The sequence below is a fragment of the Micromonospora sp. NPDC051006 genome (assembly GCF_044456245.1).
Lineage (GTDB): Bacteria > Actinomycetota > Actinomycetes > Mycobacteriales > Micromonosporaceae > Micromonospora.
Map to the genome: position 1 here is coordinate 9,829 of NZ_JBITFP010000001.1, position 56,634 is coordinate 66,462.

50 protein-coding genes and 2 pseudogenes (1 of these 52 only partly in view) are annotated in these 56,634 nt (G+C 72.8%); 26 read left to right on the top strand and 26 right to left on the bottom strand.

The features are described from left to right. Positions 1 to 93 precede the first annotated feature (93 nt). On the bottom strand, positions 94 to 1,167 hold the full coding sequence (gene dapE, locus ACIBBA_RS00035; protein ID WP_396692307.1) for a succinyl-diaminopimelate desuccinylase: 1,074 nt from the start codon (positions 1,165 to 1,167) through the stop codon (positions 94 to 96). Positions 1,168 to 1,246: 79 nt separating this feature from the next. On the opposite strand from dapE, the gene dapD reads away from it, so the two are divergent. Continuing rightward, entirely contained in the window at positions 1,247 to 2,206 is a 960-nt protein-coding gene (dapD, locus tag ACIBBA_RS00040) for a 2,3,4,5-tetrahydropyridine-2,6-dicarboxylate N-succinyltransferase (RefSeq protein WP_396692309.1), read from the top strand. 54 nt (positions 2,207 to 2,260) lie between these two features. On the opposite strand, the gene ACIBBA_RS00045 is transcribed toward dapD, so the two are convergent. After that, entirely contained in the window at positions 2,261 to 5,596 is a 3,336-nt protein-coding gene (locus ACIBBA_RS00045) for a S8 family serine peptidase (RefSeq protein ID WP_396692311.1), read from the bottom strand. A 140-nt stretch (positions 5,597 to 5,736) separates the two neighbouring features. On the opposite strand from ACIBBA_RS00045, the gene ACIBBA_RS00050 reads away from it, so the two are divergent. Both ACIBBA_RS00050 and ACIBBA_RS00055 read left to right on the top strand, forming a co-directional pair. Beyond that, on the top strand, positions 5,737 to 6,294 hold the full coding sequence (locus tag ACIBBA_RS00050) for a sugar O-acetyltransferase (RefSeq protein ID WP_350871554.1): 558 nt from the start codon (positions 5,737 to 5,739) through the stop codon (positions 6,292 to 6,294). A 261-nt stretch (positions 6,295 to 6,555) separates the two neighbouring features. After that, the gene (locus ACIBBA_RS00055; protein WP_396692314.1) at positions 6,556 to 9,195 is read left to right on the top strand and encodes a hypothetical protein; all 2,640 of its coding nucleotides are present in this window, start codon (positions 6,556 to 6,558) and stop codon (positions 9,193 to 9,195) included. Here ACIBBA_RS00055 and ACIBBA_RS00060 read toward each other — a convergent pair. The 5 genes from ACIBBA_RS00060 to fdxA are packed head-to-tail and all read right to left on the bottom strand — an operon-like array spanning position 9,172 to position 12,983. Continuing rightward, the gene (locus ACIBBA_RS00060; protein ID WP_357051292.1) at positions 9,172 to 9,819 is read right to left on the bottom strand and encodes a nucleoside/nucleotide kinase family protein; all 648 of its coding nucleotides are present in this window, start codon (positions 9,817 to 9,819) and stop codon (positions 9,172 to 9,174) included. The two genes, ACIBBA_RS00055 and ACIBBA_RS00060, sit on opposite strands and share 24 nt — an antisense overlap. Then, positions 9,819 to 10,463: an SIMPL domain-containing protein gene (locus tag ACIBBA_RS00065; protein WP_396692316.1), complete on the bottom strand. Its 645-nt coding sequence runs from the start codon at positions 10,461 to 10,463 to the stop codon at positions 9,819 to 9,821. The genes ACIBBA_RS00060 and ACIBBA_RS00065 overlap by 1 nt, the downstream gene beginning before the upstream one ends. Positions 10,464 to 10,518: 55 nt before the next feature. Beyond that, on the bottom strand, positions 10,519 to 11,544 hold the full coding sequence (locus tag ACIBBA_RS00070; protein WP_396692318.1) for a prephenate dehydrogenase: 1,026 nt from the start codon (positions 11,542 to 11,544) through the stop codon (positions 10,519 to 10,521). Between the two features lie 9 nt (positions 11,545 to 11,553). Continuing rightward, the gene (dapC, locus tag ACIBBA_RS00075; RefSeq protein WP_396693372.1) at positions 11,554 to 12,660 is read right to left on the bottom strand and encodes a succinyldiaminopimelate transaminase; all 1,107 of its coding nucleotides are present in this window, start codon (positions 12,658 to 12,660) and stop codon (positions 11,554 to 11,556) included. Next, entirely contained in the window at positions 12,657 to 12,983 is a 327-nt protein-coding gene (gene fdxA / locus ACIBBA_RS00080; RefSeq protein WP_204941938.1) for a ferredoxin, read from the bottom strand. Before fdxA ends, dapC begins: the two co-directional genes overlap by 4 nt. 80 nt (positions 12,984 to 13,063) lie before the next feature. On the opposite strand from fdxA, the gene ACIBBA_RS00085 reads away from it, so the two are divergent. Then, positions 13,064 to 14,068, top strand: a complete 1,005-nt coding sequence (locus ACIBBA_RS00085) for a GNAT family N-acetyltransferase (protein WP_396692321.1) — start codon at positions 13,064 to 13,066, stop codon at positions 14,066 to 14,068. A 690-nt stretch (positions 14,069 to 14,758) separates the two neighbouring features. On the opposite strand, the gene ACIBBA_RS00090 is transcribed toward ACIBBA_RS00085, so the two are convergent. The 3 genes from ACIBBA_RS00090 to mshB all read right to left on the bottom strand — a co-directional run bounded on the left by ACIBBA_RS00090 (position 14,759) and on the right by mshB (position 16,701). After that, complete coding sequence (locus ACIBBA_RS00090; RefSeq protein ID WP_396692323.1) at positions 14,759 to 15,223, bottom strand: hypothetical protein; 465 nt, start codon at positions 15,221 to 15,223, stop codon at positions 14,759 to 14,761. Between the two features lie 81 nt (positions 15,224 to 15,304). Continuing rightward, positions 15,305 to 15,781: a hypothetical protein gene (locus ACIBBA_RS00095; protein ID WP_396692325.1), complete on the bottom strand. Its 477-nt coding sequence runs from the start codon at positions 15,779 to 15,781 to the stop codon at positions 15,305 to 15,307. Next, positions 15,778 to 16,701: an N-acetyl-1-D-myo-inositol-2-amino-2-deoxy-alpha-D-glucopyranoside deacetylase gene (gene mshB / locus ACIBBA_RS00100; protein WP_396692327.1), complete on the bottom strand. Its 924-nt coding sequence runs from the start codon at positions 16,699 to 16,701 to the stop codon at positions 15,778 to 15,780. Before mshB ends, ACIBBA_RS00095 begins: the two co-directional genes overlap by 4 nt. Before the next feature lie 86 nt (positions 16,702 to 16,787). Here mshB and ACIBBA_RS00105 point away from each other — a divergent pair, with 86 nt between their 5' ends. Beyond that, complete coding sequence (locus ACIBBA_RS00105) at positions 16,788 to 18,929, top strand: prolyl oligopeptidase family serine peptidase (RefSeq protein WP_396692329.1); 2,142 nt, start codon at positions 16,788 to 16,790, stop codon at positions 18,927 to 18,929. Positions 18,930 to 18,996: 67 nt separating this feature from the next. On the opposite strand, the gene ACIBBA_RS00110 is transcribed toward ACIBBA_RS00105, so the two are convergent. The 5 genes from ACIBBA_RS00110 to ACIBBA_RS00130 all read right to left on the bottom strand — a co-directional run bounded on the left by ACIBBA_RS00110 (position 18,997) and on the right by ACIBBA_RS00130 (position 25,035). After that, positions 18,997 to 20,739 (bottom strand): ABC transporter substrate-binding protein, encoded by a 1,743-nt coding sequence (locus ACIBBA_RS00110; protein WP_396692331.1) that lies wholly within the window; start codon positions 20,737 to 20,739, stop codon positions 18,997 to 18,999. 154 nt (positions 20,740 to 20,893) lie between these two features. Further along, entirely contained in the window at positions 20,894 to 21,880 is a 987-nt protein-coding gene (locus tag ACIBBA_RS00115; protein ID WP_396692333.1) for an ABC transporter permease, read from the bottom strand. 10 nt (positions 21,881 to 21,890) lie between these two features. Further along, positions 21,891 to 22,898 (bottom strand): ABC transporter permease, encoded by a 1,008-nt coding sequence (locus ACIBBA_RS00120; RefSeq protein WP_396692335.1) that lies wholly within the window; start codon positions 22,896 to 22,898, stop codon positions 21,891 to 21,893. Beyond that, entirely contained in the window at positions 22,895 to 23,980 is a 1,086-nt protein-coding gene (locus ACIBBA_RS00125) for an ABC transporter ATP-binding protein (protein ID WP_396692337.1), read from the bottom strand. The genes ACIBBA_RS00120 and ACIBBA_RS00125 overlap by 4 nt, the downstream gene beginning before the upstream one ends. Further along, positions 23,977 to 25,035, bottom strand: coding sequence for an ABC transporter ATP-binding protein (locus ACIBBA_RS00130; RefSeq protein ID WP_396693374.1), 1,059 nt, complete (start codon positions 25,033 to 25,035; stop codon positions 23,977 to 23,979). Before ACIBBA_RS00130 ends, ACIBBA_RS00125 begins: the two co-directional genes overlap by 4 nt. A gap of 423 nt (positions 25,036 to 25,458) precedes the next feature. Between ACIBBA_RS00130 and ACIBBA_RS00135 the strand changes: the two genes are divergently transcribed. The 5 genes from ACIBBA_RS00135 to ACIBBA_RS00155 all read left to right on the top strand — a co-directional run bounded on the left by ACIBBA_RS00135 (position 25,459) and on the right by ACIBBA_RS00155 (position 32,425). Beyond that, positions 25,459 to 26,895, top strand: coding sequence for a TldD/PmbA family protein (locus ACIBBA_RS00135; protein WP_396692339.1), 1,437 nt, complete (start codon positions 25,459 to 25,461; stop codon positions 26,893 to 26,895). Next, a complete protein-coding gene (locus ACIBBA_RS00140) occupies positions 26,892 to 28,316 on the top strand; it encodes a TldD/PmbA family protein (protein WP_396692341.1) in 1,425 nt (474 codons plus the stop codon). The genes ACIBBA_RS00135 and ACIBBA_RS00140 overlap by 4 nt, the downstream gene beginning before the upstream one ends. Positions 28,317 to 28,602: 286 nt before the next feature. Next, on the top strand, positions 28,603 to 29,409 hold the full coding sequence (locus ACIBBA_RS00145) for a hypothetical protein (RefSeq protein ID WP_396692343.1): 807 nt from the start codon (positions 28,603 to 28,605) through the stop codon (positions 29,407 to 29,409). An 11-nt stretch (positions 29,410 to 29,420) separates the two neighbouring features. Continuing rightward, positions 29,421 to 31,337 (top strand): fumarate reductase/succinate dehydrogenase flavoprotein subunit, encoded by a 1,917-nt coding sequence (locus ACIBBA_RS00150; RefSeq protein ID WP_396692345.1) that lies wholly within the window; start codon positions 29,421 to 29,423, stop codon positions 31,335 to 31,337. Beyond that, a complete protein-coding gene (locus ACIBBA_RS00155) occupies positions 31,337 to 32,425 on the top strand; it encodes a succinate dehydrogenase/fumarate reductase iron-sulfur subunit (protein WP_396692347.1) in 1,089 nt (362 codons plus the stop codon). The genes ACIBBA_RS00150 and ACIBBA_RS00155 overlap by 1 nt, the downstream gene beginning before the upstream one ends. An 89-nt stretch (positions 32,426 to 32,514) precedes the next feature. On the opposite strand, the gene ACIBBA_RS00160 is transcribed toward ACIBBA_RS00155, so the two are convergent. Then, complete coding sequence (locus ACIBBA_RS00160; protein ID WP_396692349.1) at positions 32,515 to 32,955, bottom strand: (deoxy)nucleoside triphosphate pyrophosphohydrolase; 441 nt, start codon at positions 32,953 to 32,955, stop codon at positions 32,515 to 32,517. A 185-nt stretch (positions 32,956 to 33,140) separates the two neighbouring features. Between ACIBBA_RS00160 and ACIBBA_RS00165 the strand changes: the two genes are divergently transcribed. Then, positions 33,141 to 33,446 carry a 4a-hydroxytetrahydrobiopterin dehydratase gene (locus ACIBBA_RS00165; protein ID WP_350871516.1) on the top strand — a complete coding sequence of 102 codons (306 nt, stop codon included), beginning with the start codon at positions 33,141 to 33,143 and terminating at the stop codon, positions 33,444 to 33,446. A gap of 13 nt (positions 33,447 to 33,459) precedes the next feature. On the opposite strand, the gene ACIBBA_RS00170 is transcribed toward ACIBBA_RS00165, so the two are convergent. After that, positions 33,460 to 33,879 (bottom strand): VOC family protein, encoded by a 420-nt coding sequence (locus tag ACIBBA_RS00170; RefSeq protein ID WP_396692352.1) that lies wholly within the window; start codon positions 33,877 to 33,879, stop codon positions 33,460 to 33,462. 117 nt (positions 33,880 to 33,996) lie between these two features. On the opposite strand from ACIBBA_RS00170, the gene ACIBBA_RS00175 reads away from it, so the two are divergent. From ACIBBA_RS00175 to ACIBBA_RS00195, 5 genes are all read left to right on the top strand, one after another. Then, complete coding sequence (locus ACIBBA_RS00175) at positions 33,997 to 34,881, top strand: LysR family transcriptional regulator (protein WP_396692354.1); 885 nt, start codon at positions 33,997 to 33,999, stop codon at positions 34,879 to 34,881. 44 nt (positions 34,882 to 34,925) lie between these two features. After that, the gene (locus ACIBBA_RS00180; RefSeq protein ID WP_350871508.1) at positions 34,926 to 35,288 is read left to right on the top strand and encodes a PH domain-containing protein; all 363 of its coding nucleotides are present in this window, start codon (positions 34,926 to 34,928) and stop codon (positions 35,286 to 35,288) included. Between the two features lie 81 nt (positions 35,289 to 35,369). Further along, entirely contained in the window at positions 35,370 to 36,110 is a 741-nt protein-coding gene (locus tag ACIBBA_RS00185) for a class I SAM-dependent methyltransferase (RefSeq protein ID WP_396692356.1), read from the top strand. 163 nt (positions 36,111 to 36,273) lie between these two features. Then, on the top strand, positions 36,274 to 36,594 hold the full coding sequence (locus ACIBBA_RS00190; RefSeq protein WP_396692358.1) for an ArsR/SmtB family transcription factor: 321 nt from the start codon (positions 36,274 to 36,276) through the stop codon (positions 36,592 to 36,594). Beyond that, positions 36,591 to 37,064: an SRPBCC family protein gene (locus tag ACIBBA_RS00195; protein WP_396692360.1), complete on the top strand. Its 474-nt coding sequence runs from the start codon at positions 36,591 to 36,593 to the stop codon at positions 37,062 to 37,064. The genes ACIBBA_RS00190 and ACIBBA_RS00195 overlap by 4 nt, the downstream gene beginning before the upstream one ends. Positions 37,065 to 37,180: 116 nt before the next feature. Here ACIBBA_RS00195 and ACIBBA_RS00200 read toward each other — a convergent pair whose 3' ends face one another. From ACIBBA_RS00200 to ACIBBA_RS00210, 3 genes are all read right to left on the bottom strand, one after another. Beyond that, positions 37,181 to 37,711: a GNAT family N-acetyltransferase gene (locus ACIBBA_RS00200; protein ID WP_396693376.1), complete on the bottom strand. Its 531-nt coding sequence runs from the start codon at positions 37,709 to 37,711 to the stop codon at positions 37,181 to 37,183. 200 nt (positions 37,712 to 37,911) lie between these two features. Next, a complete protein-coding gene (locus tag ACIBBA_RS00205) occupies positions 37,912 to 38,097 on the bottom strand; it encodes a hypothetical protein (RefSeq protein WP_396692362.1) in 186 nt (61 codons plus the stop codon). Between the two features lie 279 nt (positions 38,098 to 38,376). Further along, positions 38,377 to 38,940 carry a dihydrofolate reductase family protein gene (locus tag ACIBBA_RS00210; RefSeq protein ID WP_396692364.1) on the bottom strand — a complete coding sequence of 188 codons (564 nt, stop codon included), beginning with the start codon at positions 38,938 to 38,940 and terminating at the stop codon, positions 38,377 to 38,379. 296 nt (positions 38,941 to 39,236) lie between these two features. On the opposite strand from ACIBBA_RS00210, the gene ACIBBA_RS00215 reads away from it, so the two are divergent. Then, positions 39,237 to 39,635 carry a hypothetical protein gene (locus ACIBBA_RS00215; protein ID WP_396692366.1) on the top strand — a complete coding sequence of 133 codons (399 nt, stop codon included), beginning with the start codon at positions 39,237 to 39,239 and terminating at the stop codon, positions 39,633 to 39,635. A gap of 90 nt (positions 39,636 to 39,725) precedes the next feature. Here ACIBBA_RS00215 and ychF read toward each other — a convergent pair whose 3' ends face one another. The 4 genes from ychF to ACIBBA_RS00235 form a co-directional block, all read right to left on the bottom strand. Then, a complete protein-coding gene (ychF, locus tag ACIBBA_RS00220; RefSeq protein WP_396692368.1) occupies positions 39,726 to 40,811 on the bottom strand; it encodes a redox-regulated ATPase YchF in 1,086 nt (361 codons plus the stop codon). Between the two features lie 112 nt (positions 40,812 to 40,923). Continuing rightward, entirely contained in the window at positions 40,924 to 41,658 is a 735-nt protein-coding gene (locus tag ACIBBA_RS00225; protein WP_396692370.1) for a Type 1 glutamine amidotransferase-like domain-containing protein, read from the bottom strand. Between the two features lie 109 nt (positions 41,659 to 41,767). Continuing rightward, positions 41,768 to 42,286 carry a hypothetical protein gene (locus ACIBBA_RS00230; protein WP_396692372.1) on the bottom strand — a complete coding sequence of 173 codons (519 nt, stop codon included), beginning with the start codon at positions 42,284 to 42,286 and terminating at the stop codon, positions 41,768 to 41,770. A 308-nt stretch (positions 42,287 to 42,594) separates the two neighbouring features. Beyond that, positions 42,595 to 42,990 (bottom strand): winged helix-turn-helix transcriptional regulator, encoded by a 396-nt coding sequence (locus tag ACIBBA_RS00235; RefSeq protein ID WP_396692374.1) that lies wholly within the window; start codon positions 42,988 to 42,990, stop codon positions 42,595 to 42,597. Between the two features lie 64 nt (positions 42,991 to 43,054). Between ACIBBA_RS00235 and ACIBBA_RS00240 the strand changes: the two genes are divergently transcribed. The 9 genes and pseudogenes from ACIBBA_RS00240 to valS all read left to right on the top strand — a co-directional run bounded on the left by ACIBBA_RS00240 (position 43,055) and on the right by valS (position 55,645). Continuing rightward, a complete protein-coding gene (locus ACIBBA_RS00240) occupies positions 43,055 to 43,954 on the top strand; it encodes an LLM class flavin-dependent oxidoreductase (protein ID WP_396692376.1) in 900 nt (299 codons plus the stop codon). Next, the gene (locus ACIBBA_RS00245) at positions 43,951 to 45,426 is read left to right on the top strand and encodes an FAD-binding oxidoreductase (protein WP_396692378.1); all 1,476 of its coding nucleotides are present in this window, start codon (positions 43,951 to 43,953) and stop codon (positions 45,424 to 45,426) included. Before ACIBBA_RS00240 ends, ACIBBA_RS00245 begins: the two co-directional genes overlap by 4 nt. A gap of 64 nt (positions 45,427 to 45,490) precedes the next feature. After that, positions 45,491 to 46,526: pseudogene (locus tag ACIBBA_RS00250) on the top strand (bifunctional transcriptional activator/DNA repair enzyme AdaA); the annotation flags it as partial. A 68-nt stretch (positions 46,527 to 46,594) separates the two neighbouring features. Further along, positions 46,595 to 46,981 (top strand): annotated as a pseudogene (locus ACIBBA_RS00255) (DNA-3-methyladenine glycosylase family protein); the annotation flags it as partial. Continuing rightward, a complete protein-coding gene (locus ACIBBA_RS00260; protein WP_396692380.1) occupies positions 46,978 to 47,490 on the top strand; it encodes a methylated-DNA--[protein]-cysteine S-methyltransferase in 513 nt (170 codons plus the stop codon). The pseudogene ACIBBA_RS00255 and the gene ACIBBA_RS00260, both read left to right, overlap by 4 nt. A gap of 37 nt (positions 47,491 to 47,527) precedes the next feature. Next, positions 47,528 to 49,378, top strand: a complete 1,851-nt coding sequence (locus ACIBBA_RS00265; protein ID WP_396692382.1) for an ABC transporter ATP-binding protein — start codon at positions 47,528 to 47,530, stop codon at positions 49,376 to 49,378. A gap of 119 nt (positions 49,379 to 49,497) precedes the next feature. Further along, complete coding sequence (locus ACIBBA_RS00270) at positions 49,498 to 51,324, top strand: ABC transporter ATP-binding protein (protein ID WP_396693378.1); 1,827 nt, start codon at positions 49,498 to 49,500, stop codon at positions 51,322 to 51,324. 121 nt (positions 51,325 to 51,445) lie between these two features. Next, positions 51,446 to 53,005 carry a trypsin-like serine protease gene (locus tag ACIBBA_RS00275; RefSeq protein WP_396692384.1) on the top strand — a complete coding sequence of 520 codons (1,560 nt, stop codon included), beginning with the start codon at positions 51,446 to 51,448 and terminating at the stop codon, positions 53,003 to 53,005. A 75-nt stretch (positions 53,006 to 53,080) separates the two neighbouring features. Continuing rightward, positions 53,081 to 55,645: a valine--tRNA ligase gene (valS, locus tag ACIBBA_RS00280; protein WP_396692386.1), complete on the top strand. Its 2,565-nt coding sequence runs from the start codon at positions 53,081 to 53,083 to the stop codon at positions 55,643 to 55,645. 15 nt (positions 55,646 to 55,660) lie between these two features. On the opposite strand, the gene ACIBBA_RS00285 is transcribed toward valS, so the two are convergent. Together ACIBBA_RS00285 and ACIBBA_RS00290 are read right to left on the bottom strand one after the other, a co-directional pair. Further along, a complete protein-coding gene (locus ACIBBA_RS00285; RefSeq protein ID WP_396692388.1) occupies positions 55,661 to 56,308 on the bottom strand; it encodes a hypothetical protein in 648 nt (215 codons plus the stop codon). Positions 56,309 to 56,364: 56 nt separating this feature from the next. Continuing rightward, positions 56,365 to 56,634: the 3' end of a hypothetical protein gene (locus ACIBBA_RS00290; RefSeq protein WP_396692390.1), read on the bottom strand. The gene runs 378 nt beyond the window's last position; the window shows 270 of its 648 coding nt (coding positions 379–648); the start codon falls outside the window, past its right edge; it ends in the stop codon at positions 56,365 to 56,367.

The following is a 56,634-nucleotide window of genomic DNA, read 5'->3' on the forward strand; positions in this document are numbered from 1 at the left end:
CCGCCGCCCCCCCCCCCCCCGCGCGCCCCCCCCGCCCCCCCCCCCCCCCGCCCCCCCCCGGCCCCCCAGGCCTCGGTCGTCGTACGGGGCGGGTCAGGCGGGGGCGAGCCAGCGGTGCAGGGTGGCGGCGCCGTCGCGGATCTTGCTGATCTCGACGTGCTCGTCGGGGTGGTGCGCCAGGTTCGGGTCGCCCGGGCCGAAGTTCAGCGCCGGAATCCCCATCGCCGCGAACCGGGCCACGTCCGTCCAGCCCAGCTTGCCGATCGGCGCGGCGCCCACCGCCGCCAGGAACTCCTTCGCCGGGGCCGCCTCCAGGCCGGGCGGGGCACCGGCGGCGGCGTCGGTCACGGCCAACTCGAAGCCCGCGAACACCTCCCGCAGGTGGGCCTCCGCGTCGGCCGGGGTGCGGTCCGGGGCGAACCGGTAGTTGACCTCGATCTCGCACCGGTCCGGGACCACGTTGCCGGCGACCCCGCCGTGGATCCGTACCGCGTTCATACCCTCGCGGTAGTCGCAGCCGTCGATCTTCACCCGCCGCGCCTCGTACGTCTGGAGCCGGCGCAGCACCTCGCCGGCGGCGTGGATCGCGTTCACCCCGTGCCAGGAGCGCGCCGAGTGGGCCCGCACGCCGCTGGTGGACACGATCGCCCGCATGGTGCCCTGGCAACCGGCCTCGACGATGCCGTACGTCGGCTCCAGCAGCACCGCGAAGTCCGCCTCGAGCCACTCCGGGTGCGCCTGGGCGACCAGGTGCAGCCCGTTGTACTTCGACTCGATCTCCTCGGCCTCGTAGAAGAAGTACGTGACGTCGTAACGCGGATCGGGCAGCGTCACCGCGAGGTGCAGGGCGTACGCGACGCCCGACTTCATGTCCGAGGTGCCGCAGCCGTACATCAGGTCGCCGCGCATCGTGGACGGGAAGTTGTTGTTCAGCGGCACCGTGTCCAGGTGCCCGGCCAGCACCACCCGCTGTGTTCGGCCCAGGTCGGTACGCGCCATCACCGTGTTGCCATGCCGGTAGGTGCTCAGGTGCGGCACGCCCCGCAGCACCTCCTCCACGCAGTCGGCGATCGCCTTCTCGTTGAGAGACACGGACTCGATGTCGACGAGCACACGGGTGAGCGCCACCGGATCGGCGAGGACCTCGGGGGTAAGCGGGTTCTCCATGGTTCGCACGGTACCGTCAGACCCGGTGGCGGCGAGGAGCGAGCGTCCGCCGTCACAGCCGCGAACGAGAGGTGGAGCAGTGACGTCCGCACAATCGGCCTGGGGCATCGGCCTGGCCACCGTCACCGCCGACGATCAGGTGCTCGACACCTGGTACCCGACCGGGAAGTTGGGGCTCGGCGAGCTGCCGCTGGTCTCCGGCGAGGAGAAGGCGGACGTGCTCGACCTGCCGCCCGGGGCGATCGGCGAGCGAGGGTTGCCCGGCCTGCGCGCCGTCGAGGTGGTCACCGTGATCGGCTCGCTGGACGACCCGATCAAGGACGCACCGGACGCGTACCTCCGGCTGCACCTGCTCTCCCACCGCCTGGTCCGGCCCAACGAGCTGAACCTGGACGGCATCTTCGGCAAGCTGGCGAACGTGGCCTGGACCTCCGCCGGACCGTGCCCGCCGGAGCGGGTCGACGAGTTGCGGGTGATCGAGCGCACGGCGGGCCGGCACCTCGCCGTCTACGGGGTGGACAAGTTCCCCCGGATGACCGACTACGTGGTCCCCGCCGGCGTGCGGATCGCCGACGCGGACCGGGTCCGCCTCGGCGCCCACCTGGCCGCCGGCACCACCGTCATGCACGAGGGTTTCGTGAACTTCAACGCCGGCACGGTCGGCACCTCCATGGTCGAGGGCCGGATCGTGCAGGGCGTCCTGGTCGGCGACGGCTCCGACATCGGCGGCGGCGCCTCGATCATGGGCACGCTCTCCGGTGGTGGCACCGAGAAGGTGAGCATCGGCGAGCGGAGCCTGGTCGGCGCGAACGCGGGGGTCGGCATCTCGCTCGGCGACGACTGCGTGGTCGAGGCCGGTTGCTACATCACCGCCGCCTCGAAGATCACCCTGCCGGACGGCCGGGTGGTCAAGGCCCGCGAGCTCTCCGGGGTCGACGGCCTGCTCTTCTGGCGCAACTCGGTCACCGGCGCGTTGGAGGCGAAGCCGCGGACCGGCCGGGGCATCGAGCTGAACGCCGCGCTGCACGCCAACGACTGACGGCCGCCCGCCTCCGGGTCCGCGGGAACCCCGCGGACCCGGAGGGGGTACGCCCTAGCGCAACCGGTACGCCTGGAGCACGTGCTGGCTCACCGTGTTGCCCGCGGTGTCCCGGGCGGTCGCCCGCAGGGACGCGTACCCGGGGCCGGCCGGGTGCCGCACGGTGGCCGTCCAGCCGTCCCGGCCGGGGTGCAGCCGGGCCCGCTGCCAGGTCGTCCCGCCGTCGTAGGAGACCTCGACGGTGAGCGCGGCGACCCGGGCCGACGGCGCTCCGGGCTGCCGCTCCACCTTGACCGGGATGGCGAAGCTCCGGCCGGCCGGCGCGGTGTTCGCCGCGTCGAGCGCAGGCGCGAAGCGGACCGCCATCGCGGGCAGCCGGGCGAAGTCCTCGCCGGGCACGTGCCGGGACCGGAACGTCCACGCGGCGCCGACCTCGGTGCTGAGGTCGGTGAAGCTGCGCCTGGTCACCGTCTCCAACCGGTAGTTGGCGGCACCCGCCGGCACCTCGAACTCGCCGTAGCCCGGGTCGGTGTTCTCGCCGACCAGCGCCCCGTTGCGGTAGAGGGCGGTCCGGGCGCTGTCCGCGATCGACCCGCCGGCGTGACCCTCGGCGTCGCTGTGCAACGGCACGTCCAGCAGGATCAGGTCACCCTGCCGGGTGATGCCCTGCCCAGGCCAGCGCGGCGCCGGGAAGGACGGCCCGTACGGCGCGCTGTTCCAGCTCTGCCGCAGGTGCCGGCCGGCCCGGTATTCCCGGGCGTCGTCGACCAGCACCGCCCGGGGTTCGAGCCAACCCTCCTCGGTCGGTACGCCGAAGGTCAGCTCCGCGTTCCAGCGGACCCCGCGGGTGTTGTAGTACTCGATCCGCTGCCCGGGCACCGCCGTGGGCAGGACCGCCGCCCAGCCGCCCACGTCCGGCTCGAGTTGCGGGAAGACCACCCGCTCGGCGTCCAGCCCGGGGTAGCCGCCACGGAACTGCTGAGTGACCGTGGCGAGGTCACGGCTGCGGTAGTGCCGGTCGAAGCCGGTCGGCAGCCGCCCGGGGAAGCCCTCGCTGAGCGCGTAGAGATACGGGCTGCTCGCCACCGCCCGGTCGGCCCACTGGCTGCTCACCGTGCCCAGGAACCGCTCCGGCGATCCGGCCGGGCCGTGCTGTCCGCTGAAAAGCCCGGTGAAGTCCAGGCCCACCAGGCTGAAGCCGTTCGAGCCGCCATCGGCGGCGAGCACGGTCGCCCCGACCTCGACCAGGACCGGCGTGGCCGACCGGTCCGGCACCGTGCTCCGGACCGGCTTCGCCTGGCGGGCGTCGATGGCGATCGCCATGTCCCGGTCCAACACCAGCTCGGGGCGGGCCATCAGCGCCGTCCGCGGATTTTCCTCGTCCCCACCGGAGATGAAGGACAACACCCCGTACCGGCCCTTCGGCACCCGCAACTCGGCGGTGCCGTCCGGGTCCGACACGTCGTAGCTGACGTAGCTCTCCAGCCCGGCGAGGACGGTGAACGCGTCGCCGGCGGGGGCGCCGGCGTCGTCCAGGTGCCGGACGGTCAGCGTGTAGCTCTCCACCTCGCGGTGCACGGCGAGCGGAGTGACCGCCACCGCCGCACCGGAGCGGGCGACGATCCGGCCGGTGTAGTAGCCGTCCGCGCCCGGGGTCCGGGTGTCCGCGGTGACCGTGGCGGTCGCCGTTCCGCCGGCCGGCACGGTGACCCGGGTCGCGCTCAGCGCGAACATCCCGGCCGGGGCGGGCGAGCCGGTCGGGCCGCTGGCCTCGATGGTCAGGTCGAGGTCGAGTGGCGCCAGTCCGTCGTTGCGCCAGGTGACCTCCCGGGTGATCGGGGTGTCGTCGCCGTGCGGCCAGAGCGCCCGGCCGAACGAGACGCTCACCGGGTCGCTGGTGACGGTCTGGGTGATCGCCCGGGCCACGTCGACCCGACCGGCTCCCTGCTGGTACGCGCTCTGCTCCGGGTGCGGCTTCGCGGACGCCATCAGGGTGGCCTTGAGCTGCCCGGCCGCCCAGTCGGTGTGCTGCTGGGCGAGCAGCGCCACCGCGCCTGCGACGTGCGGGGCGGCCATCGACGTGCCGGAGAGCGAGACGTAACCCTCGCCCACCGGGTCACCGATGAAGCCGTCCGCGGCCCGGGCCGCGACGATCTCGACCCCCGGGGCGGTGAGGTCGGGCTTGATCCCTTCGTCGCCGACCCGTGGGCCCCGGCTGGAGAAGTCGGCGAGCGCGTCGGCGCGGTCGACCGCGCCGACGGAGAGCGCCGCGTCGGCGGTGCTCGGCGAGCTGACGGGGGCGAATCCGCCGTCGTTGCCGGCGGAGACCACGAAGAGCGTGCCGGTCTGCGCGGTGAGCCGGTTGATCGCCTCCTCGAGCGGGTCGATCTCCGTGGTGTCCGACCCACCGAGGCTCATGTTGATCACATCAGCGCGCTGGTCCACGGCGGCCCACTGCATACCGGCCAGGATCGCCGAGTCGGGGCAGCCCTGGGTCTCGCAGACCTTGCCGGAGAGCAGGGTCGCGTCCGGCGCGACTCCTCGGTAACGGCCGCCCGAGGCGGCGCCGCTGCCGGCGATGATGGAGGCGACGTGGGTGCCGTGTCCGACGAGGTCACCCGGCGCGGACTCCTCGGTGAAGTTGTGCGCCTCGGCCACCCGACCGGCCAGGTCGGGGTGGCCGGTGTCGATCCCGGTGTCCAGCACCGCGACCCGGACGCCCTGACCGGTGTAGCCGGCCTGGTGGGCGGCGGGCGCGCCGATCTGCGGCACGCTGTGATCGAGGCTGATCCGCCGCCGGCCGTCGAGCCAGATCCGGTCGACACCCCCCGCCGCGTCGACCCGACCGCCGGCCCGGCCGGTGACCGCCGCCCAGATCTCGCCGGCCCGGTCCTTGGCCGCGGTGCCGGCGAGGCCACCGATCGCGGGCAGGTCACGGGTGATCGTCACGCCGGCCGGCGCGGCGGCCCGCCGCTCGGCCCCGGGCGATCGGGCGAGCAGCACCGGCAGGTGGTCGCGCCGGGCGTCGTCGTAGCCGGCCGCGATCAGCCCGGTGACGTCGAAGAGCCGCCGGTCGACCCGGCCGGCGCGGATCAGCGGCAGGGCGTCCTGCGGTACGACGGAGAGTTGACCCCGCTCCCGCCGGGTCAGGAAGCGGATGTGCGCACGCCCCTCGGCCGGGCGCACGCTGGCCGCCCCGGACGCGGTGACGGTCACCCGGTCCCCGGTGAGCAGGGTGACTGTGGTCGGACGGCCGGTCGTCGGTGCCGCCGGCGGGGCGGCGTTCGTGGCGCCCGGCCCGGCCGGGGGCGCGGCCGTGGCGGCCGCCGGTGTGCCGAGCACCAGCGTGAGCACCAGACCGATCCCGATGATTCTTGTGATTCCTTGCAACGGAACCTCCTCGGTGGAGCGTCGTTACCAACGGGAGACACATTGACAACCGTCAGGATTGCATACCCGGTATGTGTTGAAAAGTCGGAAAGATGACTGAGTTGCCGGCGGACCGCCGGCCCGGCCAGCATGATCGGCCGGTGACGTCGATGAAGGAACGCATGCTCGCCGGCGAGCTGTACCTGGCCGACGACCCCGCGATCACCGCCGACCTGGACCGCGCCGCCCGACTGATGGAACGCTTCAACACCAGCCCCGCCGGCGACCCGCAGGCCCGCCTCGCGGCGCTGCGCGACCTGCTCGGCGAAGTCGGCGAGGAGACCTGGGTACGTCCCCCGTTCTACTGTGACTACGGCGACCGGATCCGGATCGGGCCGCGCTGCTTCGTCAACTTCAACGCGGTCTTCCTCGACGTCGCGCCGATCACGCTGGGCGCCGACGTCCAGGTCGGGCCGAACGTCCAACTGCTCACCCCGACCCACCCGGTCGAACCGGAACCGCGGCGGGCGAAGTGGGAGGCGGCCAAGCCGATCACCATCGGCGACAACGTGTGGCTCGGCGGCGGCGCGATCGTGCTCGCCGGCGTCACCGTCGGCGCGAACACCGTCGTCGGGGCGGGCGCGGTCGTGACCCGGGATCTACCACCGAACGTCGTCGCGCTCGGCAACCCGGCCCGCCCGGCACGGTCGGTCGAATAACCCGATCAAGGCTTTCACCTGCGTAAACGGCTCCTTCGACCGATGGCGGGTCGACTCACCATCCAGCACACTGGGTAGTGACGTCGCCACCGGGAGGCGCCATGAGCGAGCGGCAGCGAGCGAATCATCAACTCAGCGCGCTGGTGCCTCATGCCGACACGCAGCGCAGCGGAGTGCCGGCATGAGCGAGCGGCAGCGAGCGAATCATCGACTCAGCGCGCTGGTGCCTCATGCCGACACGCAGCGCAGCGGAGTGCCGGCATGAGCGGTCGGGTGCTGGAACTACGGGTGCACGGGGTGTCCAACACGCCCCCGGGCCAGACCCTCGGCCTGCCCCCGGAACCGGGCGGGGACCCGCCCCAACCGCGGCTGGTCGCCGGCGGCGAGGTGACCGGCTTCTACCGGGCCCCCGGCGGCGGATCGGACGACCCGCTCGTGGTCGAGGCGTACAGCTGGGGGCAGTTGACCTCCGGCGGGCGCACCGCGCGCGACGTGGAACGCGCACTGTGGACGCTGCTGCTGCCGTTCACCCTGGCCAACGTGGCGCTGCACGCCCGACCGGGAATCCCGGCGGACCCGGACCAGGAGCGCTGGGCCAGCCGTTCCGGCATCACCGCCTGGCTGATCCGGGTCTTCTGCCTGAGCCTGACCAGCACCCTGGTCGTCGCGGTGACCGGGATCGGCGTGGACCTGATCGGCTGGCAGTGCGTGGACGACGCCTGCCTGGGCCGGATTCCGGGGCCGTGGGAGTTCCTCGCCCACGGCTGGTGGAGTGAGGGCGCGCACGCGCTCGCGGTCGGACTGCTGGTCCCGCTCGGCCTGCTCGCGGTGCTCGGAATGGTGGCCTGGCGCACCTACCAGTACGAGGCCGAGATGCCGGCCGACCCGGCCACCAGCGCCTACCTGCGACCGCCGGTCGAGGCGCCCACCGACGCGTCGCCCCCGGTCGCCCAGCCGCCGCAGGAGCCGCCACCGGCACCCGAACCGCCGCCGGAGGACCCGACGAACCCGTTGCAGGACCCGACCTTCTGGCTCGGGGAGGGGCAGTTGCGCCGGGGCGCCGTGCTGCACCTCTGCACCGGCACGGTGGTCGCGGTGGCGGTGCCGCTCGGCACCGTACTGGCGATGGACCCGCCGCGGGGCGTCCGTGCCGTCGTAGCCTGGCCCACCGTCGCCGTCTGCGCGGCGGTGCTGGTGATCGCCGTCGTGGGGCTCGGCCGGCCTTACCTGACCCGGCGGGCCGGCGACACCCCCCTCGGACCGTGGAGCCTCGCGGTCGCCGTGCTCGCCGCCCTCGCCGTGGCCGGCACCGTCACGCTCCTGCTGCTGCCCGCCGGGCCGGCCGGCACCCCGCTGCGCGAGCTGCGCCCGCCGCCCGGATGCGCCCGCGACTCTGCTCTCCCGGGGTGCGGCGCCGACCGCTCGCTGCCCGGGTACGACTGGATCATCGCGTGGCTGGCCACCGGGCAGCTGCTGCTGCTGATCGCCATCGGTGCGGTCGCCCGGTCCGGCCGCCGCGCGCTGGCCGCGCCCGGCGCGGCCGGGCTGCTGCTCACCGCCTCGGTGATCTGGATGGAGGGCTGGCTGCCCGGAACATCTCCGGTGTCCTGGGCGCCGCCGGTCTGGGTGCTCGCCGTGCCGGCCATCGCGCTCGCCGCGGTCGGTCTGGTGCTCCCCCGGACCCGCGCGGCCGTCGATGTCCAACCGCTGGCGCCCCACACCGACCTGGCCTGGGGCGGCCGGGGGCCCGCCGTGATCGCGGGCTTCGGGTGGTTGCTCTGCATCGCCAACTGCGCCGGGCTGATCTACTGGGTGACCGACCGGCTCGACGGCGCGGCGACCCCGACCGGACGATCGGCCATCGTCCCGCCCACCCCGGTGCTGTGGGCGGGGCTCGCGTTCGCCGCCGCGCTCCTCGCGCTCGTGATCACCCTGCTCCGGGCCGGCCTGCTCTTTCACCGGCTGCGCCGCCGGGAGTACGCCGAACTGGTGCCGCCCGGACACACCCTCTCCCTGCACGAGCTGCGCCGCTGCCGCGACGTCAGCGCCTACCGGGCGCTGCACCGGCTGGTCGGGGAGCACGCCATCCGGCTGACCGGCTGCTACGCCGTCGCCGCCGCCGCGCTGATCACCCTCGGCTGCGCGGCCGCTCTCTCGCACGCCCGACCGCACCCCGCCGCGGCCACCGACGGCTCGGCCGTGCTGAAGGCGGTCTCCGACGTCGGCGACTCGATGCTCAGCTGGCTGCCGGTGCTGGTCGCCACGATCGGCGCGCTCGTCTACCGCAACGACACCGTGCGTCGCACCGTCGGGGTGGTCTGGGACGTCGGCACGTTCTGGCCGCGCACCGCCCACCCGCTCGCCCCACCCAGCTACTCCGAGCGGGCGGTGCCCGAGTTGCAGACCCGGATCGCCGGGCTGCTCGCCCTGAACCGGCACGACCCGCGCCGGATGGACGGCATCATCCTCTCCGGGCACAGCCAGGGGACGGTGATCTGCGCAGCGGTGATCCTCCAGTTGCCGGCGAGGTGGCGTCGGCGGATCTGGTACTTCTCCTACGGCTGCCAGCTCACCCGGCTGTACGGGCGGGTCTTTCCCGCGTACTTCGGGCCGGACCGGCTGCCCACGGTGACGGAGGCGCTGACCAACCCGCCCGGCCGGACCGGCTGGACCAACTTCTGGCGGGACACCGACCCGCTCGGCTGGCCGGTCAACGCGGGCGAGCGGGACCTCGCCGTCCGGGACCCGGAAGCGCTGCATCCCAGCGGCGGCGAGGTGGCCGACCCGCCGATCCGCAGCCACAGCGGCTACCCGGACGCGGCCGAGTTCCACTACGAACGGGCCCGGGTGGCCCGGCTGCTCAGACGGGCGGTGCCGTCACAGCGGCGGGGGGTCGGCTAGCCGCACCACCAGGTCCGCCCGGTCCGCGGTGTCGGAGACCAGCGCGGCGTTGGTCTCGTCGCTGCCCAGCGCCCAGGCCCGAGCCTGCTCGGCCGTCCGGCCGTACGCCTCGTGCCGGGCGGTCAGCCGGCGCAGCCGCAGCTCCGCGTCGAGGTCGAGGAACCAGGCCTCGTGCAGCAGCGACCGCACCTCGTCCCAGGGCGTCTCCGGCACCAGCAGGTAGTTGCCCTCGGTCACCACCAGCCGCACCTCCGGCGGGACCTCGATCGCCCCGGCGATGGGCTCCTCCAGGTCGCGCCGGAACACCGGTGCGTAGACCGAGGTGGGTTCGAGCCGGTGCAGGCGACGCAGCAGCGAGACGAAGCCGTTGGCGTCGAAGGTGTCGGCCGAGCCCTTGCGCTCAGCGCGACCGAGCCGGTGCAGCTCGGACTGGGCGAGGTGGAAGCCGTCCATCGGCACCAGCCGGGCGACCGGGCCCAGCTCACCGACGATCCGCTCGGCCAGCGTGGACTTGCCGGCACCCGGCGCTCCGGCGATGCCGAGCAGCTGGCGCGGCCCGGCCTCGGCCAGGGCGCGCGCCCGGGCCACCAGCTCGTCGACGGGGAAGACCCGTGCCTCCGGCATCAGCCCAGGGCCGGCTCGGTGATCGAGAAGCGGGCCTGCACGGCCGCCTGCACCGGCTGCGGCTGCGGGTCCAGCTCCAGCTCCGGCCGGCCGCCGCCCTCCGCGCCGCCGGCAAACGCCATCCTGGCCATCATCGGCCGGTCGGCGGGCCCGGTGTCGGCGAGCTCGATCAAGCCGGTGACCCGCGCGCCGAGCGCCTCGGCGTACTCCCGGGCCCGGGACAACGCGTCGGAGATCGCTGCGTGCCGGGCCTCCCGGTGCGCCGGACTGTCGGGGCGCAGGGACCACCAGGGGCCCGCCACCTCGACCTGCTCCTGGTCGGCCAGGCGCAGCATCAGCTCGCCGAGGGCGGTGAAGTCGGTGACCGTGACGGTGGTGGTGACGCCGCCGTGCCAGGCAACCACCCGCTCGGTGGAGCGCCGGGTCTCCGGCCACACCAGCAGATCACCGGTCTCCCGGCGGGCGATCGCCGAACCAGCGCCGTCGAGCAGGACGCGGACGGCCGCGGCCCGTTCGGCCAGCCGGGTGAGAGTGGTCTCCCGGTCCCTGTCCCGCGCGGTCGCCGTCACCGAGAAGCGGGCCAACTCTGGCGCCACCTCCCGGTAGGCCTCACCGCGCACCGTCACCACCGGCCCGTCCGCCATGCCCTCACCCTAGTCGCGGCTGGACCCGCGCGCCGGCTCGCACGACGAGCCGCCGTCACGCCGGCTCGGTGGTCACCGGCCGGTGCCCGAGGTACGTCACGACACCGGCGCCGGCGCGACACCCGGTGAGGTATCCCCCGGCCGACCCCAGCTCCAGCAGGTACGCCAGCTCGGCGGCGTGATCCCCGCCGGCCGGCAACTCCTCCCGGCCCGCCGGTAGGTCCCGATCGAGCAGGGCGGTGCGCAGGTCCTGCGCCCGCCGGTACTGCCCGACCAGCGCGTCCAGGTCGTCCCGGCGCAGCGCGTCGGCCAGTTCGTCGAGGAGGGCACTGACCCTGCCGAGCTGCCGGAGCAGCTGTTCCCGGTTGTTGAAGAGCATGTCGGCGGTCCGCCTGGCGGGGGTGCCGGCCACCCGGGTGCCGTCCCGGAAGCTCCCCGCGGCCAGCCCGAGCACCGCGTCGCGCAGCTCCGAGCCGGCCACCGCGCCGGCCAGGCTCCCGGCCAGCAGATGCGGGACGTGGGACGAGAGGGCGACCACCGAGTCGTGCACCGCCGGGGACATCGGCACCACGCGGGCCGCGAACACGTCCACGATGAGGCCGACCAACCTCCGGAACGGCTCGATGCCCTCGGCGGCGGGGCAGAGGACCCAGGCAGCCCCGTCGAAGAGCGCCGGTACCGCGGCGGTCAGCCCGGAGCGCTCGGTGCCCGCCATCGGGTGTCCGGGAACGAACCGGTCGGTCAACCCGTGCTCGGCGGCGAAGGCGGCGACCGAGCCCTTCGTGCTGCCGACGTCGGTGATCACGCAGCGGTCGTCGGTCTGCTTGGCCACCGCGAGCAGCGTCTCCGGCAGGCTCGGCAGCGGGCCGGCGAGGAACACGACGTCCCGGTCGCGGACCGCCTCGCCCAGATCGTCGGGGAAGCGCACCCCCCGCTCGCGCCCCTCGGCCCGGGTGCGGGGATCGGGATCCCAACCGACGACGTCCGGGTAGACGCCGTGCAGGCGCAGCAGGATCGAGCCGCCGATGAGGCCGGTGCCCACCACGGCGACTCTCGGCTGCCGGCCCGACCCGTCGACCATGACGCGGCGCTAGTCGCGCAGCCGGCCGGCGACGGCCGCGACGTGCTCGTCGGACTCGGTCAGCGCGACACGGACGTGCTGACCGCCGGCCGGGCCGTAGAAGACGCCGGCGGCGACCAGGATGCCCCGGCGGGCCAGCCAGTCGACCGTCTGCCAGCAGTCCTCGCCCCGGGTCATCCAGAGGTAGAGGCCCGCCTGCGAGTGCTCGACCGTGAAGCCGGCCCCGGTGAACGCGTGGTACAGCGCCTCACGCCGGGCGCGGTAGCGCTCCCGCTGCTCGTCGGCGTGCCGCTCGTCCTGCAACGCGGCCACCATCGCCGCCTGCACCGGGGCGGGCACGATCATCCCGGCGTGCTTGCGCACCTTGAGCAACTCGGCGACGAGCGCCGAGTCACCCGCGACGAAGCCGGCCCGGTAGCCGGCCAGGTTGGAGCGCTTGGAGAGCGAGTGCAGCGCCAGCACGCCCTCGTACGACCCGCCGCAGACCTCGGGCGAGAGCACCGAGACCGGTTCGGCGGACCAGCCGAGGGGGAGGTAGCACTCGTCGCTGGCGACCACCGCGCCGCGCTCCCGGGCCCAGTCGACCACCTTGCGGAGGTGGGCGGCGGGCAGCACCTGGCCGGTCGGGTTGCCGGGTGAGTTGACCCAGACCAGCCGGACCCGCGACGTCGGGCCGACCGAGGTCAGCGAGTCGGTACGGACCGTGGTGGCACCGGCCAGCCGGACCCCGTCCTCGTACGTCGGGTAGCAGATCGAGGGCACCACCACCACGTCGCCGGGGCCGATGCCGAGCAGGGTGGGCAGCCAGGCGACCAGCTCCTTGGAGCCGATGCTCGGCAGCACACCGAGGCCGTCGATCCCGGCGCCGCAGGCCCGGGCCACCCAGGCGGCGATGGCCGAGCGCAGCGCCGGGGTGCCGGCGGTCAGCGGGTAGCCGGGTGCGTCGGACGCGTCAGCGAGCGCCTGCCGGATCACCTCGGGCACCGGATCGACCGGCGTACCCATGGAGAGGTTGATCAGGCCCGCCGGATGCGCCGCGGCCAGGGCGGCCGCGGCGTCCAGGGTGTCCCAGGTGAACTCGGGCAGCCGTGCCGAGACCGGCGCGGGCCGGTTCAGTGGCCCTCGCCGCGCGGTGCCTGCGCGGCGACGAAGGTCGCGTCCTTCTCCACCTTGCCGATCTTCGAGGCGCCCCCGGGCGAGCCCAGGTCCTCGAAGAACTCGTAGTTGGCGCCGGTGTAGTCCTTCCACTGCTCCGGGACGTCGTCCTCGTAGAAGATCGCCTCGACCGGGCAGACGGGCTCACAGGCACCACAGTCGACGCACTCGTCGGGGTGGATGTAGAGCATCCGGTTGCCCTCGTAAATGCAGTCGACCGGGCACTCCTCGATGCATGCCTTGTCGAGCACATCCACGCACGGCTCGGCGATGATGTAGGTCACCGGTCTTCTCCTCCGCAAGACGCGCCGCGATCTCCCGCGACGGTAAGAGCCTAGTATCTCGCCGGGGAGGGGGTCGATCGATGCTGGGTCAGCAGGATGTGGGACACCGGATCGTGGTTCGCCGGATTGTGGGGATTCGCGAGGGCCGGCCGCTCTTCTCGGACGCCCTCGGCGAGTTGGTCGAGCTGAACGAGACCCATCTCACCCTGGCCACCGCGCAGGGCCCGCTGCGGGTGGCGCGGGACGAGGTGCACCGGGCCAAGCGGGTGCCGCCGACCCGCCGTCCGACCGCGGCCGCTGTGATCGAGCTGGAGCTGGCCGCCGACGAGGCGTGGCCGGCGCCGACCCGTGGCCGGCTGGGCGGTTGGCTGCTGCGCGCCGCCGACGGCTGGACCGGCCGGGCCAACTCCGCGCTGCCGGTCGGCGACCCGGACCGCCCGCTGCCGGCGGCGGTGGACGCGGTCGAACGCTGGTACACCGAGCACGACCTGACCCCCATGATCAACACCCCGTTGCCGCTCGCCGCGCCGGTCGGGGCCGAACTGGACCGTCGAGGCTGGTCCAGCCGCCCGCCGGTGCTGGTGCAGACCGCTCCGCTCCCCCTCCCGGCCGCCCCCGTCACGGCCACCCCGCTCGGGCCGGCCACACCGGCGTCGGCACAGGTCGCGACGGCGGTGGTGGAGCTGGCGGCAGCGCCAACGCAGGAGTGGCTGGCCGTCGCGGCCGGGCGCAAGGGCGGCCTCCCGGACGCCGCCCGGCACGTGCTCACCGCCGTGGACCAGATCCGCTTCGCCCACGCGTACGCCGACGGCGCGCTGGTCGGCATCGGCCGGGGCACCGTGACCGGGCCGGGGCGGTGGCTGGGGTTGAGCCTCATCGAGGTGCTGCCGCAGGCCCGCCGGCAGGGGCTCGCCGGCCGGGTGATCCGGGCGCTCGCCGACTGGGGTGCGGCGGCCGGGGCGACCCGCGCCTTCCTCCAGGTCGAGCAGAGCAACACCGGGGCCGTCGCCCTCTACCAGGGGCTCGGCTTCACCACCCACCACACGTACCTGACCCGCGTCGCCCCACACCTGACCCTGCCCTGACGCGACGGGCGAGGGCTCGTTGACGCCGGCGCTTGCGGCGATCCAGCCCCCGGTCCCTGCCGAACCGGGCTGAGATCGACTCGGGATCACTGAACCCGGGCGCTCCCGCTCGCCGGATACCCCGCCTTCCGAGAAGGCGAGTCGATCATGCCGCGCCGCTCGACGTCCCACCCACCGCGCGACTGACGCCCGCCGCCCGACTGACGCCCGACCGCGCGGCTGACGCGACCCGAGGTCGCCGTTTGCGCACCCCAACGTCGGTCCTCCGGCAAAGATCCACTCCATGTCGCCGACATGGCGGCATCGCGATGCCCCGGTGACCGCCACATCGGCGATACGGAGTCGATCACCCCACCGAGCCTGCCCCGCGCGGCTGTCGGCCGGCGCGCGGCTGCTGCTGCCCGAAGCCGCCGTGGCGCACCCCAACGCCGGTCCTCCGGCGAAAGATCCACTCCATGTCGCCGATATGGCGGTATCCCCATGCCCCCGTCACCGCCATTTTGGCGAAACGGAGTCGATCACCCCGCCAAGCCGCACCCGCGCGAGGCCGGGACCGCCGCCCGAGGCCGGGACCGCCACCCGAGGCCGGGACCGCCACCCGAGGCCGGGACCGCCGCCCGAGGCTGAGACCGCCGCGCGAGGCCGGGACCGCCGCGCGAGGGCCGGGATCGATGCGGGGAGGGCGGCGGGTCAGCGGCGGACGACCCGGCGGGGCTTGGCGGTCTTGACCTCGGCGTACCGCTTGAGGGTCTGCGAGCGGTGGTCGCGGCCGAGCGCGGTCAGCAGCAGGTAGCCGATGAGCGTCCCGGCGATCGTGGCCGCCAGGTAGAGCCAGATCTGGGCGAAGAACGTGCCCGCACCGCCCGAGAACGGGTTGTTGCCGACCAGCAGCGGGCCGACCAGCACGGTCAGCAGCATCGCCACCAGCACGGCGGCCGCCACGTCGGCGGCCCACGCGCCGAGCGGCCGGCGCCGGCCCCAGGCGAACGCGACCGCGGCCAGGATCAGCCCGATCACCACGAACATGCCCAGCGACACCCGGTCGGCAGCGGTGTCGTCACCGTCGAAGCCGAAGTGGATGATCAGCCGGGCGACCACGTTGACCGCGAAGAGTGCCGCCGCGAGCACTCCGACATCGCGCCACCGCTTGTCCATCGCACGACCTCCCGCCGTACCGCCCACCCCCGGGGCGGTTTCCTGGCAGGAATATCTACCACCTGTACCTGACTGTCGTCATCACCCGTGTGGTGCGGGTGGCGCGGACGCCCCGTGCGGCGGCGCCAGGATCTGCCGGAAGCCCATCACCGCGAAGGTCATCGCACCGGCCACGATCATGGCGAGGCCGACCCAGTTGTCGCCCGCGAGCAGCAGGTCCCCCTCGGAGGTCCGCACCGCGGAGACCGCCATCAGCAGGAACCAGGGCACCGCAGGAAGCGCCACCGCCCACCGGCGGCCGACCGCCTCGTGGGCGAACCAGCTCAGCACGATGTTCGCGGCGATCGCCACGAGCACCGACACCCCGACCAACTGCCCGGCGATCCGGGCGGTGGCGAACAGCAGTTCCACCACCCCGGTCAGCACGCCCGCCGCGACGGCGACCAGGCCGCCGGCCACCCGCAGACCAACGTCGACCACTCGTGGCGGCGGGCCCGCCGGCGGCGGGCTGGTCTCGTCCGGAACGACCGACATCGGGGCGGCGGCTGGCAGCGTCATCGCAGGCCGGCCGCCGCGACCGGGGCCCGGTCGACGCCGACGTCGGTGATCCCGGCGAAGAGGTCGTCCTCCCAGCCGTACCGCCCGCGGCCGGGCCCCTTCTCCCCCACCGCGAGTGTGTAGTACTCCACGCCCATGAACTCGCTGCCGAAGTTGCCGGCGATCGAGTAGAGCCAGGAGGTGTCCGGGATCTGGGTGGCGTGCGCCCGCATCGCCGCCTCCTTGGCGGCGTGCTGGTCGGTGGCGTCGATCCGGGCGGCGATCTGCTCGTCCGGGGTGCCGAAGGGCAGCTCGGTGAGGTCCTCGATGCCGGCGAACGGATTGTCGGACGACTCGGCGAAGTGGCTGATCCCGGCCTCCAGCACGCTGAGCGGCATCGCCGTCCAGTAGATCTTGGCCGGCGCGAAGCCCTCGACGGCGGCCACCTCGGCGGCCCGCATCGCCACCCGGTGCGCCTGGATGTGATCCGGGTGCCCGTAGAAGCCGTTGTCGTCGTACGTGATCATGACCTGCGGGCGGAGCTCGCGCATGATCTCGACCAGGTGCCCGGCGGCCTCGTCGAGGTCGGCCTGCCAGAAGGCCCGCGGGTGATCGTTGGTCGACAGCCCCATCATGCCCGAGTCGCGGTAGCGGCCGGCTCCGCCGAGGAAGCGGTGGTCGGTGACCCCGAGGGCGGCGCAGGCGCGCTCCAGCTCGGCGATCCGGTAGCCGCCGAGCTGGTCGGCCTCGGCGGCGGCGAGCTGCGCCAGCGCCGGCACGTGGATCTCGCCCTCCTCGCCGAGCGTGCAGGTCACCAGCGTCACGTGGGCACCGGTCGCGGCGTAGTGCGCCATGGTCGAACCGGTCCCGATGGACTCGTCGTCGGGGTGCGCGTGGACCAGCAGCAGCCGGCGGTCGGGCAGCGTCGTCACGCCCGTCACTCTAACCGGCGGTTCCGCCCGGCCGGCCTCGACGCGTCCACGCAGGTCGGCCACATCACCTCGGCGCCCGTCCTACGATCGGGCCTGTGGACTTTCCGGAGCTGGCCGCCCGCACCCGCCGGTTCAGCCACGGCGCGCCGCGCGCCATCTCCGTGGCCGACGACGGCTCCCGGGTGATCTTCCTGCGTTCGGCCGGGCCGGAGGACCCGGCCGACGCGCTCTGGCTCCTGGACGTCGCCACCGGCGAGGAGCGGCTGGTCGCCGATCCGGCGACGCTGCTCGGCGCCGACGGCGACCCGGCCGCGCTCTCGCCGGGCGAGCGGGCGCTGCGGGAGCGGCTGCGGCTCAGCGCCGCCGGAATCGGCTCGTACGCGCTGGACGCCGCCGGCCGGGTGGCGGTCTTCGCGCTCGCCGGCCGGCTGTTCCGGGCCGACCTGGTGCACTGCGACGTGGTGGAGGTGACCACGGTCGGTCCGGTCATCGACCCCCGGCCCGACCCGACCGGCGAGCGGCTGGCGTACGTCACCGACGCCGCCGACGGGGTCCGCCGGGGCGAGCTGCGGGTGGTGGACGCCGACGGCACCGACAGCCTGCTCGCCGGCGAGGACGCCGGGGTGACGTGGGGGCTGGCCGAGCACATCGCGGCGGAGGAGTTCGACCGGTTCCGCGGCTACTGGTGGGCGCCGGACGGCCGCTCGGTGCTCGCCGCCCGGGTGGACGAGTCGCGCCTCGACCGCTGGCACCTGCACGACCCGGCCGACCCGGCCAGCCCGCCGACCACCGTCGCGTACCCCCGCGCCGGCGGGCCTAACGCGGAGGTCAGCCTGCACCTGCTCGACCTCGACGACGGCTGGGTCGACGTGCACTGGGACCGGGAGACGTACCCGTACCTGACCGGGGTGAGCTGGGCCGAGGGCGGTCCACTGATCACCGTGCTGCGCCGCTCCCAGCAGCACGGCCTGGTGCTGGCGGTGGATCCGCGCACCGGCGAGACCCAGGTGCACGCCGAGCTGGCCGACCCGAGGTGGGTCGAGCCGATCGCCGGCACCCCGGCGCACCTGCCGGACGGCCGGGTGCTGGTTGGTGGCGAGCTGGCCCACGACGGCTACGACGCGCGGTGCCTCTTCGCCGACGGCACGCTGCTCACTCCGCCCTCGCTCTACGTACGCCGCGTGGTGGGCCGCCTGCCCGCCGCCGCCGGCCCGGCCGACCTGCTGGTCGAGGCGAGCGACGGCGAGCCGAGCGAGCGGCACCTGTTCCGGGTGCGCACCTCGATCGGGGGCGGGGTGGACGCTCGCCGGTTGACCACCGATTCCGGCTGGCACAGCGCCGCGGTCGGCGGGGACGTGCTGGTGGTGGGGGTCGCCTCGCTGGACCACCCGGGAACGCGTTGGACGGTGTACCGGGGCGACGAGGAGGTCGCGGTGCTCACCTCGCACGCCGCCACCCCGCCGTACTCGCCGCTGCCGTTGCTGGAGCGGGTGACCGACCGGCGGCTGCCCAGCGCGGTGCTCTATCCGAACAACTACGTCACCGGCCGCCGGCTGCCGGTGCTGCTGGACGTCTACGGCGGCCCGGGCCACCAGGAGGTGCTCGCCGCCCGGGCGGCTTGGCTGGAGCGGCAGTGGTGGGCCGACGCCGGCTTCGCGGTGGTGGTGGTGGACAACCGGGGCACTCCCGGCGTCGCGCCGTCGTTCGAGAAGGCGATCCACCGGCGGGTGGCCGACGTGGTCCTGACCGACCAGGTGGACGCGCTGACCGCGCTGGCCGGCAAGCACCCGGACCTCGACCTCGGCCGGGTGGCGGTGCGCGGCTGGTCGTTCGGCGGTTGGCTGGCCGGGCTGGCGCTGCTGCGCCACCCGGAGCTGTTCCGGTGCGCCATCGCCGGCGCCCCGGTGACCGACTGGGCCCTCTACGACACCGCCTACACCGAGCGCTACCTGGGGATGCCCGAGGACGGCATGGACGTCTACGCCCACCACTCACTGGTCGAGCTGGCCGCCGAGCCGTTGACCGGCCCGGACCAGGCCCGGCCGCTGCTGCTGGTGCACGGGCTGGCCGACGACAACGTGGTGGCCGCGCACACGCTGCGGCTCTCGGCGGCTCTGCTCGCCTCCGGCCGGCCGCACTCGGTGCTGCCGCTGACCGGCGCGACGCACATGGCCGCCGGCGGCACCGCCGAGCGGCTGCTCCGGCTGGAGCTGGATTTCCTCCGCGCCAACCTGTGAGGCCCGCGGAGACAAGGCGGCCCCCGGTCGACGGCGCTGTCGACCGGGGGCCCGTCCGTGCGGTGCGTTACGGCTTGACGTGCGCGTTCACGAACGACGGGTAGCCGAAGACACTGGAGATGAAGACCCCGCCGACCTTCGACCCGTGCACCGCGTAGGCCACGTCGACGAAGAGCGGCACCACCGGGGCGTGCTCCTTCATGATCCGCTCGTCGAGCTTGCCCCACTCGGGGCCCTGCTCGGCCGGGGGCATCGCCAGGATGCGGTCCATCTCGGCGTTGATCGCCGGGTCGTTGAAGAAGGCCGAGTTGCTGTTGCCCTCGGGCTTGATGGTGCGGCCGTCGTAGAGCACCGGCAGGATCGAGGCGCCGCTCGGCCAGTCCGCGGCCCAGTTACCGATGTAGAGGTCCCAGGGGTTGTCCTTCTTCTTGACCTCGTCGAGCTTCGCGTCGTCCGGGATGTTCCGCAGCGTGATCTTGAAACCGGCCCGCTCCAGGTTGGCCTTGAGCTGGGTGCCTTCCTGCTGCTCGGTCGAGCTGTCGGCGACGCCGAGGACCAGCTCCGGGGTCTGACCGCCGAGCAGCTCCTTGGCCTTGTCGATGTCGCCGTTCGCGCCGGCCGGGTACGCCTCGTACGCCTTGTAGCCGATCGTCGACGGCGGCATCAGCGTGGTCAGCGGCGCCGCGACGGTCTGCCCGCCGAGCGCCTTGACCAGGCCCTCCCGGTCGATGGCGTAGTTGAGCGCCTGGCGGATCTTCAGGTCGGTGACCCGCTGGTTGTTGATCACGAGCTGGTTCGCGCTCGGGGTCGGCGAGAGGATGGTGCGGGACTTCAGCGCGGCGTCCCCGGCCACCTTGGCGACCAGCGAGGCGGGCACGTAGTTCCAGGAGAGCGCGCTCTGGTCGGCGCCGTTGTCGGCGATCACCCGGTTGGCGGCGGCGTCGGCGGTCGGGCCGAAGCTCCAGACGAACTGGTCCGGGTACTGGTGCCGGACCGGGTCGGTGTTCGGGTCCCAGTTCGGGTTCCGGTCCAGGGTGATCTGCACGCCGACCTGGTTCTTGGCGATCTTGTACGGCCCCGAGGAGAACGGCTGGGTGTCCAGGTTGACGCCGGTGTCCTTGTCCGCGGGCAGCGGCGCGGTGGTCGGCAGCGAGACCGCGAACGGCAGGTCACAGCGGGGCTTGGCGAACTCGAAACGCAGCGTCTTGGCGTCCGGGGTGGTCAGTCCGGGCGGCAGCGACGTCTTGTTCTTCTTGAAGTCCCACTTGGTGTCGAACTGCGCGGTGTCGGCGAGCCACTCCTGGATGTAGGTCGGGCCGCCCGAGAGGTCCGGGTCGAAGGAGCGGGCGATGCCGTACGCGATCTCCTTGGAGGTGATCGGCCGCCCGTCCTCGAACTTGACGCCGTCCTTGATCTTGAATTCCCAGACCTTGCAGTCGTTGTTGACGTTGGTGCCGGGCGTCTCGGCCAGGTCGCCGACGAGGACCAGGCCGCCCTTGCCGTCGTCCTTCCAGGTGGTCAGGTAGCGGGCGAAGAGCGGGTTCGCCATCAGGCCGGCGAACGAGTACGTCCGCTGCGGGTCCAGGTGGGAGATCGGCGTCTCCCGGATGATGGTGAAGGTGCCGCCCTTCTGCGCCCCGGCAACCTCGGCGGCCGGGCCCTGGGACTCCTTCGGGTCGGTCGCGATGACCCCGGTCTGCGTGCGATTGGTGTCGACGCTGGTGCCCTCGCCCGTGTTCTTCGAGCACGCACCCAACGCCAGAACCAGTGCGATCGCGCCGCCTGTGGCGGCCGCTACGCGTGGTCGCATCTCGTACCTCCTCCACCTGTGTCGTGCGGTCCGCCGGAGGTGGAACCGCCGACGTCCCGAGGATCGTAAAGAAGAAAACCTTCGAGTTGTGTAACAGTTGTCGATAAATTTCACCGCCTGCCCACCGGCCGACACGTCGCCGGCGGCGGCCCGGTCAGCGCAGCCGCACCCGGGGGTCGATGGCCGCGTAGAGCAGGTCGACCAGGACGTTCGCCAGCACCACGAAGACCGCCGCGATCAGCACGGTGGCCATGATGGTGGGCAGGTCGCCGGAGCGCACCGCGTCGACCGCCGTCCGGCCCAGCCCCTGGATGCCGAAGGTGGTCTCGGTGATCACCGTCCCGCCGAGCGCTCCGCCGACGTCGAGGCCGGCGATGGTGACGACCGGGGTGATCGCCGCGCGCAGCGCGTGCCGCCCGTAGACCTTGGGTTTGGCCAGGCCCTTGGCCCGCGCGGTACGCACGAAGTCCTCCGACAGGGTCTCCAGCATCTGGGCCCGGGAGAGCCGGGCGTAGATGGCGGAGAAGAGGAAGGCCAGCGAGACCCAGGCGAGCACCAGCCCACTGGCCCACTTGACTGGATTGTCGAAGAGCGAGGTGTAGCTGGGCACCGGCAGCAGCCGCAGGTTGTAGACGAAGACCAGCAGCAGCACCGCGCCGACGAAGTAGAGCTGCAGCGAGGCGCCGGTGAGCGAGAAGCCGATGGCCAGCCGGTCCAGCCAGGTGCCCCGGCGCAGCGCGGAGACCATGCCCAGCCCGACGCCGAGCAGCAGCCAGAGGACGGCCGCCGGGATCACGATGCTCAGCGTCACCGGCAGCACCCGGCCGATCGTGTCCGAGACCGCCTCGTTGGTGACGTACGACCAGCCCAGGCAGGGCGCGTCGCACCGGCCGCCCTGGGCGCTGCCCAGGTCCCGCCCGGTGACGATGCCCTTCATGTAGCCGGCGTACTGGCTGATCAGCGGGTCGCGCAGCCCCAACTCCTCGCGGACCCGCTCCAGCCGCTCCGGGTTGCAGTTCTTCGGGCACATGCCGGTGACCGGGTCGCGCGGCAGGGCGAAGAACATCAGGAAGGTCAGCACGCTCACCGCGAAGAGGGTCAGCGTGGCGGAGAAGATCCGCTTGATCAGAAATCGCGCCATGGGGACACCCCTACCGGGACGACTTCGGGTCGAGCGCGTCGCGCAGCGCGTCGCCGAAGAGGTTGAAGGCGAACACGAGGGCGAAGATCGTGATGCCGGGGAAGAACACGTACGCCGGGTCGGTCTGCAGGTAGTCCAGGCTGCGATAGATCATCCGGCCGAAGCTCGGCGTCTCGTCGCTCAACCCGACGCCGATGAACGACAGCGCGGCCTCGCTGGTGATGAACTGCGGCACGGCCAGGGAGAACGAGACCAGGATCGGCGCCCAGATGTTCGGCAGCAGCTGCCGGAAGAGCATGTGCCCGAGCCCGGCCCCGCTGGCCCGGGCGGCCTCGACGAACTCCCGCTCGCGCAGCGCGATCACCTGGCCGCGGACCAGCCGGGCGGTGCTCGTCCAACCGAAGATCGCGAAGACGCCGATCAGCACCCCCACCCCGAACGCCGAGGAGACCTGCTCCCGCTCGCCGTAGAAGCGCAGCACCAGGGTCGGCGTCAGGGCCAGCGCGATGACCAGGAACGGCATCGCCAGGGTCAGGTCGGTGATCCAGTTGATCACGGCGTCCAGCCAGCCACCGAGGTAGCCGGCGAGGGTGCCGAGCACGATGCCGATCGTCGCGGTGATCACCGCGGCGGCGAACGCGATGAAGAGCGAGGTACGTAGGCCGTAGATCAGCCGGATGAAGATGTCCCGCCCGAGCCCCGGCTCCAGGCCGAACCAGTGCCCGCCGCTCACCCCGCCGGCGTAGCCCAGCGGCATGCCGAAGCCGTCGAGCAGATGCTGGAACTGCTGCCGCGGCCCGATCCCGTAGACCATCTCGATCAGCGGCGCGGCGAGCGCCAGCAGCAGGAAGAAGATCAGCATCGCGCCGCTGACCATCGCGGTACGGTCCCGGCGCAGCCGGATCCAGGCGAGCTGGCCGGGCGAACGGCCGACGACGCCCGAGCGCTCGGGCGCCGCCGGGTCACCGCTCGACTCGATCTCGGCCAGCGCCACACCCTCCACCGGGGACAGGCTCACCTCGCCACCTCCTCGACGCTCGCGCCCACCGACCCGTCGCTTCGCGGGCCGCTCACGGCGTCCGCCCCGACCGGGCCCGACTCCGGGAAGTGACAGGCGGTGGCCTGGTTGCCACCGGAGCGCGGCACCAGTGCCGGCCCCTCGGTGGCGCAGATGTCCTGTGCCTTCCAGCACCGGGTGCGGAACCGGCAGCCCGACGAAGGGTCGAGCGGCGTGGGCACGTCGCCGGCGAGCCGGATCCGGCCGGCCGGGCCGAGCTTCGTCACGTCCGGGATCGCCGAGAGCAGCGCCCGGGTGTACGGATGTTGCGGGCGTTCGTAGATGTCGGCCCGATCGCCGATCTCCACGATCCGGCCGAGGTACATCACCGCGACCCGCTGGGAGAAGTGCCGCACCACGGCCAGGTCGTGGGCGATGAAGACGAACGCCAGCCCGAGGTCGCGTTGCAGCTCGCGGAGCAGGTTGATGACCTGGGCCTGGATCGAGACGTCCAGCGCGGAGACCGGCTCGTCGGCGACGATCAGCTTCGGTCGCAGCGCCAGCGCCCGGGCGATGCCGATCCGCTGCCGCTGCCCGCCGGAGAACTCGTGCGGGTACCGGTTGTAGTGCTCCGGGTTGAGCCCGACGATCTCCAGCAGCTCCCGCACCCGGGCCTTCGTCCCGCCCGGCGGCTCGATGCCGTTGACCTGCAACGGCATCGCGATGATCCGGCCGACGGTGTGCCGCGGGTTCAACGAGGCGTACGGGTCCTGGAAGATGATCTGGAGGTCCTGGCGCAGCGGGCGCAGTTCGCGGCGGCCGGCGTGGGTGATGTCGCGCCCGTCGAACTCGATCGTCCCCGAGGTGGGCTCCAGCAGCCGGACCAGCATCCGCCCGGTGGTGGTCTTGCCGCAGCCGGACTCGCCGACCAGGCCGAGCGTCTCGCCCGGTCGCACGTCGAAGTCCAGCCCGTCCACGGCGCGCACCAGGCTCCGGCCACGGAACCCGCTGCCCACCGGGAAGTGCTTGCTCAGCCCGCGTACCCGCAGCAGCGGCTCGACCTCAGCCGTCGGCTGCACCGCCGCGTCGTCCTGCCCGCTCATCGGGCCACCCCCACGTCTGCGATGTCCGCCCGGTAGAGCCGGGTCCGCTCCTCGACGGTCAGGTGGCAGGCGGCCAGATGACCCTCCTCACCGGTCGGACTCAGCTCGGGCACCTCGGTGCGGGACCGGTCGCCGTTGCGGTCGGCGTAGCGGCAGCGCGGGTGGAAGGCGCACCCGGAGGGGAGGTTGATCAGGCTCGGCGGGTTGCCCCGGATCGGCACCAGGTCCGCGTCCGCGTCGCCGTGCAGGGAGGGCACGCTGGAGAGCAACCCCCAGGTGTACGGATGCTGCGGCCGGCGCAGCACCTGCTCGACGCCGCCCTGCTCGACGGCCCGACCGCCGTACATCACCAGCACGTCGTCGGCCACCTGGCTGACCACGCCCAGGTCGTGCGTGATCAGGATGATCGCGGAGTGGAACTCGGCCTGGAGGTCGGCCAGCAGGTCCAGGATCTGCGCCTGCACGGTGACGTCCAGCGCGGTGGTCGGCTCGTCGGCGATGAGCAGGTCCGGGTCGTTGACCAGGGCCATCGCGATCATCGCGCGCTGACGCATGCCGCCGGAGAACTCGTGCGGGTACTGGTCGAAGCGGCGGGCCGGCTGCGGAATGCCGACCCGGCCGAGCATGTCCACCGCCCGCTGCTTGGCCTCCCGCTTGCCGGCCCGCGGGTGGTGCACCCGGTACGCCTCGGCGATCTGCCGGCCCACCGTGTAGTACGGGTGCAGCGCCGACAGTGGGTCCTGGAAAATCATCGCCATGTCCCGGCCGCGCAGCCGGCGTACCTCTTCCTCCGGCAGGCCGACCAGTTGCCGGCCGCCGACGGAGATCTCGCCGCTGATGGCGGTCCGCGTGGCGTTGTGCAGGCCGAGGATGGCCAGCGACGTGACGCTCTTGCCCGAGCCGGACTCACCGACGATGCCGAGCGTCCGGCCGCGCTCCACCGCGAAGGACACCCCGTCCACCGCGCGAACCACGCCGTCCTCGGTGTCGAAGCGGACCCGCAGGTCGCTCACCCGGAGGTAGGGCCCGTCGGTGCCGCGCTGCTGCTCCGGCACGCTGGGGCGGTGCTCCGGTTGCCCGGACGGCGCCGACTCCGGCCTCTGCACGACCGCCTCCCTCAGTGACGAAGAGAACTTACAGGAAAGCCCTGAGGGTGAAAATAAGCTACAAAGCCGGGAACTGTCAGCGGGCGTCAGCGTAACGAGTCGGCAACGGGCGTGAACAGCCCTCACCAGCACATCCACGTACGCCGTTACCCCCTCTTCACCGGCGAGCACGGTGACGCCGGGTGACCCGGCGCCGGGGAAGGTGTCTCCGGAACGGTATGCCGCAGAGGTATCAATATGCCGCTGAGGCATCAGGCTCGCCAGTGGTGGGCCGCCGCCGGACGACACGCCGAACCGGTGGCGGGGCGACCTCCGGGACCTGCGGGCATCGTCGGCCGACGGATTCCGGGCGGCTCGCCTAGGGTCGGTCGCATGACCGAGTTCGACGCGGCGACCGCCGCCGTGCAGGCGGCCCTGGACGCCGGAGCCCGCTATGCCGACGCCCGGGTGATGCACCGGCGCTACGAGTCGATGTCGGCGCGCAACGGCGAGATCGAGGAGCTGACCCAGGACGAGAGCCTCGGCCTGGGCGTACGTGCGCTGGTCGGGTCGAGCTGGGGCTTCCACGCCGTACCCGAACTCTCCGACGCGGCGGCCCGCGACGCCGGACGGCGCGCCGCGCGGATCGCCGCCGCGAGCGCGCGGGTGCCCGGCCCGCCGATCGACCTGGTGCCGGCCGACCCGGCCACCGCGACCTGGACCTCGGAGTGCGCGGTCGACCCGCTCGGCGTGCCCCTCTCGACCAAGGGCGACCTGCTCGTCGACGCGACCGCGACGATGGCCGCGCACGGCGCCGACATCGCCGAGGGGCTCTACCAGATCTGGGACACCGCTAAGTGGTTCGTCTCCAGCGAGGGACACCGCGTCGACCAGCGGATCCGGGAGTGCGGCGGCGGCATCTCGGCGACCTCGATCGGCGAAGGCGAGACCCAGCGTCGCTCCTACCCCAGCTACCGCGGCCAGTACGGCACCACCGGCTGGGAGCTGGTCGACTCGCTCGACCTGCCGGCGCACGCGGCGCGGATCGCCGAGGAGTCCCGCGCCCTGCTCACCGCCCCGCTCTGCCCGGCCGGCGAGACCGACCTGATCCTCGGCGGCGAGCAGCTCGCCCTGCAGATCCACGAGTCGGTCGGGCACGCCATCGAGCTGGACCGGATCCTCGGCTGGGAGGCCGCCTTCGCCGGCACGTCCTGGCTGGATCTCGCCCAGCTCGGCACGCTGCGCTACGGCTCCGAGCTGATGAACGTCACCATCGACCCGACCATCCCCGGCGCGCTCGGCAGCTTCGGCTTCGACGACGAGGGCTCTCCCGCGGTGAAGCGCGACGCGGTCCGCGACGGACGCTGGGTGGGCGTGCTCGCCGGCCGCGACTCGGCCGCCGTCGCGGGCCTGAACTACGGCGGCAGCGTACGGGCCGACGGCTGGGCCCGGCTGCCGATGGTGCGGATGACCAACGTCGGCCTGGAGCCCGGCCCGCACACCCTGGAGGAGATCATCGCGGCCACCGACGACGGGGTGCTGATGGACATCAACCGCTCCTGGTCGATCGACGACAAGCGGCTCAACTTCCAGTTCGGCTGCGAGATCGGCTGGGAGGTGCGCAACGGCCGGCGCGGGCGGATGCTGCGCAACCCCACCTACACCGGCATCGGCCCGCTCTTCTGGCGGTCGATGGACATGCTCTCCGGCGAGACCGTCGCCTGGGGCACGCCCAACTGCGGCAAGGGCCAGCCCGGCCAGACCGGGCACACCGGCCACCCCGCCGCGCCGGCCCGCTTCCGCAACGTCCGGGTGGGGGTGCGGGCATGAGCGGCGGCGCGTCGGAGCTGGACCTCGCCGGGCAGGTCGTCGAGCTGGTCCGCCGCCTGGGCGGCCCGGCCGCCCAGGCGGAGGCGGTGGTGACCCGGGCCGACCTGGCACTGACCCGCTTCGCCAACTCCTTCATCCACCAGAACGTCGCCGACTCGACCGTCGGCGTCCGGCTGCGGGTGCACGTCGACGGCCGGACCGCCGCCGGCAGCGGCAGCGTGGTGAGTTCGCAGGGGCTGCGCGCGCTGGTCGAACGGACGCTGGCCGCGGCCCGGCTCTGCCCGCCCGACCCGGCCTGGCCGGGGCTCACCCCACCGTCGCCCGTGTCGGCCGGCGTCGCCGCCGACGAGGCGACCGTCCACGCCGAGCCGGACGAGCGGGCGGCCCGAGTCCGCGCCTTCGTGGACGCGGTGGGCGGCCTCGAGGCCGCCGGCTACTGCCGCACGTCGCACCGCTCCGGGGCCTTCGCCAACTCCGCCGGCCACTCGGCCCAGGGGCGCACCGCGGAGGCCGCGATGGACGGGATCGCCCGCACCGGCGGCTCGGACGGGGTGGCGCGTCACTGCGCCGACCGGCTCGCCGACCTCGACGGGGCCGCGCTCGGCGCCCGGGCCGCGGCCAAGGCGCGCGCCGCGGTCGATCCGGTCGAGCTGCCGCCGGGTCGCTACGAGGTGGTGCTCGAACCGGCCGCCGTCGCCGACCTGCTGCAGAACCTCTCCTGGTTCGGCTTCAACGGCAAGCGCCACGCCGAGCGGCAGTCCTTCGCCGAGCCGGGCGAGGCCCAGTTCGACCGGTCGGTGACCCTGGTGGACGATCCGCTGCACGGCTCCAACCTGCCCTACGACCTGGAGGGCACGGCGCGGCGGGAGTTGCGCCTGGTCGACGCCGGGGTCACCCGGGCGGTGGCGCACGACCGGCGCAGCGGTGTCGAGGCGGGCGCCGGCTCGACCGGTCACGGCATGCTCGGCGCCACCACCTTCGGCCCGATCCCCCGCAACCTCCGGCTGCTCGGCCCCGCCGCGGCCGACGGGGCGCCATCGGCCGCCGGTCCGCTCGGCGGGGCGCCGGAGTCCGAGGTCGCCGGCGCGGTGGCCGACGACGACACGGCTGCGCTGGTCGCCGGGGTCCGACGAGGGCTGCTGGTCAGCGACTTCTGGTACACCCGGGTGCTCGACCCGAAGAGCCTGGTGATCACCGGCCTGACCCGCAACGGGGTCTGGCTGATCGAGGACGGTGTGGTGACCCGGGCGGTCCGGGATCTGCGTTTCACCGAGTCCTACCCGCGGGCGCTCGGGCCGGGCGCGGTGCTCGGGCTCGGCCGGCACGCGATGCGCCAGCCCGACCGGATCGACGGCAACTGGTGGGAGGCACCCCCGGTGCGCCTCGCCGCGTGGAACTTCACCGGCGGCGCCTCCGGCTGATCGGGCTGCTGTCCGTGCTGTCCGCACCGACCGACGACGATCTTTCTGGACGCCCGGGCATCGATTGTGACGAGGGGCTTTCCAAGCGCCCGGACACACGGGACACTGCCTTGCGCGGACGGCCCGCGAAGATCGGCGTAACGTGTGTCACTTAGCTGCGCCGATACGTCCGGTGCGGTCGTTGGTGTGCGCATGACGTGGCAAGCGGGTGCGGGTTCGCCGGTCCGCGTGCCGACCGGAGGAAGATCCGCCCGCGCGTGCGGGCCCCGTCGAGGAGACGACTCGAATGACATCAACGGCAACGAAGCCGCGGGGAGCGCGGGCGCGCGCCGCCATCGCGGCGAAGACGTTGCGTACCGACCGCTGGTGGTTCGCTCCCCTGATCACCGTGGTCGGGCTCAGCGCCTGGGTCGCGTACGCGACGGTCCGGGTCTTCATGCACAAGTGGTACTGGGTCGAGGACTTCCACTACCTGACCCCGTTCTACTCCCCCTGCGTGACCGACCGCTGCTTGGAGGGAGCCGCACACTTCGGACGGTTCCTGCCCGGCTGGTGGATCATCCCGGACGCGGCGCTGACCCTGCCGTTCCTGCTGCTGTTCCGGCTCACCTGCTACTACTACCGCAAGGCGTACTACCGGTCGTTCTGGCTCTCGCCGCCGGCCTGCGCGGTGCCGGACGGGCACGCGTCCTACAGCGGTGAGACCCGGGTCCCGCTGCTCGGCCAGAACCTGCACCGCTACTTCTTCTACGCCGCCGCGATCATCTCGCTGATCAACACCTGGGACGCGATCCTGGCCTTCCACTCGCCGAAGGGCTTCGGCTTCGGGCTGGGCAACCTCGTCCTGATCGCCAACGTGGTGATGCTCTGGGCGTACACCATCTCCTGCCACTCCTGCCGGCACATCATCGGCGGCCGGCTCAAGCACTTCTCCAAGCACCCCGTGCGCTACCGGGCCTGGACGAGCGTGTCCTGGCTGAACGTCCGGCACATGCAGCTCGCCTGGATCACGCTCGGCACCCTGGCGCTGACCGACTTCTACGTCATGGCGGTCGCGGCCGGCTGGTTCAACGACCTGCGGTTCATCAACTAGAGGGCCTGGACATGACCACTACCACTCGAATCGAACGACACCACTACGACGTCGTCGTGATCGGCGCCGGCGGCGCCGGCCTGCGCGCGGCGATCGAGGCCCGGCTCGCCGGCAAGAAGACCGCGATCATCTCGAAGTCGCTCTTCGGCAAGGCGCACACGGTGATGGCCGAGGGCGGCGCCGCCGCCGCGATGGGGAACGTGAACAGTCGGGACAACTGGCAGGTCCACTTCCGGGACACGATGCGTGGCGGCAAGTTCCTGAACAACTTCCGGATGGCCGAGCTGCACGCGAAGGAGTCGCCGCAGCGGATCTGGGAGCTGGAGACGTACGGGGCGCTCTTCGACCGGACCAAGGACGGGAAGATCTCCCAGCGGAACTTCGGCGGTCACGAGTATCCGCGGCTGGCGCACGTCGGCGACCGGACCGGCCTGGAGCTGATCCGCACCCTCCAGCAGAAGATCGTCTCCCTCCAGCAGGAGGACAAGCGCGAACTCGGCTCGTACGACGCCCGGATCCGGGTCTTCTCCGAGACCACCATCACCGAGCTGCTGCTCGACGGTGACCGGGTCGCCGGCGCGTTCGGCTACTACCGGGAGTCCGGCGAGTTCATCCTCTTCGAGGCGCCCTCGGTGGTGCTGGCCACCGGCGGCGTCGGGCGCTCCTACAAGGTCACCTCGAACTCCTGGGAGTACACCGGCGACGGTCACGCGCTCGCGCTGCGCGCCGGGGCGACGCTGATCAACATGGAGTTCCTCCAGTTCCACCCCACCGGCATGGTCTGGCCGCCCTCGGTCAAGGGCATCCTGGTCACCGAGTCGGTGCGCGGTGACGGCGGGGTGCTGAAGAACTCCGACGGCAAGCGGTTCATGTTCGACTACGTCCCCGACGTCTTCCGCAAGCAGTACGCGGAGACCGAGGAGGAGGCGGACCGCTGGTACACCGACCCGGACAACAACCGGCGCCCGCCGGAGCTGCTGCCCCGTGACGAGGTGGCCCGGGCGATCAACAGCGAGGTCAAGGCGGGTCGTGGCACGCCGGCCGGCGGCGTCTTCCTGGACATCGCCAGCCGCAAGTCGGCCGAGGAGATCCGCCGCCGGCTGCCCTCGATGTACCACCAGTTCAAGGAGCTGGCCGACGTCGACATCACCGCCGAGCCGATGGAGGTCGGCCCGACCTGCCACTACGTAATGGGTGGCGTCGAGGTCGACCCGGACAGCGGGGCGGCCTTCGGCCACGTGCAGGGGCTGTTCGCCGCGGGCGAGGTCTCCGGCGGCATGCACGGCTCCAACCGGCTGGGTGGAAACTCCCTGTCCGACCTGCTGGTCTTCGGCAAGCGCGCCGGCGGGCACGCGGCCTCGTACGCCGACGGCCTCGCCGCCCGGCCCAAGGTGCCCGTGCAGGCGGTCGAGGCCGCGGTGGAGACCGCGCTGGCGCCGTTGCAGCGGGACACCGGGGAGAGCCCCTACACCCTCCAGCAGGACCTCCAGGCGGTGATGGGAGACCTGGTCGGAATCATCCGGCGCGAGGGCGAGCTGGCGGACGCCCTGGTCCGGCTGGCCGAGCTGCGTGAGCGGGTGGCCAAGGTCAGCGCGGCCGGTGGGCGGCGCTACAACCCGGGCTGGCACCTCGCGCTGGATCTGCGCAACATGCTGGTGGTCTCGGAGTGCACCGCCAAGGCGGCGCTGGAGCGGCGCGAGTCGCGCGGCGGGCACACCCGGGAGGACTTCCCGGCGATGGACCCGCAGTGGCGCCGGGTGAACCTGGTCTGCTCGCTCGAGGGCGACACCGTCCGGCTGACCCGCAAGCCGCTGCCGACGATGCGCGGGGAGCTGATCAGCCTGTTCGACCGGGCCGAGCTGGCCAAGTACCTGACCGACGAGGAGCTCGCGGAGTTCGACGCCCTCGCTGAGGAGGCGGGCAACTGATGGGGACCAAGCGCCAATTCCGGATCTGGCGGGGCGACGAGAGCGGCGGCGACCTGCAGGACTACATGGTCGAGGTGAACGAGGGTGAGGTCGTCCTCGACGTCATCCACCGGCTCCAGGCCACCGACGCGCCCGACCTGGCGTGCCGGTGGAACTGCAAGGCGGGCAAGTGCGGCTCCTGCTCGATGGAGATCAACGGCAAGCCGCGGCTGGGTTGCATGACCCGGATGTCCACCTTCGAGGAGGACGAGACGGTCACCGTCACCCCGTTGCGCACCTTCCCGGTCATCCGGGACCTGGTCACCGACGTCTCGTTCAACTACGAGAAGGCGCGGGAGACCCCGGCCTTCGCGCCGCCGTCGGACGTCGCCCCGGGCGACTACCGGATGCAGCAGGTCGACGTGGAGCGCTCGCAGGAGTTCCGCAAGTGCATCGAGTGCTTCCTCTGCCAGAACGTGTGCCACGTGATCCGGGACCACGAGGAGAACAAGCCGGCCTTCTCCGGACCACGGTTCTTCATCCGGGCCTCCGAGCTGGACATGCACCCGCTGGACACCCGGACGGACCGCAAGGAGTACGCGCAGGCGGAGATGGGCCTCGGGTACTGCAACATCACCAAGTGCTGCACCGAGGTCTGCCCCGAGCACATCAAGATCACTGACAACGGGATCATCCCCATGAAGGAGCGGGTCGTCGACCGCAGGTACGATCCCCTTGTGTGGCTTGGTAGCAAGATCTTCCGACGGGGCGAGACGCCTCAGACCAGCGCGAACGCCGTGGGCACGGGCGTCTCGGCGTCGTCCGCCAGCGCCTCGCCGACGTCCGCCGGCACCCACCTGCCCGGGGTGCACTCGCACGCGGGGGGCTCGCACGACCCGCAGGCCGAGGTGCAGGCGCAGAGCGGCGTGAACTGGCACCGCGAGGTGCCCCACCCGACCGCGCCAGCGGTGGACGACCGGGGCAAGCTGCCCCTGACGGAGCTCACCTTCGACCGGGCGGCCGCGCCGTCGCCGTTCGGCGACGACATCAGCTTCCCGCTGCCCCCGGAGCACCTGAACTTCGCCCACCCCGAGCAGGACAAGCACTAGAAACCTCGACGATGACGGGGGCCGCGGCGCAAGCCGCCGGCCCCCGTCCCGTTTTCACCCCGCTGTCCGCTTCGGTCGGCCGGGGCGGGTCAGCCGGCGGCGAGCAGTGGGCGGAGCGCGGCGACGATCGGGGCGTCGGCCGGCAGCCAGGTCACCGAGTCCAGTTCGGCGGCGGAGAGCCAGCGCAGCGCCGAATGCTCCAGCGCCTGGGGCTGGTCGTCGTGGAGCAGCCGGGCCGCGTACACCTTGAGCACCGACCGGCCGTGGGCCATCTTGACGTTGCGGCCCACCCGGTCGCCGATCTCCACGCGTACGGCCAGTTCCTCGGCGCACTCGCGGACCAGCGCGTCGGTCTCGGACTCCCCGGGCTCGACCTTGCCACCGGGGAACTCCCACATCCCGGCCACCTCGGGCGGCGCGGAACGCGCGCACGCGAGCACGCGCCCGTCCTCGATGATCGCCGCGCCGACGATCACTTTGAGATCCCGTCGCGCGGCCTGTCCGCCGCCGTTAGCCCGTTCGGTCTGCACGGCCGTCCAGCGTGCCAGATCAATCGGCGGTTTGGGTACCGTAACCGGCCGCTTAAGCCAGGAGAACCCGGAAGTGTGGGCGTGGACACGCGCACCGGAGGGCGACAAGACTAGAGGCCACCGACAAGACACGGGATGGCGACGATTTGGCCACGAGCCGGCAACGGCGCCTGGGAGGTGCGGTGATGCGTGCGCTTTTCACTGGCCGAGCGAAGAAGGACTACCTCTCCGATGCGCTCACGCTGCTCTCCGGGTGGACCCGGGAGGGCGAGCAGATCCGACGGACCCTCGTGATCGACGACAGCCAACACGCCGCCCTGACCGAGCGGGTCAAGGTGGTGGCGGACGCTCTGCACCTGCGCCCGGACATCAGCCGCCGGGCTGACCATACCCAGATCCGGGTGGGGCACGGCAGCACCCCGCTCAGCGAGGGCGAGGTCCTGCTGGCCGCCCGCATCGAGGACGCCTACCGGGCGGTCACCGAGTCCTGAGGCGCCGGCCGGCTCAGCCGTCGGCGTCCTGCGGGTACCAGCGCAGCTCGACCGAGTTGCCGTCCGGGTCGCGGACGTAGATCGACGTGGCGGAGCCCCGCGCCCCGAACCTGCCGACCGGCCCCTCCAGCACGGTGAAGATCCCGGAGTCGACCACCTCGGCCCAGTCGAGCGGCGACACCACCAGGCAGAAGTGGTCGACGTTCGACTGGCCCCGCTCCCGGTGGACGAGGTCGATGATGGTGTCCGGGCTGACCCGCACCGAGGGGAACGGCACCCTGCCGTCCCGCCACTCGTCGACGCGGACCGGCGCCAGGCCGAGCAGGCCGCAGTAGAAGCCCAGGGCGCGCTCGACGTCGGCGACGTTGAGCACCAGATGGTCGAAGCCGGTCACCCGTACGTTGGTCGCCCCGTGGATGGTCGTGCTGCTCATGGTTCACCTCTCGGTTCGGGTCAGGCGGACGACTCAACGATCCGGCCTCGGGCGACGGAGACCAAGATGCGATCCGGCTACGATCGTTGCCCCTGGCTCAACGATGGGATGCACCCGATGCTGGAGCGGTACGAGGTCGAGGCCTTCCTGACCCTCGCCGACGAGCTGCACTTCGGCCGGACCGCCACCCGACTGCGGGTGACCACCGGGCGGGTCAGCCACGTGATCAAGCGGTTGGAGCGGCGGATCGGCGCACCGCTCTTCGCGCGGACCAGCCGGGTCGTCCAGCTCACCCCGATCGGCCGGCAACTCGCCGACGACCTCCGGCCACTGGTCGTCGGGATCGACGAGGCGCTCGCCCGGGCGGTGGACGCCGGCCGCGGGGTGACCGGCACGCTGCGGGTCGCGTTCCTCGGCGAATGGACCGCGCCGGTGCTGCTCAAGGCCGTCGCCCTGTTCGGCGAGCGCCATCCGGAGTGCGTCGTCGAGGTACGCGAGGTCCAGCTCTTCAACTCCCGGCCGAGCCTGCTCGACGGTTCGGTCGACGTGCTCATCGCCGCGTACCCCTTCGACGGCATGGCGACCGGGCCGGCGCTGATCAGCGAGGGCCGGGCGCTGGCCGTGCCGACCGGGCACCCGCTGGCCGGCGCGGAGTCCGTCTCGCTGGAGGTGCTGGCCGACCACCCGGTGGTGCAGTACCCGGCGGTGACCTCAGCGGAGTTCAAGCGGGACCGCACACCCGAGCACACCCCGTCCGGCCGACCGGTGCCGAAGGGGCCCGCCGGCAACACCTTCTCCGAGATGTTGTCGCTGGTGGCGCTGGGCCGGGGCGTGCTCCCGGTCGGCGAGCACACCCGGCATTACTACCCGCGCCCCGACGTGGCGTACGTGCCGATCCACGACGCCCCGCCCATCCGGCGCGGCCCGGTGTGGCTGGAGACCAACGCGACGGCCCGGGTCCGCGCGTTCGTCCGGGCCGCGGCCGACTCGGTCGTACGCTGACTCGCGCCGGCCCGCAGTGGCGTGCCCTGCCTACCGTGAGGCGCATGGCCAACGCGACCTATGACCGCAAGGAACAGTTCCAGCAGATCCAGAGCGGGCTGCTCGACTCGGAGCAGATCATCGCCGTCTACGACGCGGTCGGCGCCGGCACCGGCTTCATCGGCCTCACCGACCGGCGCGTGATCATCCAGGACCGCTCGTTCGTCGGCAAGCGGTACGCCATCACCAGCATCCCGTACTCGAAGATCACCAGCGTGAGCGTGGTCAGCAACAAGTCGTGGGGTGGTTCGTTCTTCTCCACCGGGTCGATCGCCATCCACGTCGGCACGCACACCTACGAGGTCGAATTCCGTGGTGCGCAGAAGAGCCACCACGTCCACAATGTGATCCTGCATCACATCTCCTGACCGCGGCCGGGGCCGGTCGCGGCTGACGAGAGGCGGCGACGTGGCGTTCGCTCATCGGCGGCGGGTCGCCGCCCGCCGCCGATGAGGCACGGCGAGTTCGAGGATCCGCGGCTGGTCACGGTCTACGACGCCGAGTGCCCGTGGGGCCGGGACGACGACTTCTTCCTCGCCGCGGTCGACGAGACGCCGGCCGCCCGGGTGCTCGACCTCGGCTGCGGGACGGGCCGGTTGACCGTCGCCATGGCGGCGGCGGGCCACCCCGTCACCGGCGTCGACCCGGCTCGCGCCTCGCTCGCCGCGGCCCGCGCCAAACCAGGTGCCGACCAGGTCACCTGGATCGAGGGCACCTCGCACGCGCTGCCGAGCGGGACCTTCGACGTGGCCGTTCTGACCAGCCACGTGGCGCAGGTTTTCGTCGACGATGCCGAGTGGACGGCCACCCTCGCCGACCTGCGCCGCGCGTTGCTGCCCGGCGGCCGGCTGCTCTTCGACGCACGCGACCCGGCCGACCGGCGCTGGGAGCGCTGGAACCCGGTCGACTCCGCACGCCTGATCACCCTGCCCGACGGGCGGGAGGTCCGGGCCTGGACCGAGGTGACGTCCGTGCTGCAGAACGCGGTCAGCTTCGTCCACCACTACGTCTTTCCGGGCGGCGACGAACTGCTCAGCTCGGCCACCCTGCGCTTCCGCACCGAGCGGGAGCTGCGCGACTCGCTGCGGGCGGCCGGCTTCGCCGTGGATCACGTCTACGGCGGCTGGGGCCGCGAGCCGGTCGGCGCGGGCGACGGTGAACTCGTGGTGCTGGCCCACCTCTCCGCCTGAGGGTGTCAGGCCCTCACCGCGGCAGCGTGTGCGCCCCCCACCACTGCTCCTCGGTCATCCCGGTGCGCTCGGCGGCCTGCGCGGAGTTCACGGACCACTCTCGCCCGCGCTGCACCTGGTGCACGCCTTGACAGAGACATCGGAAAGCCTAGACTTACCGTTCGTGGCCACTTACCAAGGGCGGATGCTCGAAGCCCTCGGCGACCCGACCCGGCGGCGCATCTTCGAGTCGCTGGCCGCCGGGCCGCGCTCAGTCGCGGAGATCGCGAACGGCCTGCCAGTCAGCCGGCCCGCTGTCTCGCAGCACCTCAAGGTGCTCAAGGGCGCCGGGCTGGTCTCGTCGACGGCGGTCGGCACCCGGCGCCTGCACGCCGTCGACCCGCAGGGCCTGGCGGCGATCCGCGGCTACTTCGACCAGTTCTGGAACCAGGCCCTGGCGGCGTTCGCCGAGGCCGCCGAGAACCCACCGGAGGAGAAGACGTGACAGCGCACACCGATCAGGCTTCCGTCGTACGCAGCAGCATCCACGTCGCGGCGACCCCCGAGCACGCGTTCGAGGTGTTCACCAGCGGCATCGACCGGTGGTGGACGCGATCCCACCACGTCCAGTCCGGCGAGCTGAAGCAGGTCGGCGTCGATCCCCACGTCGGCGGCCGGATGTGGGAGGAGAACGACGCCGGCGAGGTCTGCGCCTGGGGCCGCGTCCTCACCTGGGATCCGCCGCGCACGTTCGCCTTCTCCTGGCTCGTCGGGCCCGACTGGAAGCCGCCCGCGCCGGACGCGGTCGGTAGCCGGGTGACCGTGACCTTCACCCCGACCGACACCGGCACGCAGGTCGACCTGGTGCACGACCGGCTCGATGTGCACGGGCCCGGCTGGGAAGGGGTGCGCGACGCCGTCGGCAGCGAGGGTGGTTGGCCGGGTGGGCTGCGCGAGTTCGCTGCGGTGCTCTGACCGCCCAGACCGCGTCGGGCCGGCCCGGGCTACCTACCGGGCACGGCCCCTCGCCACGGCGGCTCGATGATCCGCCGCCTCCGCGGATCGGACGTCAGACATGAGGGCGGTGATGTTCAGCCGGCGGCCCAGGACGGATTCAACACCTGGTACATGACGTGGTCCTGCCACCGTCCGGCGATGTTGAGGTACTCCGGCGCCACGCCGAACCGCACGAACCCGTTGCGTTCCAGCACCCGCTGCGATCTGACGTTGTGCAGCAGGGTCTCTGCCTGCACCCGGTGCAGCCCCAACTCCTCGAAGGCCACCCGCACGATCTCGCGCACCGCCTTCGTCGCGACTCCTCGGCCATTGTGGCTGGCGCTCACCCAGTAACCCATGGCGCATGACTGGAAGGGGCCGCGCACTATGCCGCTGAGCGTGATCCGGCCGATCACGCGACCGGAGTCGTCGAGGATGACGTGGGGCAGCTTCGATCCCTGTTCGTGCTGCCGGAGGTCGGCTTCTATGACGGCGTGCTGGCCGTCCGCCGTGAAGTAGTCCTCACTCCGGATCGGGTCCCACGGCGCGAGGAACTCACGGTTGACGCGGAGCACCTCGGCCAAGGCCGGCGCATCGTCCGAGGCAATGAGTCGGGTGATCTTCACCCGTCCATCGTCCCAGGCCAGCATGTCCCCTTTTTCGCCCGGCTGGACGTTGAGGCGGAATGTAGAGCCGCTGTCCCGTCACTAGCGTGAACGGCCGGCGACACCTGCTCACACGGCGTCTCGGGCTGCCATCGTTGGTGGCTAATTGACGATGTTTGACAGTGTCCTGTGCCCCCTGTGTGCCCCAGACACCTCGCGTGCTACCACTTCCGCCGCCATTCGAGGCGACCGCGGTGCGCCACGGCGGGGACGTCCCCGTGCTGGACGTACAGCACCTCGTCCTCAACCCACCAGACGTCGTCAGCAAAGAGGACGACCGGAGCCTCCAACCTCAGGGCAAGGAGACAACCGTCAGAGCTGCCGGGCAACCCCTCCAGGTCGTCCACCAGCTCAATCCGTCCTGCGGTGACGGGCTCAGTCATCACACCACCATTCTGCCGACGCCCGTCGGTCCTGAGCATGCCGGATACGGACGGGTGACGCCCACGGTCCGCGACGCTGGTGTGCCAGGCAACCGCTTCTGCCGAGAAGGGTTCACCCGGTCGTGCGATGGACCTCCGATGCTTGGGAAACAGCCCGCGGACGCACGGGTCTCACATGCGGCGGATGGTGGGCGGGCGCTCGTCACACAGGCCGGAGCGCCCAGATCAGGGTGGTAACCCTGGTTAGTGGCCGAGAGTGCGGTAACGGAGGTGAACGACGCCGTTTTGGAATCGGCGCTCGTCGATGAGCGCGAAGTCGGTGCGCACGCCAGTAGGCAGCCCGGGCTTGCCGCCTCCGACGGCCGTGGGCCAGACGAACAACTGGCACTCGTCAACGAGTCCAGCCTGCATGGCTTGCGCCGCCAGGTTGGCGCCTCCAATGGTGATATCACTGTCGGCCGTGGCCTTGAGCTGGTGTACGACGGCGGGGTCGAAACGGCGCTCCAAGCTGGTGGCGGCCGTTGACACCGCAGTGAGAGTCGTGGAGTAGACGACCTTGTTTGCCGCTTGCCAGGCGCTCGCGAAGTCAGCCGTGAGGCCGGACTGCGCGGCTAGAGCAGCGTCGGTTTCCCAGACAGCCATCAATTCGTACAGGCGCCGCCCGTAAAGGAAAGTACCCACGGACCGCAGGAGGTTGGTGGTGAACGTGAATACCTCGTCGTCGCGCGGGAACCAGGAGAAGGCTCCGCTTTCGTCCTCGATATAGCCGTCAATCGACACATTAGTTACGTAGATCAGCTTGGCCATGGCCTCTACCTCCCAGTGCACGTAGGACCCGATCGGGATGTCACCCTCGCCTGCTAGCTGGTTGAGCATCGCGGGTCGGGCGGAAGTTCCGCCTCTCGCCCGTTCTACGAACGACTCGGCCCGGATCCGACGCCATCCCGAGAGAAAGTTCCACGGGATCGTCCGCTGGGTCGGCCCACGCCAGCGATGTCCGCTTCTGTCGCCGTCTTGACCGGAATCGAGGATGGCATGCCCGGCGACAGGCGGCCCGCCAGTTACGCACCGTGTCGTTCTGGCCGGGGCGCTAACTTGCTTCGGTGAGCTATGACATGTTCGTTCAGTGGTTCGAGCGGGGCGATGCCGCCCCAATGGCGGGTGGAGCTTTCTTGGCCGCTTTTGAGCCCCGCGTCGACCGCCGGGAACTTCAGCACGGCTACTGGCACATCAGCGCAGACGACGGCGGCACCGCAGACGTCTACGCCGCCGTTGTCGACGACTCGCTCGACAGTCTCATGATCAGCCGGTTCTCCGTCGGCGCCGTTCTCGACCTGCTCGTCAAGTTCATCGGGCTCGCCGATGCCGTTGTGCTTCCACCTGGCTGCCCCACCTTGCTCGCGCACGAGGGTCAGCGGCACCACCTTCCCGGGGAACTTCGCGCTGAAGCCGTGGTCGTTCAAGCGGGCGCGGACGTGGAGCGCGTCCTGCAGAGCTGCTAGGCGACGTGCAAAGCATGTGGTGGGACTGGACGCGCCGGCAGCCGGCCGTCCTCACGGTCCAACCTCCTGAACTGCGGGAACAGGCCGGAGTCAGACGTTGAAGCGGAACTCCACCACGTCGCCGTCCTGCATGACGTACTCCTTGCCCTCGATCCGGACCTTGCCGGCGGCCTTGGCGGCGGCCATGCTGCCGGTGTCGACCAGGTCGGCGTAGGAGACCACCTCGGCCTTGATGAAGCCGCGCTGGAAGTCGGAGTGGATGACCCCCGCGGCCTCCGGCGCGGTGGCGCCGATCGGGACCGTCCAGGCCCGCGCCTCCTTGGGCCCGGCCGTGAGGTACGTCTGGAGCCCGAGCGTACGGAAGCCGACCCGGACGAGCTGGTTCAGGCCGGGCTCGTTCTGCCCGATCGACTCCAGCAGCTCCCGGGCCTCCTCCTCGGGCAGGTCCACCAGCTCCGACTCGATCTTTGCGTCCATGAAGATCGCCTCGGCCGGGGCGACCAGGGCCCGCAGCTCGTCGAGGAACTCGGCGTTGCCCAGCTCGGCCTCGTCGACGTTGAAGACGTAGAGGAACGGCTTGGTGGTGAGCAGGTGCAGCTCGCGCAGGTGCTCCAGCTCGATGCCCGCCTTGGCGGCGCCGGCGTAGAGGGTGACGCCGGTGTCGAGCAGCTCGACGGCCTTCTTCGCGGCGGTCACGGCGGCGGCCCGGTCCTTGCGGAGCTTGGCCTCCTTCTCCAGCCGCGGCACCGCCTTCTCCAGGGTCTGGATGTCGGCCAGGATCAGCTCGGTGTTGATCGTCTCGATGTCGTCGGCCGGGGAGACCTTGCCGTCGACGTGCACCACGTTCGGGTCGGAGAAGGCCCGGACCACCTGGCAGATCGCCGAGGCGTCCCGGATGTTCGCCAGGAACGCGTTGCCCCGACCCTGCCCCTTGGAGGCGCCGCGCACCAGGCCGGCGATGTCGACGAACGACACCGGCGCGGGCAGCACCTTCTGCGAGCTGAAGATCTCGGCGAGCTTGCCCAGCCGCTCGTCGGGCAGCCCGACGACGCCGACGTTGGGCTCGATGGTGGCGAACGGGTAGTTCGCCGCGAGCACGTCGTTCTTGGTCAGCGCGTTGAACAGGGTGCTCTTGCCCACGTTGGGCAGGCCGACGATGCCGATGGTGAGACTCACGACGAGCCAGCTTACGCCGGTGCCGTCGGGGGCCGGGCAGGCGGTGCGGTGTCGCGTACCGGAATCGGCCGGCCGCCCACGCCCGCCGGGCCCGGCCCGACCCGGCCGGTGTTCAGCTGAGCAGGCGCGGGGCGATGATCGCCTCGCGGACCGTGCCGTCCGTGGCGCGGCTGATCTCGTACGCCGAGACTCCCTCCCGGTCGGCGACCGCCTCGACCAGCTTGTCACCCCGGTAGACCAGGCCGACGCCGTCGTCGGTGCAGTGCGCGACCGGCAGCGTGCCCTCGCCGACGAGGCGGTGCATCAGCGGCCGACGCTGCTCCTCGCTGTCGTAGTGCACCCCGTTGCCGTAGGGCAGCCAGCCCAGCCCGTCGGTGAACCCGCGCAGGTCGGGGCCGAAGCTGTCGGTGGCCCCGCCGACGTGCCAGCAGATCGAGCCGGCGGAGACGCCGCCCAGCACCACCCCGGCCTGCCAGCACTCGTGCAGGATCTCGTCGAGGCCGTGCACCCGCCAGACGGCGACCAGGTTGGCCACGCTGCCGCCGCCGACCCAGATCACGTCCTGGGCGAGCAGGTGGGCGCGGATGTCCTCGACGTTCGGCATCGGGAAGAGAGCCAGGTGGGACAGCCGGAACCGGGTGCCGGCGAACGCGCTGTAGACGGCGGTCAGGTTGGTGGGCTGGTCACCGACGGCCTGCCCCAGGTAGCAGATGCGCGGCTCCGGACCGGCCTGCGCCAACTCGGCCCCGAGGTCGAAGATCGGGCCGGGCCGCAGGACCTGCGGGCCGCGGCCCCGGGCGAAGAAACCCATGCTGGTGGCGAGGATGGTCGGTTCGCTGGCGGGCATGGTCGTCCTTCCGTCGGGAGCACCGCCCATCCTGCCGGAGCCGGCGTCGCGGCGTCGGCCGGGCCCGGGGTGGCCCGGCGCCCGCGACGGCGAGCGCCCCGACCGCCGGTCAGCTGCGGCGGAGCTGGCGGGGCACGACCGACCCGGCGGGCCGGGCGGTGGCTGGGGGCTCTTCGGCGGGCAGCTCGGCGGGTGGCAGGGCGCCCGGGGGCAGCTCGCGGGCGGCGGCGACCGGAAGCGTGAAACGGGCCTCGGCCTTGTCGCCGGCGGCACGCGACTCACGGAGCATCCAGCGCACCTCGTCGGCCGTCCAGCCGAGCCCGCGCCGGCCCGCGATCTCCCGGACCAGCCGCAGACCGGGCCGGGTGTCGTCGTCGTAGAAGCGCATGCACCAGTGATGCGCCCACATGCCGAGCGCCCGCAGCCCGTCGTCGTCGAGGGAACGGACCAGGCGGCCGCACGCGGTGTCGGGGAAGGGCCGGGCCGGGTCGGCGGCGCGATCGCGCTCGATCGCCCCGACGGCGGCCGGCGCCACCGCGCGCATCCGGCGGTAGAAGGTCTGGAGCACGGCCCGGTCGAGCGGTGGGTGCCCGCTCCGCGTCGCTTCGCGACCCGCCACGCTCGCCATCGCCGCACCCCTTCTTGAGTTGGTGGCCGGACGTTACCCGCCGGCACCGACACTTTCGGCACCGCCGGGCGCTCTCCGCCACGATGACCCGTTGCGGCCCCTTTGCTCTGCTTCACTCCCGGCAACAGCGAGCGCCATGATCTGTTGCCTCGGCTGAAGCAGAGCAAAGGACGCGCCGAGGGATGGTCGCTCCCCCACCACACCGCCCTGACCTGCGACGTCGACCGGACGCCGGGCGGATCAACGGTGCCGCCGGGGCGCGGGGCGCGGTGTCGCGGGACCGGCGGCGGGCGATCGAGCCGTCCGGGTCAGCCCTCGGCGGGATCGGGCTGCGCCGACCCGGGCTGCGCAGACCCGGGCCGGCGGCGGTGGCTCCAGTCGATCAGCGGCTGGAGCAGCACCATCAACTCCCGGCCGTCCGGGGAGGGCGCGTAGCGGATCTGGACCGGCGAGGTGGGGATCACCGTCCGCTCGATCAGCCCGTCGGCCTCCAGCTCCTTGAGCCGCTGGGCGAGCAGCCGGTCGGAGATCCCGCTCACCCCGGCCCGGTACTCGCCGAACCGGCGCGCCCCGCGCACGCCGGCCAACAGGATGGCGCCGGTCCACCGCCGGCCGACCAGCTCCAGCGAGTCCTGGAAGACCCGGCAGCCGGTGTCGTCGATGTCCTGGTAACGCCGCAGGTCGAAAGGCTGAGGAGTAATCACTTACCAAAGATTAGTAGCTAACCTGCGGTTTGCCCAGTCGCCGGCCCCTCCGCACGCTTGACCCATGACCGATTACGGACACCCGATCAGCTTCGGCCTGAGCCTGGATCCGTCCGCCGACAAACTGGGCGAAACGCGATATCTGGCTCGAGCCGCGGCCGACGGCGGGTTGACCTACCTCGCCGTCCAGGACCATCCCTACCAACCCGGCTACCTCGACAGCTGGACGATGATCAGCCATCTGGCGGCCGAGACGAGCCGGATCTCCTTCCTCACCGACGTCGCCGATCTGCAACTGCGCCCGCCGACCATGTTCGCCAAGGCCGGCGCGTCGCTCAGCGTCCTCACCGGCGGCCGGGTCGTCCTCGGCGTCGGCGGTGGCGCGAGCGCGGACGGCGTCGCCGCAATGGGTGGCGCCCGGCGCAGCGGCGCCGAGACCATCGCGTACACCGAGGAAGCGCTGCAGATCATGCGCACGGCGCTGGCCGGCGGCGCGGTCCGGTTCGACGGCGAGCAGCACACCGTCGAGGGGTACGCTGGCGGGCCGGTGCCGCCGTCCCCCGTCCCGCTCTGGCTCGGCGGTCAGCGGCCCCGCATGCTCGGCGTGGCCGGTCGGCAGGCCGACGGGTGGATCTCGCCACTCAACATCTACGTCCCACCAGCCGAGGTGCCGAGCAAGCAGCAGATCATCGACGACGCGGCACGCGCGGCCGGGCGCGATCCGGCGGCGGTACGCCGGATCTACAACGTCATCGGCGCGATCGGGCCGCAGAGTGGCGGCACCGGGCTCGTCGGCAGCGCCCAGCTCTGGGTCGACACCCTGACCCACTGGGCGGTCGACCTCGGCTTCGACACGTTCATCTTCTGGCCGATCATGTCGCACCGCGCACAACTGCGGGCGTTCACCGACCGGGTGGTTCCGGCCGTCCGCGAGCAGGTGCTCGAGATTCGAGGGCAACAGTGACCAGCAAGCTTTCCCGGCTTCCCGAGCCACTGACCGGCAAGCTCGTGACCCCCGGGGACCGTCGGTACGCGTTGCTGCGCTCGACGTACACCACGCAGCACAGCCCGGCCGGAGTGCTGCTGCCGGAGACCACCGCCCAGGTGGCCGACGCGGTCCGCTACGCCCGCGAGCAGGGGCTGCCGGTCGCCGTCCGCAGCGGCGGGCACGGCCTGGCCGGCACCTCCTCCAACGACGGCGGCCTGGTCATCGACCTGTCCGCGATGAACCGGGTCGACGTGCTCGACGAACGGTCCCGGCTGGTCCGGGTCGAGGCGGGCGCCCGTTGGGCGACCGTGGCGAAGGCGCTGGCCCCGTACGGGCTGGTGATCAGCTCCGGCGACCACGGCAACGTGGGCGTCGGCGGCCTGGCCACCGGCGGTGGCGTCGGCTGGCTGGCCCGCTGGCACGGGCTGACCATCGACAACGTCCGGGCGGTGGAGGTGGTGCTCGCCGACGGGACGGTCGTCCGCGCGGACGCGGAGCACGAGCCCGAGCTGTTCTGGGTGGTCCGCGGCGCGGGGGCCGGGGCCGGCATCGTGGTCGCGTTCGAGATCGAGGCGGCCGAGGTCAGCAACGTCGGGCTCGCCCAGATCGCCGTCGAGGCCACCGCCGACGGGGGCACCCTGCGGCGGTGGGCCGAGTACCTGTCGCAGGCGCCCCGGGAGCTCACCACCGCCGCGGTGCTCTTCGCGAACGGGCGGTCCGCGGTCCTGTCGATCACGGCCGTGGTCGCCGCGGAGAGCCTGCGCCGGGCCCGGCCGCTGGTCGAACCGCTGCTCGAGATCGGCCGGCTGCTCGACCACCGGACCGACCTGGTGCCGTACCCGGCCCTGGTGCCGCTGGCCCACCTGCACCCGAACGTCGGCCAACAGGCCAGCGACACCACCAACAGCCTGCTCACGATGGACGACGGCAGCGCCCGGGCGATCATGCGGGCCGCGACCGGGCCGCACCGGGCCGTGGTCCAGCTGCGGTCGATGGGCGGAGCGATCAACGACGTCGACCCCGGCGCGACCGCGTACCCGCACCGGCACCAGGACACGCTCGCCATCGGCTCGGTCTTCCCGCCGCAGGGTCGCGCGGCGCTGGACGCCGCCTGGCGGCGCGTCGCCGAGCGGGCCGACGGCGCGTACGTCAACTTCGAGGGCCGGCCGGACCGGGCGGCGTTCGACCGGATCTACCCGGGCGAGACCGGTCGCCGGGTGACCCAACTGTGGCGCCGGTACGACCCGGACGGCGTGTTCCGGCCGGCCCTGCTCACCAGGCGGGCCGGCGGTCCGGACCCGAGGGTCCGGCCGAGCACCCGGGAAACGGGAAGCCAGCCGACGGAGCGGGCAGCCGGGGCCCGGCCGAGCGTGCGGGACGCGGGCGGCGCCGACCGCCGGAAGCCGGCGGCCCGGCGCGGCGGGGGCAACCGGGGGCGGCGGCGCTGACCGCCCACGCCCGCGTCCGATTCCCGCCAGCGGGAGCCCACGGAACCGGAGCATCATCGGTGGCGTGGAGTTGGACTTCGAGCGGTGCTACCGGGCGGTCGACAGCCGTGACCAGCGATTCGACGGCTGGTTCTACACCGGCGTGACGTCGACCGGGATCTACTGCCGGCCGTCCTGCCCGGCGACCACGCCGAAGCGGCAGAACGTCCGGTTCTTTCCGTCCGCCGCGGCGGCGCAGGGGGCCGGGCTGCGGGCCTGCCGGCGCTGCCGCCCGGACGCGGCGCCCGGCTCGCCGCAGTGGGACGTCCGCGCCGACGTGGTCGGCCGGGCCATGCGGCTGATCGCCGACGGGGTGGTGGACCGCGACGGCATCCCCGGCCTGGCGTCCCGGCTCGGCTACACCGAGCGGCACCTGCACCGGATGCTGCGGGCCGAGATGGGTGCCGGACCGCTCGCGCTGGCCCGGGCCCAGCGGGCGCAGACCGCCCGGATCCTGATCGAGACGACCGGCCTCGGCATGGCGGAGATCGCGTTCGCGGCCGGCTTCGGCAGCGTGCGGCAGTTCAACGACACCGTCCGCGAGGTGTACGGGGTCGCGCCGACCGAGCTGCGTCAGGCCCGTGGGCAGCGCTCCGCCCCGATCGGCGCCGGGACCATCACGCTCCGGCTCGCGTACCGCCCGCCACTGCACGCCGGCGCGCTGCTCGACTTCCTCGCGCTGCGGGCGCTGCCCGGGGTGGAGGAGGTCCGCGACGGCACGTACCGCCGTGGGCTGCGGCTGCCGCGCGGCGCGGGCGAGGTGGCACTGACCCCGGCGGACGGACACGTGTCGGCCACCCTGCGCCTGGCCGACCTGCGCGACCTGGCACCGGCGGTGGCCCGCTGCCGGCACCTGCTCGACCTGGACGCGGACCCGGTGGCGATCGACGCCACCCTCGCCGCGGACCCGGCGCTGGCCGCCGCGGTCGTGGCGGAGCCCGGCATCCGCGTTCCCCGCGCGGTGGACGGCTTCGAGATGGCGGTCCGGGCCATCGTCGGCCAGCAGGTCTCGGTGACCTCCGCCCGCACCACCCTCACCCGCCTCCTCGCCCACCTGCCCGTTGATCACGAGGTGAACGGCGATGCGGATCTCCCTGGCCGCCGTGAACCTCATGATCGACGCGTGGTGGGGGGCGGTCTGCGGGGGTTTCCCGGTGCGGAGGAGGTGTCGGGGGTGGCGGACGAGGGGTTCGGGATGCCGGCGGCCCGGCGGGAGACCATCCGGGGGCTGGCGCGAGCCGTCGCCGAGGGGGAACTCGACCTCGCCCCGGGCGGCGACCGCGAGGAGACCGTGCGCCGGCTGGCCGCACTGCCCGGCATCGGCCCATGGACCGCGGGCTACGTCGCGATGCGCGCGCTCGGCGACCCGGACGTCCTGCTCCACACCGACCTGGCGGTCCGGCGCGGCGCGGCCGTGCTCGGCCTGCCCGACCAACCGACGACCCTCGACGCGTACGCCGACCGGTGGCGACCCTGGCGGTCCTACGCGCAGATCCGACTCTGGAGAGCGGCATGACCACTATCGACAGTGCGGTGCTGGCCACCCCGGCCGGCCCGCTCAGCATTCTGACCGGCCCGGACGGCGCGGTCCGGGCGGCCGGCTTCACCCCTGACCCGCTGACGCTGCTACCCCTGGTGCACCCCACCCTGCGGGCGCCGCTACGGCAGCGCACCGACCTCGGCCCGGTCAGCGCGGCCGTCCGGTCCTATCTGGACGGCGACCTCACCGCCATCGACGCGGTGCCGGTCGAACAGCGCACCGGCGGCGAGTTCATGGCGCACGCCTGGCAGGTGCTGCGCGAGGTGAAGCCCGGCGAGCCGGTCACCTACACCGGGTTCGCCGGGCTGGCCGGCCGGCCACCGGCGGTACGCGCCGCCGCGGCGGCCTGCGCCCGCAACGCGGCGGCCCTCTTCGTGCCGTGCCACCGGGTGCTGCGCACCGACGGGACGCTGGGCGGCTACCGCTGGGGCCTGGACGTGAAGAAGTGGCTTCTCGGTCATGAGCGGCCGTTGACGGCAAGCTGACACCAGATCGGTTCACATTTCCCGCTACCGTCGGGTAGTGCCTGCGGAGAGCGACGGCGTCCCGGCCGCCCGGGTCGCCGCGGGCCCCCACCCGGTGCACAACCTCTGGCGGCTGCGCCGCTACCTGCGCCCATACCGGGTCGAGTTCGGCTGGCTGCTGGCCGCCGGGCTGGCCGCCACCGCCGCGAGCATCGCCGTGCCGCTGGTGGTGCAGCGGGTCGTGGACGGCCCAGTGGCCCGGCACGACCCGCCCGGACTGCTCCGCCTCGGCGGCCTGGCCCTGGTCCTCGGGCTGGCCGAGGCGGTGCTGATCTTCATCCGCCGCTGGGTGCAGTCCTCCTCGGCGGTCGGCATGGAGGCGGCGTTGCGCGCCGACGTCTACGCCCACCTGCAACGGCTGCCGGCCAGCTTCCACGACCGGTGGCAGTCCGGCCAGTTGCTCTCCCGGATCACCAGCGACCTGTCGGTGATCCGCCGCTTCCTCTCCTTCGGCCTCTTCTTCCTGGTGCTCAACCTGGTCACCTACGCGGTCGTGGTGGTGCTGCTGATCCGGCTGCATCCGGCGCTGGGCCTGCTGGTGGCCGTCAGCGCGGTGCCGCTGTTCCTGATCAGCCGCCGCTTCGCCCGGCACTACCACGCCGCGTCCCGGCGGATGCAGGACCAGCAGGGCGACGTGGCCACGCTGGTCGAGGAGACCGCGCAGGGGCTGCGCACCATGAAGGCGTACGGCCGGGGGCCGGAACTGGCGGCCCGCTTCGGTGTCGCCGCCCGCGCGCTGCACGACACCGGGGTCGGCAAGGGCCGGCTGCTGGCCCGCACCTCGGCGCTGCTCGACCTGGTGCCGAACCTGACGCTGGGGGTGGTGCTGGCCGCCGGGGCGTCCGCCGCCGCCCAGGGCGTGCTCACCATCGGCGAGCTGGTCGCCTTCGTCACCCTCCAGCTGATGCTGATCTGGCCGGTGCAGTCACTCGGCTGGATCATCGCCAACGGGCAGGAGGCGGCGACCGCCGCCGACCGGATCCAGGAGGTGCTGGACACCCCGCCGCGGATCGTGGACGCTCCCGGTGCGCTCGCACTGCCCCGCTCGGCGGTACGCGGACAGCTCCGCTTCGAGCAGGTCTCGTTCCGCTACCCGGGCACCGCGGGGCCGGTGCTGCGCGACGTCGAGCTGACCGTCGAGCAGGGCGAGACACTGGCCGTGGTCGGCGCGACCGGTTGCGGCAAGAGCACCCTGCTCTCCCTGGTGGCCCGATTGCACGACGTGACCGGCGGCCGGATCACCCTGGACGGGCACGACCTGCGCGAGCTGCGGCTGGACTCGCTGCGCCGGCTGGTCGGGGTGGCGTTCGAGGAGCCCACCCTCTTCTCCATGTCGGTCCGGGAGAACCTCACCCTCGGCCGTCCCGAGGCCGGCGAGGAGGAGGTCCGGGCCGCGCTCGCGCTCGCCCAGGCCGACTTCGCGTACGACCTGCCGTGGGGGTTGGGCACCCGGGTGGGCGAGCAGGGCCTCTCCCTCTCCGGCGGTCAGCGCCAGCGGTTGGCGCTGGCCCGGGCGGTGCTCGGCCGGCCGGCGCTGCTCGTCCTCGACGATCCGCTCTCCGCCCTCGACGTGCAGACCGAGGCGCTGGTCGAGGCGGCGCTGAAGCGGGTGCTGCGGGAGAGCACCGCGCTGCTGGTGGTGCACCGGCCGTCGACCATCGCGCTGGCCGACCGGGTGGCGCTGCTCGACGGTGGACGGATCACCGCGGTCGGCAGTCACTCCGAACTGCTCGCCACCGTCCCGGCGTACCGCGCGCTGCTCTCCGCCGAGCCGCCGCGAGGCGGGCCGACGACCGCCGGCCGGGGCGCCGGGGCCCCGTCGGACGGGCGCGGGCTGGTGCGGTCGTGACGACCAGGGCGTCGGGCCCGCGGCGACCGACCCGGGACTCCGGCCACCCACGGTGGCGGGGCGGCCGCCGCCCGCCGCCCGGGCCGGAGGTCGCCCCGGCCGGCGGCGAGCATCCGGAGCTGACCCGCTGGCGCGGGCAGGCCACCGACCCGGACGCGGATCGCAGCCGGGCCGAGGACAGCAGCCCAGAGGCGGTCGCCCGGCTACGGGTCCGCAGCCGGGCGCTCCTGGCGGACCTGCTGCGCCCGCACCGTGGCCGGCTGACCTCGGCGGTGGCCTTGCTGCTGGCCCAGAACGGCGCGGCGATGGCCGGGCCGTACCTGGTCATGCTCGGCATCGACCGGGGTATCGGACCGCTGCGGGCCGGTGACTACCGGCCGCTGGCCGCCGTCGCCGGGGCGTTCGCGGCGGCCGCCGTCGTGGAGTACGTGGCCCGCCGCGGTTTCCTCACCCTCTCCGCGCGGATCGGCCAGGCCGTCCTGCTGGATCTCCGCCGCCGGGTGTACGGGCACTTCCTGCGCCTGCCGGTGGCCTTCCACGAGCGGTACACCTCCGGTCGGATGGTCTCCCGCCTGACCAGCGACCTCGACTCGATCGCCGAACTGGTCGACGGCGGTATCGACAGCCTGGTGCTGGCCGCGCTCTCGATCCTGTCGGTGGCCGGCATCCTGCTCTGGCTGGACCTGCCGCTGGCCGCGGTGACCCTGCTCGCCTTCCCGTTCCTCTACCTGCTGTCCCGCTGGTTCGCCCGGGCCTCGGCCAGCGCCTACCGCCGCACCCGGGACTCGGTGGCTCTGGTCATCGTCCACTTCGTCGAGTCGATGCGGGGCATCCGCGCGGTGCAGGCGTACCGCCGCGAGCCCCGCAACCAGCGGATCTTCGTGGCGCTCAGCGACGACTACCGGCGGGCCAGCCTGCACGCGTTCCGCCTGATCGCCACCTACTCGCCGGGGATCAAGGTGATCGGCAACGTGACGGTGGCGGTGGTGCTCTGCTACGGCGGTTGGCGGGTGCTCGGCGGGCGGACCGAGATCGGCGTGCTCGCGGCGTTCCTGCTCTACCTTCGGCGCTTCTTCGAGCCGATGCAGGAGCTGAGCCAGTTCTACAACTCGTTGCAGTCCGCCACGGCCGCCCTGGAGAAGCTGGCAGGGGTGCTCGACGAGCGGCCCGCGGTGGCCGAGCCGGCCCGGCCGACGCCGCTGTTCTCCGCCCGCGGCGAGCTGGCGTTCCGCGCGGTCTCCTTCGGTTACCGGCCGGACGCGCCGATCCTCGCCGACCTGGACCTGACCATCCCGGCCGGGCAGACCGTCGCGTTGATCGGACCGACCGGCGCGGGCAAGTCCACCATCGCCAAGTTGGTCGCCCGGTTCCACGACCCGGTCGCCGGCACGGTCAGCCTGGACGGCGTCGACCTGCGCGCGGTGGCCGACGCCGACCTGCGCCGGGCGGTGGTCCTTGTGACCCAGGAGACCCACCTGTTCAACGGCACCGTCGAGGAGAACATCCGGTTCGGCCGTCCGGACGCGGACGACGCGGCGGTGCGGGAGGCCGCCCGGGCGATCGGCGCGCACGACTTCATCGCCGCGCTCCCCGACGGGTACGCCACCCAGGTGCACCGCCGCGGCGGGCGGCTCTCCGCCGGGCAGCGGCAGCTGGTCGCGTTCGCCCGGGCGTTCCTGGCCGACCCGACCGTGCTCATCCTCGACGAGGCGACCTCGTCGCTCGACGTGCCCACCGAACGGCTGGTGCAGCAGGCGCTCGGCACCATCCTGCGGGACCGGACCGCGGTGGTGATCGCGCACCGACTCTCCACGGTGGAGATCGCCGATCGGGTGCTGGTCCTCGACGGCGGGCGGATCGTCGAGGACGGCCCGCCGGAGCAGCTCGCGACGGCCGACGGCCGGTACGCCGCGCTGCACCGGCAGTGGCGTCAATCGCTGCGCTGACTACAATCAGCCGGCACCGTACAGCCGCTCACGTCCCGGGGGCTCCCGGGACGGACCACAGCCCGGTCGACGCGGCGTCGGACTCACGGGGGAGGGTGCGGGCGTGCACGCACGACGACGCATGACCATCGCAGGACTGGCCACCGCCGCCTGCCTGCTGGGCGCGACCGCGGTGGTGTTGGCGCCGCGGCTCGACACGGACGGCACGCCGGTCGGCACCACGCCGGTCGCCGGGACCGCGCCGGCCGGCACGGACGCGACGCCGGCCGAACCGGGCTCGACCACCGGCCTCGGTGCGCGGGCCTCCCGGTCGGCGGGCCCGACCGGCGCGGCGGTCACCGCCCGACCGGCGGGGGCGGTCGCGAAGGACACCCCGGCCTCGATGTCGTACCTGCGGGACCGTTACCGGGTCAGCCCGGACGACGCAGCCCGCCGGCTCGCCCTCCAGGAGCAGTCCGCGCCGCTCGCCGCCCGGCTCGCCGAGGAGTTCCCCGACACGTACGCCGGGATGTGGCTGGACCAGGCTGCCGGTGGCGTGCTCACCATCGCGGCGACCCGGACCGACCCGCTGCGCGCCGCGGTCGCCGGGGTGCCGGACGCGGCCCACGTCCGGGTGGTGCCGGCGCGTCACTCGCTGCGGCAGCTCACCGAGGCCGCGGCCCGAGTGGCCGGCACGCTCGACGCGACCGCCGGCACCGACGTGATCGTCGACGAGCAGGCCAACGGGGTCGTGGTGCTCACCGGCGACGTGGTCGACGCCGCGGACGCCCGCTTGGCCGCGGCGCTCGGCGGGGCCGGGGTGCCGGCCAGGGCGCGGGCCCGGCTCTCCGGCGCCGCGGTGCCGAAGGCCTGCGACCCGCGGTACTGCGCGAAGGCGCCGATGCGCGGCGGGATCCGCCTCGACGTGCCCCGCGACGACGGCACCGTCGGCGGCTGCACCAGCGGCTTCAACGTCCGGTCCCGCTCCGGCGAGTCGTTCGTGCTGACCGCCGGGCACTGTGTGGTCGGCGGCCGGCACCAGCAGGTGGACCGGACCTGGCACCAGTTCCTCGGGCCGAAGGTGCCGGTGGGCGTGGAGTCGACCAGCCCGGTGCTGGCCGAGAACGCCTTCCCCTACGACTACGCGGTGATCCCCTACCAGCCGGGCGCGCTGGACCGCTGGGCCTACCCCCGGCGGCCCGGCACCAACCCGGTCAGCCTGGTCAACTACTGGTGCGTGCCGGACAACCCGCGCTGCACCGACGAGCAGGGCAGCCGGGACGTGGCGGTCACCGGTTACGTCGCGGCGAACGCCATCCAGGTCGGCTGGATCGTCTGCGCGACCGGGTCGGCGTACACGCCGAAGGCGGGCGAGACGTACGTCGACTCGGGAGCCGGCGCGGGCTACATCCCGGGCACCCGGTGCGGAGAGATCACCGGCCGCGGCAGCGGCGGCATCGACGTACGGATCTGCGCCCGCCCCGGGGACAGCGGCGGGCCGCTCTTCACCGAGTCGGACGGCAAGGCGCTGGGCATCCTCTCCAACGGCGACCCCGGCCAGGGCCCCTGCACCAACCCGAACGAGCACAACTCGTACGCCCCGGTCTCCACCGTGCTCGACCGAGTGAACTCGCGCACCGGCGGGACGCTCGGCTTCCAGCTCTCCACCCTGGGCCCGCTGCTCAGCCCGATCGCGCCGTAGCACCCCCGGCCCGATTTCGTCGTGGCGCGCGGGTAACCCGTGGTCCGGCGGTTGCGGGCTGCCTACGATCGCAGGATGACTGATACGGCGAGGACGGCCCGCGCCGGTGTTCCCGAGCGTCCGACCCTGGACGGGCTCGAGGAGAACTGGGCGCGCCGCTGGCAGGAGGAGGGCACGTACGCGTTCGACCGCTCGAAGCAGCGTTCGGACGTGTACGCGATCGACACCCCGCCGCCGACCGTATCGGGCGAGCTGCACATGGGGCACGTCTTCTCGTACACGCACACCGACACCGTCGCCCGGTTCCAGCGGATGCGCGGCAAGGCGGTGTTCTACCCGATGGGCTGGGACGACAACGGCCTGCCGACCGAGCGCCGGGTGCAGAACGTCTACGGGGTGCGCTGCGACCCGGCGCTGCCCTACGACCCGGTCTGGCGCCCGCCGGCCACCCCGGTCTCGGACGACGCCCGGAAGAACCCGACGCCGATCTCCCGGCGCAACTTCATCGAGCTCTGCGAGCGCCTCACGGTCGCCGACGAGCAGGTCTTCGAGGCGCTCTGGCGGCGGCTCGGGCTGTCGGTGGACTGGTCGCTGACGTACACCACGATCGGCCGGGCGGCCCGGGCCACCAGCCAGCGGGCGTTCCTGCGCAACCTGCTCCGCGGCGAGGCCTATCAGGCGGAGGCGCCGACGCTGTGGGACGTCGGCTTCGGCACCGCGGTGGCCCAGGCCGAGTTGGAGGACCGGGAGCGGCCGGGCGCCTACCACCGGCTGCGGTTCACCGGCCCGGGCGGGCGCGAGGTGCTGATCGACACGACCCGCCCGGAGCTGCTGCCGGCGTGCGTGGCGCTGGTCTGCCATCCGGACGACGAGCGCTACGCCGATCTGGTCGGCGCGACCGTGCGCAGCCCGCTCTTCGGGGTCGAGGTGCCGGTGCGCGCGCACCCGCTCGCCGATCCGGCCAAGGGCACCGGCATCGCGATGGTCTGCACCTTCGGCGACCTGAACGACGTGACCTGGTGGCGGGAGCTGCGGCTGGACACCCGCGTGGTGATTGGCCGGGACGGCCGGTTGCTGCCGGAGCCGCCGGCCGGGGTGCCGGCGCAGCCGTACGCGGCGCTGGCCGGGCAGACCGTCAACGGCGCCCGCCGGGAGATCGTCGCCAAATTGGCCGGCGCGGGCGACCTGATCGGCGAGCCGCGGCCGATCACGCACCCGGTGAAGTTCTACGAGCGGGGCGACCGGCCACTGGAGATCGTCTCCACCCGGCAGTGGTATCTGCGCAACGGCGGGCGCGATCCGCAGCTGCGTGCGGAGCTGCTGGCCCGGGGGCGCGAGCTGCACTGGGTGCCGGAGCACATGCGGCACCGCTACGACCACTGGGTGAGCGGCCTGACCGGCGACTGGCTGGTCAGTCGGCAGCGCTTCTTCGGGGTGCCGGTGCCGGTGTGGTACCGGCTCGACGACGCTGGCGAGCCGGACCGGTCCCAGCCTCTCACGCCCGACGAGTCCGCGCTGCCGGTTGACCCGTCCACCGACCCGCCGTCCGGTTACGACGAATCCCAGCGTGGGCAGCCCGGCGGCTTCGTCGGCGACCCGGACGTGCTCGACACCTGGGCCACCTCGTCACTGACCCCGCAGATCGTCGGCGGCTGGGAGACCGATCCGGACCTCTTCGCCCGGGTCTTCCCGATGGACCTGCGTCCGCAGGGGCACGACATCATCCGGACCTGGCTCTTCGCCACCGTGGTCCGCTCCCACCTGGAGCACGGCGTGCTGCCCTGGCGGGACACCGAACTCTCCGGCTGGATCCTCGACCCGGACCGCAAGAAGATGTCCAAGTCCAAGGGGAACGTGGTCACCCCGCTGGCGCTGCTGGAGCAGCACAGCTCGGACGCGGTGCGGTACTGGGCGGCGAGCGGCAAGCCGGGGATGGACCTGGCCTTCGACCCGGCCCAGATCAAGATCGGTCGGCGGCTCGCCACCAAGCTGCTCAACGCGTCGAAGTTCGCGCTCGGGCTGGGCGCCGCCGACGCGTTGCGGGCCGTCGCGACGGAGCCGCTCGACCGGGCCATGCTCGCCGAACTCTCCACGGTGGTCGCCACCGCGACGGCCGCCTTCGAGGGGTACGACCACACCGCCGCCCTGCTGGCCACCGAGTCGTTCTTCTGGCGGTTCTGTGACGACTACATTGAGCTGGTGAAGGAGCGGGCGTACGGCACCGGGTCCGGGGCGCAGTCGGCCCGGGCGGCGCTGGCCACCGCCCTCTCGGTGCAGCTGCGCCTCTTCGCCCCGGTGCTGCCGTACGTCACCGAGGAGGTCTGGTCCTGGTGGCGCTACGGCTCGGTGCACCGCGCGACGTGGCCGACCACCCACGAGGTGGGCCGGGCGATCGAGGGAACGGGTGATCCGGAGCTGCTCCGGCTCGCCGGGGACGCGCTCAGCCAGGTGCGGCGGGCCAAGTCGGAGCGGAAGCTCTCGATGCGGGCGGAGGTGCCGCTGGCCGAGGCGCTCGGCCCGGCGGCGCTGCTGGAGAAGCTGATGTTGATCTCGGACGACCTGCGGGCCGCCGGGCGGATCGGCAAGCTCGACCTGCTCCCGGACCGCACCACCGAACTCGTCATCGCCTCGGCCTTCTGACCGCCGGGGCCGCCGTCACCAGCCCCGCAGGAAGCGGAGACCGAGCAGGAAGGCGACCACGGCGGGGCCGACCAGAAGGGTGATGGCCTGGAGCCGGTACGGCATCCGGTGCCGGGTCAGCTCGACCGCGTTGCCGAGCACGATCACCCCGGCGAGCATCAGGAAGGCACCCCACCAGCCGGTGGCGCCGAAGTCGACCAGGCCGGTCTGGATCAGCTGGAAGGTGGCGCCGAGCAGCGCTCCGGCCAGCGCCAGCAGCGCCACGGCCCGGTGCAGCCCGCGCGCCAACGGGTGCGCCGGCCGCCAGTAGTAGGTGCCGGCGATGGCCAGGCAGGGCACCATGATCATTACTGGCCAGCCGCGGTTCATCACGCCGAACATCAGCAGCGCACCGGTGGCGAAGACCAGGGCGCCGACGCAGGTGACGACGTAGCCCGCGAACGCCCGGCCCCCGCCCCGGGCGAGCAGCGGCCCGCCGCACGCGGCGATCAGGGCGCCGGGGATCAGCACGAACCCCGCCCACCAGTGGAAGTCACCGCTGCCCTGCGCGATCGTCGTGGTCGCCGAGGCGGCCAGCCCGGCCAGCGCCAGACTCACCAACCAGTGCCTCGTGCTGCCTGAGTAGGGCTCACGCGGCAGCACCCGCCCCGCTTCTGCACTCACGGCTCCAGCCTCTCCGACCGAGCCGGAGCGGTCCATCCGGCCAGCCCTACCATCCGTCACCCGGCAAGCACCATGCTGCCCGCGCGAGCCCGAACCGACCCCTCGGTTACGGCCGTGCCGGGAACCTCGGCGCCCGCTCGGCTCTGCTCACCGCCATGGACGGCGTATCCGCCAACGAGAACCGGATACCGGGGTCGCTCGGGGGATCCCGGAGGGAGGTCCGTCTCGGGGTCGAGGCAGTGGGTGGGTGGCCGCTCCGTCCCGTTCTGCGCCTGAGCGTCGACGATCTGATCCGGCCCGCTCCCACCGTCGATGATCTTCACGTA

What these genes read in the sequence shown, in the direction of transcription:
- ACIBBA_RS00165 (WP_350871516.1), top strand. Translation starts at nt 33,141, where the DNA reads ATGCGTGCGCTTTTCACTGGCCGAGCGAAGAAGGACTACCTCTCCGAT.
- ACIBBA_RS00275 (WP_396692384.1), top strand. Translation starts at nt 51,446, where the DNA reads ATGACCATCGCAGGACTGGCCACCGCCGCCTGCCTGCTGGGCGCGACC.
- ACIBBA_RS00240 (WP_396692376.1), top strand. Translation starts at nt 43,055, where the DNA reads ATGACCGATTACGGACACCCGATCAGCTTCGGCCTGAGCCTGGATCCG.
- ACIBBA_RS00155 (WP_396692347.1), top strand. Translation starts at nt 31,337, where the DNA reads ATGGGGACCAAGCGCCAATTCCGGATCTGGCGGGGCGACGAGAGCGGC.
- ACIBBA_RS00070 (WP_396692318.1), bottom strand. Translation starts at nt 11,544, where the DNA reads ATGGTCGACGGGTCGGGCCGGCAGCCGAGAGTCGCCGTGGTGGGCACC.
- ACIBBA_RS00095 (WP_396692325.1), bottom strand. Translation starts at nt 15,781, where the DNA reads ATGACGCTGCCAGCCGCCGCCCCGATGTCGGTCGTTCCGGACGAGACC.
- ACIBBA_RS00230 (WP_396692372.1), bottom strand. Translation starts at nt 42,286, where the DNA reads ATGGCGAGCGTGGCGGGTCGCGAAGCGACGCGGAGCGGGCACCCACCG.
- ACIBBA_RS00060 (WP_357051292.1), bottom strand. Translation starts at nt 9,819, where the DNA reads ATGCCGGAGGCACGGGTCTTCCCCGTCGACGAGCTGGTGGCCCGGGCG.
- ACIBBA_RS00225 (WP_396692370.1), bottom strand. Translation starts at nt 41,658, where the DNA reads ATGCCCGCCAGCGAACCGACCATCCTCGCCACCAGCATGGGTTTCTTC.
- ACIBBA_RS00175 (WP_396692354.1), top strand. Translation starts at nt 33,997, where the DNA reads ATGCTGGAGCGGTACGAGGTCGAGGCCTTCCTGACCCTCGCCGACGAG.
- ACIBBA_RS00115 (WP_396692333.1), bottom strand. Translation starts at nt 21,880, where the DNA reads ATGGCGCGATTTCTGATCAAGCGGATCTTCTCCGCCACGCTGACCCTC.
- valS (WP_396692386.1), top strand. Translation starts at nt 53,081, where the DNA reads ATGACTGATACGGCGAGGACGGCCCGCGCCGGTGTTCCCGAGCGTCCG.
- dapE (WP_396692307.1), bottom strand. Translation starts at nt 1,167, where the DNA reads ATGGAGAACCCGCTTACCCCCGAGGTCCTCGCCGATCCGGTGGCGCTC.
- ACIBBA_RS00055 (WP_396692314.1), top strand. Translation starts at nt 6,556, where the DNA reads ATGAGCGGTCGGGTGCTGGAACTACGGGTGCACGGGGTGTCCAACACG.
- ACIBBA_RS00110 (WP_396692331.1), bottom strand. Translation starts at nt 20,739, where the DNA reads ATGCGACCACGCGTAGCGGCCGCCACAGGCGGCGCGATCGCACTGGTT.
- ACIBBA_RS00145 (WP_396692343.1), top strand. Translation starts at nt 28,603, where the DNA reads ATGACATCAACGGCAACGAAGCCGCGGGGAGCGCGGGCGCGCGCCGCC.
- ACIBBA_RS00210 (WP_396692364.1), bottom strand. Translation starts at nt 38,940, where the DNA reads ATGGCCAAGCTGATCTACGTAACTAATGTGTCGATTGACGGCTATATC.
- ACIBBA_RS00260 (WP_396692380.1), top strand. Translation starts at nt 46,978, where the DNA reads ATGACCACTATCGACAGTGCGGTGCTGGCCACCCCGGCCGGCCCGCTC.
- ACIBBA_RS00085 (WP_396692321.1), top strand. Translation starts at nt 13,064, where the DNA reads ATGCTGGGTCAGCAGGATGTGGGACACCGGATCGTGGTTCGCCGGATT.
- ACIBBA_RS00170 (WP_396692352.1), bottom strand. Translation starts at nt 33,879, where the DNA reads ATGAGCAGCACGACCATCCACGGGGCGACCAACGTACGGGTGACCGGC.
- ACIBBA_RS00180 (WP_350871508.1), top strand. Translation starts at nt 34,926, where the DNA reads ATGGCCAACGCGACCTATGACCGCAAGGAACAGTTCCAGCAGATCCAG.
- ACIBBA_RS00150 (WP_396692345.1), top strand. Translation starts at nt 29,421, where the DNA reads ATGACCACTACCACTCGAATCGAACGACACCACTACGACGTCGTCGTG.
- ACIBBA_RS00125 (WP_396692337.1), bottom strand. Translation starts at nt 23,980, where the DNA reads ATGAGCGGGCAGGACGACGCGGCGGTGCAGCCGACGGCTGAGGTCGAG.
- ACIBBA_RS00090 (WP_396692323.1), bottom strand. Translation starts at nt 15,223, where the DNA reads ATGGACAAGCGGTGGCGCGATGTCGGAGTGCTCGCGGCGGCACTCTTC.
- ACIBBA_RS00065 (WP_396692316.1), bottom strand. Translation starts at nt 10,463, where the DNA reads ATGGCGGACGGGCCGGTGGTGACGGTGCGCGGTGAGGCCTACCGGGAG.
- ACIBBA_RS00185 (WP_396692356.1), top strand. Translation starts at nt 35,370, where the DNA reads ATGAGGCACGGCGAGTTCGAGGATCCGCGGCTGGTCACGGTCTACGAC.
- ACIBBA_RS00140 (WP_396692341.1), top strand. Translation starts at nt 26,892, where the DNA reads ATGAGCGGCGGCGCGTCGGAGCTGGACCTCGCCGGGCAGGTCGTCGAG.
- ACIBBA_RS00135 (WP_396692339.1), top strand. Translation starts at nt 25,459, where the DNA reads ATGACCGAGTTCGACGCGGCGACCGCCGCCGTGCAGGCGGCCCTGGAC.